Annotated in this window: 57 protein-coding genes (2 of these 57 only partly in view); 34 read left to right on the top strand and 23 right to left on the bottom strand. The window is 61.9% G+C overall.

Translation table 11 applies throughout. The features are described 5' to 3' along the window. From ACW4TB_RS14805 to ACW4TB_RS14785, 5 genes are all read right to left on the bottom strand, one after another. A protein-coding gene (locus ACW4TB_RS14805) for an FUSC family protein (RefSeq protein ID WP_279929717.1) crosses the window boundary here: on the bottom strand, nt 1-361 show its start. It extends 1,628 nt beyond the left edge of the window; 361 of the gene's 1,989 nt are visible here — the first part of the coding sequence; its start codon is at nt 359-361; the stop codon falls past the left edge of the window. A 179-nt stretch (nt 362-540) separates the two neighbouring features. Beyond that, nucleotides 541-657 (bottom strand): cytochrome c oxidase subunit CcoM, encoded by a 117-nt coding sequence (gene ccoM / locus ACW4TB_RS14800; RefSeq protein WP_008097462.1) that lies wholly within the window; start codon nt 655-657, stop codon nt 541-543. Between the two features lie 135 nt (nt 658-792). Further along, entirely contained in the window at nt 793-954 is a 162-nt protein-coding gene (locus ACW4TB_RS14795) for a hypothetical protein (RefSeq protein ID WP_012313081.1), read from the bottom strand. A gap of 78 nt (nt 955-1,032) precedes the next feature. Next, complete coding sequence (locus ACW4TB_RS14790) at nt 1,033-1,362, bottom strand: hypothetical protein (RefSeq protein WP_012313080.1); 330 nt, start codon at nt 1,360-1,362, stop codon at nt 1,033-1,035. A gap of 108 nt (nt 1,363-1,470) precedes the next feature. Next, entirely contained in the window at nt 1,471-2,184 is a 714-nt protein-coding gene (locus tag ACW4TB_RS14785; RefSeq protein ID WP_455843002.1) for a M949_RS01915 family surface polysaccharide biosynthesis protein, read from the bottom strand. A 112-nt stretch (nt 2,185-2,296) separates the two neighbouring features. Between ACW4TB_RS14785 and rapA the strand changes: the two genes are divergently transcribed. Further along, nucleotides 2,297-5,143: an RNA polymerase-associated protein RapA gene (rapA, locus tag ACW4TB_RS14780; RefSeq protein WP_455828357.1), complete on the top strand. Its 2,847-nt coding sequence runs from the start codon at nt 2,297-2,299 to the stop codon at nt 5,141-5,143. Nucleotides 5,144-5,344: 201 nt separating this feature from the next. After that, complete coding sequence (locus ACW4TB_RS14775; protein WP_455828359.1) at nt 5,345-7,609, top strand: putative bifunctional diguanylate cyclase/phosphodiesterase; 2,265 nt, start codon at nt 5,345-5,347, stop codon at nt 7,607-7,609. Here the strand turns inward: ACW4TB_RS14775 and ACW4TB_RS14770 are convergent. Both ACW4TB_RS14770 and ACW4TB_RS14765 read right to left on the bottom strand, forming a co-directional pair. Next, on the bottom strand, nt 7,509-8,396 hold the full coding sequence (locus tag ACW4TB_RS14770; protein WP_012313076.1) for an NAD(P)-dependent oxidoreductase: 888 nt from the start codon (nt 8,394-8,396) through the stop codon (nt 7,509-7,511). The two genes, ACW4TB_RS14775 and ACW4TB_RS14770, sit on opposite strands and share 101 nt — an antisense overlap. 160 nt (nt 8,397-8,556) lie before the next feature. After that, a complete protein-coding gene (locus ACW4TB_RS14765; RefSeq protein WP_012313075.1) occupies nt 8,557-8,871 on the bottom strand; it encodes a DUF2288 domain-containing protein in 315 nt (104 codons plus the stop codon). Between the two features lie 362 nt (nt 8,872-9,233). Between ACW4TB_RS14765 and ACW4TB_RS14760 the strand changes: the two genes are divergently transcribed. The 7 genes from ACW4TB_RS14760 to ACW4TB_RS14730 all read left to right on the top strand — a co-directional run bounded on the left by ACW4TB_RS14760 (nt 9,234) and on the right by ACW4TB_RS14730 (nt 16,786). After that, entirely contained in the window at nt 9,234-10,346 is a 1,113-nt protein-coding gene (locus ACW4TB_RS14760; protein WP_455843006.1) for a branched-chain amino acid ABC transporter substrate-binding protein, read from the top strand. 186 nt (nt 10,347-10,532) lie between these two features. Further along, complete coding sequence (gene livH, locus ACW4TB_RS14755) at nt 10,533-11,456, top strand: high-affinity branched-chain amino acid ABC transporter permease LivH (protein ID WP_008097482.1); 924 nt, start codon at nt 10,533-10,535, stop codon at nt 11,454-11,456. After that, complete coding sequence (locus ACW4TB_RS14750) at nt 11,453-12,709, top strand: high-affinity branched-chain amino acid ABC transporter permease LivM (RefSeq protein WP_012313073.1); 1,257 nt, start codon at nt 11,453-11,455, stop codon at nt 12,707-12,709. The genes livH and ACW4TB_RS14750 overlap by 4 nt, the downstream gene beginning before the upstream one ends. Continuing rightward, nucleotides 12,706-13,473, top strand: a complete 768-nt coding sequence (livG, locus tag ACW4TB_RS14745) for a high-affinity branched-chain amino acid ABC transporter ATP-binding protein LivG (RefSeq protein ID WP_012313072.1) — start codon at nt 12,706-12,708, stop codon at nt 13,471-13,473. Before ACW4TB_RS14750 ends, livG begins: the two co-directional genes overlap by 4 nt. Before the next feature lies 1 nt (nt 13,474). Further along, nucleotides 13,475-14,176 carry an ABC transporter ATP-binding protein gene (locus ACW4TB_RS14740; RefSeq protein WP_012313071.1) on the top strand — a complete coding sequence of 234 codons (702 nt, stop codon included), beginning with the start codon at nt 13,475-13,477 and terminating at the stop codon, nt 14,174-14,176. 224 nt (nt 14,177-14,400) lie between these two features. Further along, complete coding sequence (locus tag ACW4TB_RS14735; RefSeq protein ID WP_012313070.1) at nt 14,401-15,075, top strand: COG3650 family protein; 675 nt, start codon at nt 14,401-14,403, stop codon at nt 15,073-15,075. Nucleotides 15,076-15,178: 103 nt separating this feature from the next. After that, the gene (locus tag ACW4TB_RS14730) at nt 15,179-16,786 is read left to right on the top strand and encodes an NAD(P)/FAD-dependent oxidoreductase (RefSeq protein WP_254467243.1); all 1,608 of its coding nucleotides are present in this window, start codon (nt 15,179-15,181) and stop codon (nt 16,784-16,786) included. 138 nt (nt 16,787-16,924) lie between these two features. Here the strand turns inward: ACW4TB_RS14730 and ACW4TB_RS14725 are convergent, their stop codons facing one another. From ACW4TB_RS14725 to dinG, 6 genes are all read right to left on the bottom strand, one after another. Beyond that, entirely contained in the window at nt 16,925-17,389 is a 465-nt protein-coding gene (locus tag ACW4TB_RS14725; protein ID WP_012313068.1) for an outer membrane lipoprotein, read from the bottom strand. 200 nt (nt 17,390-17,589) lie between these two features. Then, complete coding sequence (pdxH, locus tag ACW4TB_RS14720) at nt 17,590-18,237, bottom strand: pyridoxamine 5'-phosphate oxidase (protein WP_012313067.1); 648 nt, start codon at nt 18,235-18,237, stop codon at nt 17,590-17,592. A 19-nt stretch (nt 18,238-18,256) separates the two neighbouring features. Further along, nucleotides 18,257-19,240: an OmpA family protein gene (locus ACW4TB_RS14715; protein WP_279929708.1), complete on the bottom strand. Its 984-nt coding sequence runs from the start codon at nt 19,238-19,240 to the stop codon at nt 18,257-18,259. Between the two features lie 99 nt (nt 19,241-19,339). Next, complete coding sequence (locus ACW4TB_RS14710; RefSeq protein ID WP_254467241.1) at nt 19,340-20,485, bottom strand: serine hydrolase domain-containing protein; 1,146 nt, start codon at nt 20,483-20,485, stop codon at nt 19,340-19,342. A gap of 107 nt (nt 20,486-20,592) precedes the next feature. Beyond that, a complete protein-coding gene (locus ACW4TB_RS14705; RefSeq protein WP_279929704.1) occupies nt 20,593-22,860 on the bottom strand; it encodes a beta-galactosidase in 2,268 nt (755 codons plus the stop codon). Between the two features lie 81 nt (nt 22,861-22,941). Continuing rightward, nucleotides 22,942-25,086: an ATP-dependent DNA helicase DinG gene (gene dinG, locus ACW4TB_RS14700; protein ID WP_012313063.1), complete on the bottom strand. Its 2,145-nt coding sequence runs from the start codon at nt 25,084-25,086 to the stop codon at nt 22,942-22,944. 98 nt (nt 25,087-25,184) lie between these two features. Here dinG and ACW4TB_RS14695 point away from each other — a divergent pair, with 98 nt between their 5' ends. Further along, nucleotides 25,185-25,649 carry a CopD family protein gene (locus ACW4TB_RS14695; protein WP_012313062.1) on the top strand — a complete coding sequence of 155 codons (465 nt, stop codon included), beginning with the start codon at nt 25,185-25,187 and terminating at the stop codon, nt 25,647-25,649. Between the two features lie 16 nt (nt 25,650-25,665). On the opposite strand, the gene ACW4TB_RS14690 is transcribed toward ACW4TB_RS14695, so the two are convergent. The 3 genes from ACW4TB_RS14690 to ACW4TB_RS14680 all read right to left on the bottom strand — a co-directional run bounded on the left by ACW4TB_RS14690 (nt 25,666) and on the right by ACW4TB_RS14680 (nt 27,454). Beyond that, nucleotides 25,666-25,941: a DUF1145 domain-containing protein gene (locus tag ACW4TB_RS14690; protein ID WP_012313061.1), complete on the bottom strand. Its 276-nt coding sequence runs from the start codon at nt 25,939-25,941 to the stop codon at nt 25,666-25,668. 19 nt (nt 25,942-25,960) lie between these two features. Next, nucleotides 25,961-26,674 carry an OmpA family protein gene (locus tag ACW4TB_RS14685; RefSeq protein ID WP_455828362.1) on the bottom strand — a complete coding sequence of 238 codons (714 nt, stop codon included), beginning with the start codon at nt 26,672-26,674 and terminating at the stop codon, nt 25,961-25,963. An 87-nt stretch (nt 26,675-26,761) separates the two neighbouring features. Further along, a complete protein-coding gene (locus ACW4TB_RS14680; protein ID WP_012313059.1) occupies nt 26,762-27,454 on the bottom strand; it encodes an OmpA family protein in 693 nt (230 codons plus the stop codon). 159 nt (nt 27,455-27,613) lie between these two features. Here ACW4TB_RS14680 and ACW4TB_RS14675 point away from each other — a divergent pair, with 159 nt between their 5' ends. The 11 genes from ACW4TB_RS14675 (at nt 27,614) to pdeM (ending at nt 39,511) form a co-directional block, all read left to right on the top strand. Then, nucleotides 27,614-28,108, top strand: a complete 495-nt coding sequence (locus ACW4TB_RS14675; protein WP_279929698.1) for a DUF6231 family protein — start codon at nt 27,614-27,616, stop codon at nt 28,106-28,108. A gap of 3 nt (nt 28,109-28,111) precedes the next feature. Then, nucleotides 28,112-28,594 carry a YchJ family protein gene (locus ACW4TB_RS14670; protein ID WP_012313057.1) on the top strand — a complete coding sequence of 161 codons (483 nt, stop codon included), beginning with the start codon at nt 28,112-28,114 and terminating at the stop codon, nt 28,592-28,594. Continuing rightward, nucleotides 28,561-29,067, top strand: coding sequence for an LEA type 2 family protein (locus tag ACW4TB_RS14665; protein WP_455843001.1), 507 nt, complete (start codon nt 28,561-28,563; stop codon nt 29,065-29,067). Before ACW4TB_RS14670 ends, ACW4TB_RS14665 begins: the two co-directional genes overlap by 34 nt. A 7-nt stretch (nt 29,068-29,074) precedes the next feature. Then, nucleotides 29,075-29,278, top strand: coding sequence for an SEC-C metal-binding domain-containing protein (locus tag ACW4TB_RS14660; RefSeq protein WP_012313055.1), 204 nt, complete (start codon nt 29,075-29,077; stop codon nt 29,276-29,278). A 172-nt stretch (nt 29,279-29,450) separates the two neighbouring features. Further along, nucleotides 29,451-31,892 carry a penicillin acylase family protein gene (locus tag ACW4TB_RS14655; RefSeq protein WP_254467237.1) on the top strand — a complete coding sequence of 814 codons (2,442 nt, stop codon included), beginning with the start codon at nt 29,451-29,453 and terminating at the stop codon, nt 31,890-31,892. A 108-nt stretch (nt 31,893-32,000) separates the two neighbouring features. Further along, nucleotides 32,001-32,339, top strand: coding sequence for a hypothetical protein (locus ACW4TB_RS14650; protein ID WP_012313053.1), 339 nt, complete (start codon nt 32,001-32,003; stop codon nt 32,337-32,339). 106 nt (nt 32,340-32,445) lie between these two features. Next, nucleotides 32,446-33,462: a ligase-associated DNA damage response exonuclease gene (locus ACW4TB_RS14645; RefSeq protein ID WP_279929692.1), complete on the top strand. Its 1,017-nt coding sequence runs from the start codon at nt 32,446-32,448 to the stop codon at nt 33,460-33,462. Then, entirely contained in the window at nt 33,459-35,120 is a 1,662-nt protein-coding gene (locus ACW4TB_RS14640; protein ID WP_279929690.1) for an ATP-dependent DNA ligase, read from the top strand. Before ACW4TB_RS14645 ends, ACW4TB_RS14640 begins: the two co-directional genes overlap by 4 nt. Nucleotides 35,121-35,217: 97 nt before the next feature. Next, a complete protein-coding gene (locus ACW4TB_RS14635) occupies nt 35,218-36,333 on the top strand; it encodes a succinylglutamate desuccinylase/aspartoacylase family protein (RefSeq protein WP_254467234.1) in 1,116 nt (371 codons plus the stop codon). Nucleotides 36,334-36,401: 68 nt separating this feature from the next. Continuing rightward, the gene (locus ACW4TB_RS14630) at nt 36,402-38,855 is read left to right on the top strand and encodes a ligase-associated DNA damage response DEXH box helicase (protein ID WP_279929688.1); all 2,454 of its coding nucleotides are present in this window, start codon (nt 36,402-36,404) and stop codon (nt 38,853-38,855) included. Continuing rightward, nucleotides 38,852-39,511 (top strand): ligase-associated DNA damage response endonuclease PdeM, encoded by a 660-nt coding sequence (gene pdeM, locus ACW4TB_RS14625; protein WP_254467232.1) that lies wholly within the window; start codon nt 38,852-38,854, stop codon nt 39,509-39,511. Before ACW4TB_RS14630 ends, pdeM begins: the two co-directional genes overlap by 4 nt. Before the next feature lie 13 nt (nt 39,512-39,524). Here pdeM and ACW4TB_RS14620 read toward each other — a convergent pair whose 3' ends face one another. Both ACW4TB_RS14620 and dcd read right to left on the bottom strand, forming a co-directional pair. Beyond that, nucleotides 39,525-39,752 carry a hypothetical protein gene (locus tag ACW4TB_RS14620; protein ID WP_012313047.1) on the bottom strand — a complete coding sequence of 76 codons (228 nt, stop codon included), beginning with the start codon at nt 39,750-39,752 and terminating at the stop codon, nt 39,525-39,527. Between the two features lie 98 nt (nt 39,753-39,850). Further along, the gene (gene dcd / locus ACW4TB_RS14615) at nt 39,851-40,417 is read right to left on the bottom strand and encodes a dCTP deaminase (protein ID WP_012313046.1); all 567 of its coding nucleotides are present in this window, start codon (nt 40,415-40,417) and stop codon (nt 39,851-39,853) included. Nucleotides 40,418-40,747: 330 nt separating this feature from the next. Here dcd and ACW4TB_RS14610 point away from each other — a divergent pair, with 330 nt between their 5' ends. After that, nucleotides 40,748-40,957, top strand: coding sequence for a cold-shock protein (locus ACW4TB_RS14610; RefSeq protein WP_012273869.1), 210 nt, complete (start codon nt 40,748-40,750; stop codon nt 40,955-40,957). A gap of 193 nt (nt 40,958-41,150) precedes the next feature. On the opposite strand, the gene apbC is transcribed toward ACW4TB_RS14610, so the two are convergent. Next, nucleotides 41,151-42,245 carry an iron-sulfur cluster carrier protein ApbC gene (apbC, locus tag ACW4TB_RS14605; protein WP_254467231.1) on the bottom strand — a complete coding sequence of 365 codons (1,095 nt, stop codon included), beginning with the start codon at nt 42,243-42,245 and terminating at the stop codon, nt 41,151-41,153. Nucleotides 42,246-42,401: 156 nt separating this feature from the next. Between apbC and metG the strand changes: the two genes are divergently transcribed. The 7 genes from metG (at nt 42,402) to ACW4TB_RS14570 (ending at nt 48,107) form a co-directional block, all read left to right on the top strand. Continuing rightward, entirely contained in the window at nt 42,402-44,447 is a 2,046-nt protein-coding gene (gene metG, locus ACW4TB_RS14600) for a methionine--tRNA ligase (protein ID WP_012313044.1), read from the top strand. 91 nt (nt 44,448-44,538) lie between these two features. Continuing rightward, nucleotides 44,539-45,087 (top strand): Rnf-Nqr domain containing protein, encoded by a 549-nt coding sequence (locus ACW4TB_RS14595; protein ID WP_012313043.1) that lies wholly within the window; start codon nt 44,539-44,541, stop codon nt 45,085-45,087. Further along, nucleotides 45,084-46,067 (top strand): RnfABCDGE type electron transport complex subunit D, encoded by a 984-nt coding sequence (locus ACW4TB_RS14590; RefSeq protein WP_279929682.1) that lies wholly within the window; start codon nt 45,084-45,086, stop codon nt 46,065-46,067. Before ACW4TB_RS14595 ends, ACW4TB_RS14590 begins: the two co-directional genes overlap by 4 nt. Further along, entirely contained in the window at nt 46,064-46,666 is a 603-nt protein-coding gene (locus tag ACW4TB_RS14585; protein WP_254467227.1) for an RnfABCDGE type electron transport complex subunit G, read from the top strand. The genes ACW4TB_RS14590 and ACW4TB_RS14585 overlap by 4 nt, the downstream gene beginning before the upstream one ends. Next, entirely contained in the window at nt 46,659-47,183 is a 525-nt protein-coding gene (locus ACW4TB_RS14580; protein WP_012313040.1) for an Rnf-Nqr domain containing protein, read from the top strand. The genes ACW4TB_RS14585 and ACW4TB_RS14580 overlap by 8 nt, the downstream gene beginning before the upstream one ends. A gap of 4 nt (nt 47,184-47,187) precedes the next feature. Next, nucleotides 47,188-47,826, top strand: coding sequence for an endonuclease III (nth, locus tag ACW4TB_RS14575; protein ID WP_012313039.1), 639 nt, complete (start codon nt 47,188-47,190; stop codon nt 47,824-47,826). Nucleotides 47,827-47,930: 104 nt separating this feature from the next. Beyond that, complete coding sequence (locus tag ACW4TB_RS14570) at nt 47,931-48,107, top strand: PA3496 family putative envelope integrity protein (RefSeq protein WP_012313038.1); 177 nt, start codon at nt 47,931-47,933, stop codon at nt 48,105-48,107. A gap of 44 nt (nt 48,108-48,151) precedes the next feature. Here ACW4TB_RS14570 and ACW4TB_RS14565 read toward each other — a convergent pair whose 3' ends face one another. Next, nucleotides 48,152-48,778: a response regulator transcription factor gene (locus ACW4TB_RS14565; RefSeq protein WP_012313037.1), complete on the bottom strand. Its 627-nt coding sequence runs from the start codon at nt 48,776-48,778 to the stop codon at nt 48,152-48,154. Nucleotides 48,779-49,135: 357 nt separating this feature from the next. Here ACW4TB_RS14565 and ACW4TB_RS14560 point away from each other — a divergent pair, with 357 nt between their 5' ends. Further along, on the top strand, nt 49,136-49,642 hold the full coding sequence (locus tag ACW4TB_RS14560; RefSeq protein WP_012313036.1) for a hypothetical protein: 507 nt from the start codon (nt 49,136-49,138) through the stop codon (nt 49,640-49,642). A gap of 120 nt (nt 49,643-49,762) precedes the next feature. Here ACW4TB_RS14560 and ACW4TB_RS14555 read toward each other — a convergent pair whose 3' ends face one another. Further along, nucleotides 49,763-50,980 (bottom strand): argininosuccinate synthase, encoded by a 1,218-nt coding sequence (locus tag ACW4TB_RS14555; RefSeq protein ID WP_012313035.1) that lies wholly within the window; start codon nt 50,978-50,980, stop codon nt 49,763-49,765. 127 nt (nt 50,981-51,107) lie between these two features. Continuing rightward, nucleotides 51,108-52,082: a flagellar protein MotY gene (locus tag ACW4TB_RS14550; protein WP_012313034.1), complete on the bottom strand. Its 975-nt coding sequence runs from the start codon at nt 52,080-52,082 to the stop codon at nt 51,108-51,110. A 130-nt stretch (nt 52,083-52,212) separates the two neighbouring features. On the opposite strand from ACW4TB_RS14550, the gene pyrC reads away from it, so the two are divergent. Together pyrC and rnt are read left to right on the top strand one after the other, a co-directional pair. Next, entirely contained in the window at nt 52,213-53,259 is a 1,047-nt protein-coding gene (pyrC, locus tag ACW4TB_RS14545) for a dihydroorotase (RefSeq protein WP_012313033.1), read from the top strand. Between the two features lie 59 nt (nt 53,260-53,318). Continuing rightward, nucleotides 53,319-53,930, top strand: coding sequence for a ribonuclease T (gene rnt / locus ACW4TB_RS14540; RefSeq protein WP_438826669.1), 612 nt, complete (start codon nt 53,319-53,321; stop codon nt 53,928-53,930). Nucleotides 53,931-54,001: 71 nt separating this feature from the next. On the opposite strand, the gene ACW4TB_RS14535 is transcribed toward rnt, so the two are convergent. Next, nucleotides 54,002-54,604 (bottom strand): peroxiredoxin, encoded by a 603-nt coding sequence (locus ACW4TB_RS14535; protein ID WP_012273884.1) that lies wholly within the window; start codon nt 54,602-54,604, stop codon nt 54,002-54,004. A 213-nt stretch (nt 54,605-54,817) separates the two neighbouring features. Between ACW4TB_RS14535 and ACW4TB_RS14530 the strand changes: the two genes are divergently transcribed. Then, nucleotides 54,818-55,039 (top strand): bacterioferritin-associated ferredoxin, encoded by a 222-nt coding sequence (locus tag ACW4TB_RS14530; RefSeq protein ID WP_279929673.1) that lies wholly within the window; start codon nt 54,818-54,820, stop codon nt 55,037-55,039. A gap of 199 nt (nt 55,040-55,238) precedes the next feature. Beyond that, nucleotides 55,239-55,418 carry the 5' portion of a bacterioferritin gene (gene bfr, locus ACW4TB_RS14525; RefSeq protein WP_046787762.1) on the top strand. The gene runs 294 nt beyond the window's last position, so the window shows 180 of its 474 coding nt (coding positions 1-180); the start codon lies at nt 55,239-55,241; the stop codon falls past the right edge of the window.

Here is a 55,418-nt window from a genome sequence, read left to right as displayed (position 1 = left end):
CGGCCAGCACGAAGGCATAGGCCCAGGCGCTGCGCAGTTGGGTCGAGGCCGCGGTGCACAGGGCCAGCCACAACGCCAGCGTGATGAGAAAAAGCCATGGTGTCTGCGCGAAAAGGCCGATGAACAGCACTGACATGACGGTGCCGACGAAGGTCCCGGCCAAGCGAGCAAGGCCCTTCTGTATCACCATGCCCGACAGGGGTTGGGCCACGATGAACGCGGTCATCAGCGCCCAGGAGGGCTGCTCCAGCCCCCAGCGCATGGCCAGCCACAGGGCAAGGCCGCCGCCAAGCAGGGTTTTGATGGCGAATTTGATGGCGAGGCTGCCGGGTGCGAACAGGGCCTGGAGGGTGATGGGCACGAAACGGACCTTGCGGGGGATGATCTGGTAAACGATAGACAATGAAGGGAAGGATAATGCTGAAACAAGTAATTAGCTAGCTAATCATCTTTAGGCGCTGTCATATCAACCAATCAAGGCAAAAAAAATGGGCGACCGAAGTCGCCCTAAATGCCTTGCGTGCCCGTGAACCTGGAAGGTCAGCGCGGCTTGCGCTTGTTCGAGTCCTTCCAGATGAAAATGCCCAGACCGGCAAAGAACGCGAACATCAACCCGACCGTTACCACACCAGCGATAACCACATTGTCGAAGAACATGTTGGCCTCCCGATTCGTTTGCCGTTGTCCGATGGATGCAAGGTAACGAATACGGGGGACGGGGAAATTGATCGAGGTCAATGGTGCCCGGAGCCGGGCACGCGAGGCGGGTGCAGGGTTGACCTGCGTCAAGTTTCAGCGCTTCTTGGGCTTGCTCTTGGGCTTCTTTTTCTTCGCCTTGCCCAGCGGCATGGCTTGCTCGAACGCCTGACGCACTTCGTTCAGGCGCTTCTCCTTGAGGTCGTGCACACGCTTGGCACGTTCGGCATCGAAGTCGATGAGGTTGTCTTGGCTCATGGGTGGGCTCGAGGATCAACAGAGAATTGCATGATGCAGCCAGGCGTTGGTGATGACCAGCCCTGCGGCACAGGGCACCTAGACTTCAATATCCACCAGCAGGCCCTGGCGCGGCTGCTCGCCCATGAGCGGGGCCACCGGTACGGTGTTGTCGCCGTTGACTTCTTCACCCGGCAAGGCACTGTAGCGCTCGTCGTCACCCTGTTTATTACGCCGCTGCTGCCGGCGCTGCTCCTCACGCAGCAGCAAGACCTGCTCCTGCGGATCGCGTTGCTGCTTGAGGTCAATGGCGCTCTCGCCTGAGGCAGGCTGCGTGGGGACTACGGGCTTGATGTCCGGGGTCGGTTTGACCGGATCCTGTTGCGAGGTCACCGGGGCAGCACTGAGCGGAATGATCGGTGGCAGCATGAGAATTCTCCTGTGCCCACTGTATCGGCCGGTTGTCAGCCGCCTTGAGCTCTGGCGAGCAAGGTAGTGCGGCCGGCATCGGCCACGTCATGCCAGTATAGACAGCGGCTATGGGACTTCGTCGTCAGGGTCGCCATCACTTGGCGGGCTGGCCTCGCTCCAAGGGCGCTTGAAGACCTGCTGCCAGACCGCATTCATATGCTCGCGCAGCACTGGTGCCGCGTTCTTCAGCGAGGCACTGTCCTCGCGCTCACCGCCGATCGGCTCTTCGCCAGCCGGGGTGATCAGCGACTGCCCGGTGATGGTGTAACTGGCCTGGGCCTCACGCATCTCGATGGCAATGTCATGCGGATCGATGCCACCGCCACAGAACGAATGGCTGGCCACCGTCACCTCGGCGATGCCGTCCTTGTTCAGGTCACCTACATCGCTGACATCGTTGTAGAAATCGACATCGAGGTCCAGGCCAGGGCAGGTGGTTTCCTGCTCGATCTGCCAGCGCGGCTTGAACCCGTCGCCCTCGGTGGCTCGCCCGTACAGCGTGGCCTTGAGCACTACCTTGTCCACTTCCTGCTCGGACTCGGCATCCACCGCCTGGCCATCGCTGCGGCTGAGCACCAGCAGGCCTTCGCCGTCCCGGTCACGGAAATGCACGCTCTTGATCGGCGTCTGCACACCCAGCACCTCGAGCTGCTCGACCGGGATCGCCGGCAGGCTTTCGAAGTTTTTCTGCTCGCAAGCGGCCAGCAGCACGAGGCTACCCGCGGCCAAAGAGACGTTCAACCAGCGGTGCTTGAGCGGCATGGCGTGCGTAGCCCTCATCGGCAAGACAGTGTTCTGCGACGAAACAGCTAGACTCTTGGACTTCAACTCTATGGTCCGCCGGGCCTATCCGTTAACATAGCCGGCTTTTCATCGCGGGAGTTCAGGCAGTATGGCGCAGCAGTATCAACCGGGGCAACGCTGGATCAGTGACAGCGAAGCGGAGCTCGGCCTGGGGACCATTCTGGCCCAGGATGGCCGCTTGCTGACCGTGCTCTACCCGGCCACTGGCGACACCCGCCAGTATTCCCTGCGCAACGCGCCGCTGACCCGCGTGCGCTTCTCGCCAGGTGACCAGATCACCCACTTCGAAGGCTGGAAGCTGACGGTACGCGAAGTCGAGGACATCGACGGGCTGATGGTCTACCACGGCCTCGACGGCCAGAACCAGCCACGCACCCTGCCGGAAACCCAGCTGTCGAACTTCATCCAGTTCCGCCTGGCCAGCGACCGCCTGTTCGCCGGTCAGATCGACCCGCTGTCCTGGTTCAGCCTGCGGTACAACACGCTGCAGCACACCAGCAAGCAGGTACAGTCGTCGCTGTGGGGCCTGGGTGGCTGCCGCGCGCAGCCGATCGCCCACCAGTTGCACATCGCCCGTGAAGTAGCGGACCGCAGCGCACCTCGTGTACTGCTGGCCGACGAAGTGGGCCTGGGCAAAACCATCGAGGCTGGCCTGGTGATCCATCGCCAGTTGCTGACCGGGCGTGCCAACCGCGTGCTGATCCTGGTACCGGAAAACCTCCAGCATCAATGGCTGGTGGAAATGCGTCGGCGCTTCAACCTGCAGGTGGCACTGTTCGACGCCGAACGTTTCATTGAAAGCGACGCCAGCAACCCGTTCGAGGACGCACAGTTGGCACTGGTCGCCCTGGAGTGGCTGGTCGAGGATGAAAAGGCCCAGGACGCGCTGTTCGCCGCAGGCTGGGACCTGATGGTAGTCGATGAAGCCCACCACCTGGTGTGGCATGAAGACAAGGCCAGCACCGAATACAGCCTGGTCGAGCAACTGGCCCAGGTCATCCCGGGCGTACTGTTGCTCACAGCCACCCCCGAGCAGCTTGGTCAGGACAGTCACTTCGCGCGCCTGCGCCTGCTCGACCCCAATCGCTTCCACGACCTGGCAGCCTTCCGCGCCGAAAGCGAGCACTATCGCCCGGTGGCTGAAGCCGTACAGGAACTGCTTGACGAAGGGCGCCTGTCACCCAAGGCCCACGCCACCATTCAAGGTTTCCTGGGTGCCGAGGGCGAAGCCCTGCTGGCTGCAGTCAGCGATGGCGACAGCCAGGCCAGCGCCCGCCTGATCCGCGAACTGCTCGACCGCCATGGCACTGGCCGCGTCCTGTTCCGCAACACCCGAGCGGCCATCCAGGGTTTCCCGGAGCGCGAACTGCACCCTTACCCGCTGCCAATGCCGGAACAGTACCGCGACCTGCCAGCCGGCGAGCACGCCGAGCTGTATCCGGAAGTCGCGTTCCAGGCACAAGGTGAAGTCAGCGACGACGAGCGCTGGTGGCGTTTCGACCCTCGCGTCGACTGGCTGATCGACACCCTGAAGATGCTCAAGCGCACCAAGGTCCTGGTGATCTGCGCCCACGCCGAAACCGCCATGGACCTGGAGGACGCCCTGCGCGTGCGCTCCGGCATTCCAGCCTCGGTGTTCCATGAAGGCATGAGCATCCTGGAGCGCGACCGCGCCGCAGCCTACTTCGCCGACGAAGAGTTCGGCGCCCAGGTGCTTATCTGCTCCGAGATCGGCAGCGAAGGGCGCAACTTCCAGTTCGCCCACCACCTGGTGATGTTCGACCTGCCGGCCCACCCCGACCTGCTTGAGCAGCGCATCGGCCGCCTCGACCGGATCGGTCAGAAACACGTCATCCAGTTGCACATCCCCTACCTGCAGGAAGGCCCGCAAGAGCGCCTTTTCCAGTGGTACCACGAAGCACTCAACGCCTTCCTCAACACCTGCCCGACCGGCAACGCCCTGCAGCACCAGTTTGGCCCACGCCTGCTGCCGATGCTCGAAGGCGGGGACAGCAAGGCCTGGGATGCCCTGGTAGCAGAAGCCAAAGGCGAGCGTGAACGCCTGGAAGCAGAACTGCACAGCGGTCGCGACCGCCTGCTGGAGCTCAACTCCGGCGGTGCTGGCGAAGGCCAGGCGCTGGTCGAGGACATTCTTGAGCAGGACGACCAGTTCGCTCTGCCGATCTACATGGAAACCCTGTTCGATGCCTTCGGCATCGACAGCGAAGACCACTCGGAAAACGCCCTCATCCTGAAACCGAGCGAGAAGATGCTCGATGCCAGCTTCCCGCTGGGCGATGACGAAGGCGTCACCATCACCTACGACCGCGGCCAGGCGCTGTCGCGCGAAGACATGCAGTTCCTCACCTGGGAACACCCGATGGTGCAGGGCGGCATGGACTTGGTACTGTCCGGCTCGATGGGCAATACCGCCGTCGCGCTGATCAAGAACAAGGCGCTCAAGCCTGGCACCGTACTGCTTGAACTGCTGTTCGTCAGCGAGGTGGTGGCGCCGCGCAGCCTGCAATTAGGCCGCTACCTGCCGCCTGCGGCGCTGCGCTGCCTGCTCGATGCCAACGGCAACGACCTGGCCTCGCGCGTGGCCTTCGAAACGCTCAACGAGCAGCTCGAAAGCGTGCCTCGGGCCAGTGCCAACAAGTTCGTGCAGGCCCAGCGTGACGTGCTGGCCAAGCGCATCAGTGGCGGTGAAGCCAAGATCATGCCGACCCACGTCGAGCGTGTGGCAGAGGCGCAACGCCGCTTGGCCGCCGAAGCCGACGAAGAACTGGCGCGTCTGACCGCTCTGAAAACCGTCAACCCGAGCGTACGCGACAGCGAAATCGACGCCCTGCGCAAGCAACGCGAAGATGGCCTGGCGATGCTCGAAAAGGCCGCCCTGCGCCTGGAGGCAATCCGCGTGCTGGTGGCTGGCTGAGACTCAATTGCAGCCATTGGGGAGGTGCTCAAGCACCTTCCCTCTCCTTTATGCTTCTGCGTTATCACCCCAATAACCAAATCGTTGCAATCAAAGAGCCATTACCCCGGAAGGTTTAAACACCCGTTCCTATACTCCTTTCTGGATAGTCTCCTTGGGGCTTGATTGGAGACCAGTGCGAACTCGACCATGGGGCAAGCAATGGAATGGCTGGGACTGCAACTGTTCTCCGATGTGCCGGCTAGCGGTAGCATCGTTATCGACTGCCGTCATGAACCACTACTGATACTGATCGCCTTCGCCGTGGCCAGCGCTGCCTGCTTTGCCACTCTGGACATGGCCGAGCGCCAATCCCATAGCGAACAACCGGCTGCACAGAGGCAATGGCGCATGCTGGGTGCCTGCTGTCTGGCCGGGGGGATCTGGGCGATGCATTTCATCAGCATGCTGGCGTTCAGGGCACCGCTGGAAATGCACTACGACGCCTCGCTGAGCGGCCTTTCGCTGCTGATTGCACTGGGTGTGGCCTGGATGGCGATGACCAGCCTCGATCGCGAGCGCATGGGGCCGCAACATTACCTGCAAAGCGCCATGCTGATCGGCCTGGGTATCATCCTCATGCATTTTGTCGGCATGGCGGCGCTGCAGACCGGGGCCAAGCAGTACTACCAAACCGAGCTGTTGCTGGCCAGCACGGCCATCGCCCTGCTGACCAGCCTGGCCGCACTGCTGATGGCCCGCTACTTCAGCAACGGAAGCGGCACTGTGCATCAAGCCCTGAAATATGGCGCGAGCCTGCTCATGGCAGGTGGCATCGTTGCCACCCATTTCACCGCAATGGCCGCGATGACGCTGGTCATTCCTGCCGACACCGCCCTGCGCTTGCCCTCAGCCGACAACAGCCTGCAACTGGGCCTGACCGTCGCCTTCATCACCCTACTGATCAGTGCAAGCAGCATCAGCGCTGCTTTGGCCGACAAAAAGCTGCAGAGCAAGGAACACGACCTGCGCAGGGTGAATATGCTGCTCAGCCAACTGGACCAGGCCCGCGCCTCTTTGCAGCAAGCCGCTCACTACGATGCGCTGACCAGCCTGGTCAACCGTCGAGGTTTCAACCAGGTGTTCGCCGAACGTCTGGCCGAACAGAACCCCGAAGTGCACCGCCTGGCGGTGATGTTCCTAGACATCGACCATTTCAAACGGATCAACGACAGTCTCGGCCATGACGCCGGTGACCAACTGCTCAAGGTGATCGCCAGCCATATCAAAGCGGCCACACGCAGCCACGACCTGGTGGCACGCTTCGGCGGGGACGAGTTCTGCGTGGTTACCAGCCTCAATGGGCCTGACGAAGCTCGCCATCTGGCACAGCGCATCATGCAGCGCATGAAGGACCCCATCGACCTGGGCGGGCGGCGCATGGTCATGACCACCAGCATCGGCGTCAGCATTTACCCCGACGACGGCCTCACCGCTGAAGAGCTGCTCAAGCACGCCGACCTTGCCCTCTATCAATCCAAGGGCAGCGGGCGCAACAGCCTGCACTTTTTCAACAGCGGCCTGAAAAATCGCGCCACCCTTGAACTGCAACTGGAAGAAGAACTGCGCATCGCCTTGCTTGAAGAGCGTGGGCTGCGCGTGCATTACCAGCCCATCTACGATCTGCGTACCGGACAGGTAGCCAAGCTTGAAGCGCTGGTACGCTGGCAGCACCCGCAGCATGGGCTGCTGAGCCCGGACCGGTTCATCGGCATTGCCGAAGCCAACGGCCTGATCGTCGACCTGGACCTGTGGGTGTTGCGCCACGCCTGTGATGACCTGGCGCAGTTGCATCGCCATGGCTTCGCCGACCTCAAGCTCACGGTCAACTGCTCAGCGGTGACACTGGGCCATGACGGGTTGCCCAAAGAAGTGGAAATGGCACTGTTCCAAGCGGGCCTGGCACCTAGACACCTGGAACTTGAGGTCACCGAGAATGCCCTGATGGGTGACATCCAGCGCACGCTCAGCCTGCTCAAGCGAATTCGTGGCCAAGGTGTCAGCCTTTCGATCGATGACTTCGGCACAGGGTACTCGTCACTGGCTTACCTCAAGCGCCTGCCTCTGGACGTCCTCAAGATCGACCGTAGCTTCCTTCAGGACGTACCTGCCAGCCTGAAGGACCGTGAGATCGTGCAGGTGATCATCGCAATGGCCCATACCCTGCATCTTCAGGTGGTCAGCGAGGGTGTAGAAACTGTCGAGCAACATGAGTTTCTGGCCGCCAACGGCTGCGACTACCTGCAGGGCTACCTGCTTAGCCGGCCGGTACCGCTGGCGGACCTGCGGCCGATCCTGGAGCGGCTCGACCGCCAGGAAGAAGCCTTCAGTGCTTGTTGCGATACAGCTCTACCAGGGTCGCCGGATCTTTTTGCAGATAACCCTGGCTACCGTGCAGGCGCATCAATTGCGCGGCGAGACCACTGAGAGGGGTCGCCGTGCCCTGTTCGCGGGAGAACTTGACCGCACCGTCGAGGTCCTTGAGCAGCGTGCGTACGTGCCATTTCACCGGTTCGAAACGGCTTTCGGCCATCTGCGGTGCCAGGATCTGCAGCGGCCTGGAGTCGGCAAAACCACCGGCCAGGGCTTCGGCGATGAGTGTTGCGTCCACACCTGACTGCTCGGCCAACGCCACGACTTCAGCAATCACCAAGGCATTGCAGGCCACGATCATCTGATTGCAGGCCTTGGTCACCTGCCCCGCCCCCACCCCGCCCATGTGCGTGACCCGCTGGCCAAGGGTAAGCAACACCGGGCGCGCTCGCTCCAGGTCGGCAGCCTCGCCGCCGACCATGATCGCCAGGGTGCCGGCCTCGGCGCCTGGCGTGCCACCGGAGACGGGTGCATCCAGCCAAGCCATGCCACACAGGGCGGCCAGTTCGGCAGCCATCTCGCGGGTGGCGGTCGGTTCAAGGCTGGACAAGTCGACAAGCAGTTGCCCGCTGCGCCCTCCCTGGGCGATACCTTGCTCGCCGAAAACCACCTCGCGTACCACCGCCGTATCGGCCAGGCACAGCAGCACCATGTCGCTGCCACGGCACAACTCGGCAGGATCGGCAGCCAGCCGCGCGCCAGCCGCCACCAGCTCGGCACACTTGTCCGGGCTTCGGTTCCAGACGGTCAGCGGGTAACCTGCGGCCAGCAGGCGCCGACACATCGGCAGCCCCATCAGGCCAATCCCGGCGAATCCAAGCGAAGGCAGTTCAGTGCTCATAACGACTCCTGGCAAATCCGATAGTTATCCGGGCCGTACTACGGCCCCATTACGCATCCCGTAAACTGTTACCGCCACGCCGAATTGTTACCTACCTCTACCCCAGCTGAACGCCAGCGAGCACCACAAGGGTGCAGCTGCGCATTTTCGCGCACCAAAATCAAGCGGCGGGTTTAGCGCTCTTCACCTGAATCACGATGAACGGTGATACCACCACTGCCCAGATCTCTGGATCGCGGGTTTGCAGGTCGAGCGCCTGCTCGGCAGAGACCGGGCCGACGATGCCATCATTACGCCACTTGGCGAAGATTTCGCCGCGATTCTCGGCCATTACCTCGGCAACCGCGATCAGGTCCAGGCTGGGGTCGACCCAAATCAGGTCACCCTTTGCCCAGAAACGCTCCAATGCCTTCCACTCGATAGTTGCCGTCTCGCCGAGCAATTTGGCATAGAGGGTGCTTGTTTGATCAGTCATGGGTTTTTACCGCAATTATCGGCCAATAAAAATGGCCGGCATTTTTGCAGAAAAACCCGGTTTCAAATATGTAATTTGGTCGATTGGCCCAGAACTTGTGGGGTGGAGCCGAAGATGCAGGCAATCTAATGGCGCCTTTCTGTATCTTTGTGTCGATCATGCGACAACCCTTGAAACAGGCGCTTTTCGCCCGCTTTTCAAGCGCTCGGGCAGCGCTCTACACTGTACCGGTACAGTTCCGGGACATGTTCCGGGGGAAGGTGGGCATGCAGTGTGGCGTGGCCATACCGCAAATCCCGCCCGGTCTGTAGCCCTGGCCGCCAGGACTATAAGAATTACAACAGAATGAGTGGAGCACTATGATCAAGATTTCCAAGCTGTTCGCCGCAATGGTACTGGCCGGGGTAGCCAGCCATTCGTTTGCCGCCGATACCATCAAGATCGGCATTGCCGGTCCGAAAACCGGTCCTGTGACCCAGTACGGCGACATGCAGTTCATCGGCGCAAAACAGGCCATCAAGGACATCAACGCCAAGGGCGGCGTCGATGGCAAAATGCTTGAAGCCAAGGAATACGACGACGCGTGCGACCCTAAACAGGCCGTGGCAGTCGCCAACAAAGTGGTCAACGACGGCGTCAAGTTCGTCATCGGCCACCTGTGCTCCAGCTCCACCCAGCCAGCGTCCGACATCTACGAAGACGAAGGCGTGATCATGATCACCCCGGCCGCCACCAGCCCGGAAATCACCGCCCGTGGCTACAAGCTGATCTTCCGCACCATCGGCCTGGACAGCGCCCAAGGCCCTGCGGCCGGCAACTACATCGCCGACCACGTCAAACCGAAGGTCGTTGCAGTGCTGCACGACAAGCAGCAGTACGGTGAAGGCATCGCCACCGCCGTCAAGCAGACCCTGGAAGGCAAAGGCACCAAGGTTGCCGTCTTCGAAGGCCTGAACGCCGGTGACAAGGACTTCTCCTCGATCATCCAGAAGCTCAAGCAAAACAACGTCGACTTCGTCTACTACGGCGGCTACCACCCAGAGCTGGGCCTGATCCTGCGCCAGGCTCAGGAAAAGGGCCTGAAAGCCAAGTTCATGGGGCCAGAAGGTGTAGGCAACGACTCGATCTCGCAGATCGCCCAGAACGCCTCCGAAGGCCTGCTGGTCACCCTGCCGAAGTCGTTCGACGCCGACCCTGAGAACAAGGCCATCGTCGATGCCATCAAGGCTGACGGCAAGGACCCGAGCGGTCCGTTCGTGTTCCCGGCCTACTCCGCCGTGGAGTTGATCGCCAAAGGCATCGAGGCCGCCAAGTCCGAAGACACCGACAAGGTGGCAGCCGCCATCCATGCCGGCTCCTTCAAGACCCCTACCGGCACGCTGTCGTACGACGAAAAAGGCGACCTCAAAGACTTCAAGTTCGTGGTCTACGAATGGCACTTCGGCAAGCCGAAGACCGAAGTCTCCCCTCAGTAACTGCGTGACTAAATAGCTGACCGTAAAAGCCCACTGTGCGAGCAGTGGGCTTTGTTTTACGAGGTTCATGGACCTGATTCCCGCGATCCGGGGGCCGGTCCACCTGAAAATCTTAAAACCGTCACCCGCGGTTTCCTGGCCTACCCCCGCCAGCGAAATGCAAATCAGGTTTTTAGGAGCGCTGTAATGCCTGAGATCTACCATTTCTTCCAACAACTGGTTAATGGATTGACCATCGGCAGCACCTATGCCTTGATCGCCATCGGTTACACGATGGTGTACGGCATTATTGGCATGATCAACTTCGCCCATGGCGAGGTGTACATGATCGGTTCCTACGTGGCCTTCATCGCCCTCGCGGGCCTGGCCATGATGGGTATCCATTCGCTGCCGATCCTGATGACCGTTGCCTTCGTCGCGACGATCTTCGTCACCAGCGCCTATGGCTACAGCATCGAACGGGTTGCCTACCGCCCCCTGCGCAACAGCAACCGTCTGATCCCGCTGATTTCCGCCATCGGCATGTCGATTTTCCTGCAGAACACCGTACTGCTGTCGCAGGATTCCAAGGACAAATCCATCCCCAACCTGATCCCCGGGAGCTTCTCCTTCGGGCCGGGCGGTGCTGAAGAAGTCCTGATCAGCTACATGCAGATCCTGGTGTTCGTGGTCACCCTGGTGGCCATGACCCTGCTGACCCTGTTCATCTCCCGCTCTCGCCTGGGGCGCGCCTGCCGCGCCTGCGCCGAGGACATCAAGATGGCCAACCTGCTGGGCATCAACACCAATAACATCATCGCCCTGACCTTCGTCATCGGTGCCGCGCTGGCGGCGGTGGCGGCTGTGCTGCTGAGCATGCAGTACGGCGTGATCAACCCCAACGCCGGTTTCCTGGTGGGCCTCAAGGCCTTCACGGCGGCGGTACTGGGCGGCATCGGCAGCATTCCGGGCGCGATGCTCGGTGGTCTGGTGCTGGGCGTGGCCGAAGCCTTTGGCGCCGACATCTTCGGCGACCAGTACAAGGACGTAGTGGCATTCGGCTTGTTGGTTCTTGTCCTGCTGTTCCGGCCGACCGGCATCCTCGGCCGCCCGGAGGTTGAAAAAGTATGAACAGAAATCTCAAACAGGCGTTTTTCAGCGCCTTGCTGGTGTGGGCCGTGGCCTTCCCGGTGCTGGGGCTGAAACTGAGCATCGATGGCATCAGCCTGGTGGTGCACAGCCAAGGCTCGTTCACCATCGGCATCATCGCCGCCTGCTCGGTGCTGATGTTCCTGCGCGTGCTGTTCGACAGGCAGTGGAGCTCGGTTATGGGCCGCCGCTCGGATCGCAAGCTGATCTCGCCTGCGGTAAGCAATTACCTGACCCTGCCCAAGACACAGCGCTGGATCATCATCGGGCTGATCGTGGTGGCGCTGGTGTGGCCGTTCTTCGGTTCACGCGGCGCGGTCGACATCGCCACGCTGATCCTGATCTACGTGTTGCTGGGCCTGGGCCTGAACATCGTGGTCGGCCTGGCTGGCCTGCTGGACCTGGGTTACGTCGGCTTCTACGCTGTCGGCGCTTACAGCTACGCGATGCTGTCGCACTACCTGGGCTGGAGCTTCTGGGTATGCCTGCCGATCGCCGGCCTGATGGCCGCCACCTTCGGCTTCCTGCTCGGCTTCCCGGTGCTGCGCCTGCGCGGTGACTACCTGGCGATCGTGACCCTGGGCTTCGGCGAGATCATCCGCCTGTTCCTGCGTAACCTGACCGACTGGACCGGCGGCCCCAACGGCATCAGCAACATCCCCAAACCGGAGCTCTTCGGCCTGACCTTCGAGCGTCGTGCTGCCGAGGGGATGCAAACCTTCCACGAGTACTTCGGGCTGCCGTACAACTCGATCAACAAGGTCATCTTCCTCTACCTGGTGGCCCTGCTGCTGGCACTGCTGGCGCTGTTCGTCATCAATCGCCTGCTGCGCATGCCGATCGGGCGAGCCTGGGAAGCGCTGCGTGAAGACGAGATCGCCTGCCGCGCGCTGGGTCTGAACCCGACCGTGATCAAGCTCTCGGCATTCACCCTGGGCGCCTGCTTCGCCGGTTTCGCCGGCAGCTTCTTCGCCGCCCGCCAAGGGTTGGTGACACCCGAGTCGTTCACTTTCATCGAGTCGGCGATCATCCTCGCCATCGTCGTGCTTGGCGGCATGGGCTCACAACTGGGCGTGATCCTCGCGGCCATCGTGATGATCCTGCTACCTGAGCTGATGCGTGAGTTCAGCGAATACCGGATGTTGATGTTCGGTGCGCTGATGGTGTTGATGATGATCTGGCGTCCGCAAGGCCTGCTGCCTATGCAACGACCACACATGGAGCTGCGTCGATGAGCCGCGAAATTCTGCAAGTCAGCGGCCTGAGCATGCGCTTCGGCGGCTTGTTGGCGGTCAACGGCGTGGCCCTGACCGTCAAGGAAAAACAGGTGGTGGCACTGATCGGCCCGAACGGCGCCGGCAAGACCACCGTGTTCAACTGCCTGACTGGTTTCTACAAACCCAGCGGCGGCACCATTCTGCTCGATGGCCAGCCTATCCAGGGCCTGGCTGGCCACCAGATCGCCCGCAAGGGCGTGGTGCGGACCTTCCAGAACGTGCGCCTGTTCAAAGAGATGACCGCGCTGGAAAACCTGCTGATCGCCCAGCACCGCCACCTCAACACCAACTTCTTCGCTGGCCTGTTCAAGACCCCAAGCTTCCGCCGCAGCGAGAAAGAGGCCTTGGAGCGTGCGCAGTACTGGCTGGATAAGGTCAACCTGACCGAGTTCGCCAACCGTACCGCCGGCACCCTCGCCTACGGCCAGCAACGCCGCCTGGAAATCGCCCGCTGCATGATGACCCAGCCGCGGATCATCATGCTGGACGAGCCGGCAGCGGGCCTGAACCCCAAAGAAACCGAGGACCTCAAGGCGTTGATCGCCTATCTGCGTGAGTCGCACAACGTCACCGTTCTGTTGATCGAACACGACATGAAGCTGGTGATGAGCATTTCCGACCATATCGTCGTCATCAACCAGGGCACGCCCCTGGCAAACGGCACACCGGAGGAAATTCGCGACAACCCTGACGTGATCAAAGCCTACCTGGGGGAAGCGTAAAATGCTGAAGTTCGAGAACGTCTCCACCTTCTACGGCAAGATCCAGGCGTTGCACAGCGTCAACGTCGAGATCAATCAGGGTGAAATCGTCACCCTGATCGGCGCCAACGGTGCGGGCAAGTCAACCTTGCTGATGACCCTGTGCGGCTCGCCGCAGGCGCACAGCGGCAGCATCAAGTACCTGGGTGAAGAGCTGGTCGGCCAGCCTTCTTCGCACATCATGCGCAAGAGCATCGCCGTGGTCCCCGAAGGCCGCCGAGTGTTCGCCCGCTTGACCGTCGAGGAAAACCTCGCCATGGGCGGCTTCTTCACCGACAAGGGCGACTATCAAGAGCAACTGGACAAGGTCCTGCAGCTGTTCCCGAGGCTGAAAGAGCGTTATGTCCAGCGCGGCGGCACCATGTCCGGCGGCGAGCAGCAGATGCTGGCGATCGGCCGGGCGCTGATGAGCAAGCCCAAGCTGCTGCTGCTCGACGAGCCCTCGCTTGGCCTGGCGCCGATCATCATCCAGCAGATCTTCGACATCATCGAACAGTTACGCCGCGATGGCGTGACAGTGTTCCTGGTGGAACAGAACGCCAACCAGGCGTTGAAAGTCGCTGATCGGGCCTATGTGCTGGAGAATGGCCGGGTTGTAATGCAGGGCACGGGGGAGGCACTGCTGACCGACCCGAAAGTGCGTGACGCCTACCTGGGCGGTTGACTGGCAAAGGGCCTCGGGCTCATGCCAGCCAGTTAGCTTTATCAGGGCTACTGCGCAGCCCATCGCCGGCAAGCCGGCTCCTGCAGGGTCTGCACTCTGACCTGTAGGAACCGGCTTGCCGGCGATGGGCCGCAAAGCGGCCCCAAATCGCTTTCTCTTGTGATCAGCGCCTGGCATGGGTACCGTGACCTGCACTTCAAGCAAGCATCCCGGAGCCCCGCCCCATGCGTCTCAGCCCTTCCCTGCTAATCACCGCCCTGCTGCCCCTGTTCGCCGGCTGCCAGATGCTGGCCGCCCCACCAAGCGATCCGAACATCGGCACTGTGCGCATGCAGGGCGAATTGAGCGCCGGCGGCGGCCAGTTGCTGTTCAAACCCTGCAACGAGTCCCGTCGCTTCGTGATCAAGGATGTGGCCGGCACCGGCATTTTGCAGGAAGCCGCGAACCTGGCCGACGACGCCGGTGACAAATTGTTCGCCGATGTGCGGGGGCGCCTGACCGGCAGCAAGCAGGCCGACAACGACGGCCAGCTCGAGGTACGCCGCCTGTACCGTCTGGAACCGTCCACCCGCGCCTGCGAAGACCCTAACTTCAAGCAACTGACCCTGCGCGCCAGCGGTCATGAGCCCGAGTGGGACGTCAAGGCCAGCGGCAAAGGCATGGTGCTCAACCGCATTGGCAAGGAACCATTGCCGCTGCCCTTTCTGGAAGAGGAAGTGCCCGGCGGCGGCCTGACCTTGACCAGCGAAGCCAACGGGCAGCATGTGGAACTGTGGGTTGCCCCGCAGCGTTGCGTCGATACTGCCACCGGTGCCGTGCGCCACCTGCGCGCCGAGCTGCGCATCGATGGCCAGACCCTGCAGGGCTGCGGCTACTACGGCGGTGCACGCGACAACTGATCGCCGGGCACTTTTATCCTGCCAGTCAGGGCGGCGAACAGCTTATACTTGGCGGTTTGTGTAAAGCCGCCGGCCGCCCATGGCCGGGATACTGGACCCTGCCATGCTACGAATCACCGAACTGAAGCTGCCCCTGGACCATCCCGACGAAGCGCTGCGCGAAGCCATTGTCCAGCGCCTGGGCATCCGCGATGAGCAACTGCTCAGCTTCAACCTGTTCAAGCGCAGCTACGATGCGCGCAAGAAGAACAGCGAACTGCTGTTCATCTACACCATCGACCTTGAAGCCAGCAACGAAGCAGAGCTACTAGGCAAGTTCGCTGACGATCGCAACATCAGCGTCGCGCCGGATGTCACCTACAAGTACGTTGGCCACGCCCCTGCCGACCTGCAAGAGCGCCCGATCGTGGTCGGTTTCGGCCCGTGTGGCATCTTCGCCGGCCTGCTGCTGGCTCAGATGGGCTTCAAGCCGATCATCCTCGAGCGTGGCAAGGAAGTGCGCCAGCGCACCAAGGACACCTGGGGCCTGTGGCGCAAGAGCGTGCTCAACCCCGAGTCCAACGTGCAGTTTGGCGAAGGCGGTGCCGGGACCTTCTCCGACGGCAAGCTGTACAGCCAGATCAAGGACCCGCTTCACCATGGCCGCAAAGTGCTCGAAGAGTTCGTCAAGGCCGGTGCACCGGACGAGATCCTCTACATCAACAAGCCGCACATCGGTACCTTCCGCCTGACCGGCATGGTCGAGCAGATGCGCCAGGACATCATCGCCATGGGCGGTGAAGTGCGCTTTCAGGAGAAGGTCACCGACCTGCTGATCGACGATGGCCAACTGAGCGGTGTGGTGTTGGAGAGCGGCGAGCAGCTGCAGTCGCGCCACGTGGTGCTTGCCCTGGGCCACAGCGCCCGTGACACCTTCCGCATGCTTCATGGTAAGGGCGTGTTCATGGAAGCCAAGCCGTTCTCGGTGGGCTTCCGTATCGAGCACCCACAAACGTTGATCGACAAGGCACGCCTTGGCAAGTATGCCGGCCACCCGAAACTGGGTGCCGCTGACTACAAGCTGGTGTACCACGCCAAGAATGGCCGCTCTGTGTACAGCTTCTGCATGTGCCCCGGCGGTACCGTGGTCGCTGCCACCAGCGAACCTGGCCGCGTCGTTACCAATGGCATGAGCCAGTATTCGCGTAACGAGCGCAACGCCAACTCCGGCATCGTGGTCGGTATCGACCCTGAGCGCGATTACCCGGGGGGCCCGCTGGCGGGTATCGAGCTGCAGGAGCGCCTGGAGGCGCACGCCTATGTGATGGGCGGCAGCAACTACCAGGCACCTGCGCAGCTGGTCGGTGATTTCGTGGCCGGCAAACCGTCCACAGCGCTAGGCACCGTCGAGCCGTCGTACAAGCCGGGCGTCACCCTGGGTGACCTGGCGCCGAGCTTGCCGGACTTCGCCATCGAGGCAATCCGCGAGGCGCTGCCAGCCTTCGATCGACAGATCAAAGGCTACAACCTGCATGATGCAGTGCTGACCGGCATCGAAACACGCACCTCCTCGCCGCTGCGCATCACCCGCGGCGAGGATTACCAGAGCCTGAACGTGAAGGGGCTGTTCCCTGCAGGTGAAGGTGCCGGGTACGCCGGGGGCATTCTCTCGGCCGGTGTTGATGGCATTCGCATTGCAGAGGCCGTGGCGCGGAATATGCTCGGGCTGTAAGCCGGTCCTCGCAGAGACAGCGCTGAACCTGTGAACAGCGCTGCCCCGGGAGCCGGATTGCCGGCGACAGGGCCAGGACAGGCAAATAAAAAACCCCGAACGGACCTGGCCAGTTCGGGGTTTTGTTTTTTCCCGCGCTCAGTGCGTAACGCGGCTGGTACCGTCGACAGTCATGATGCGCACACGCTCACCGACGCGGAAGATTTCGTTCTCCTGCACGGCCTGCACATAGGCGCGCATGCTGCCATCGTCCTCACGCACGGTGATTTCGACACCTTGGGTGCGGGTGATGCCTTCCTCGGCAGCTGAACCCGCCAGGCCACCGGCCACTGCACCGATTACCGCTGCAACGATACTGCCGCGGCCACCACCAATGGCGCTGCCGGCAACACCACCGACGATTGCGCCTGCACCGCCGCCGATAGGGGTTTTGGTGCCTTCGATCTTGACCGGACGCAGGGACTCGATAGTACCCATGCGCACGGTCTGCACGCGACGGGCTTCATCACGGGAGTAGCTGTCGCCGGTCAGGCTCGAAGCACAGCCGCCCAACAACAACGACATGGTGGTAAAGGTCGCCACCAGCAAAGCGGATTTACGCATGGGTAAAGTCTCCATAAGTCAGGTGTCCATTAGACGCTGCACCTCGACGGCTGTCACGGTAGCAAAGCCATAAAATTATTTCCGTTCAGCTACGGTACAGTCTCCGAGCCGGGCTTGGAAATCTAGACAGAGGATAGTCAGGGTTTACTGCATTGAAGTGGTGACAGCATGCATGGGGCTACCGAGCAGCCCCATGAACGTCACGGAGCCAGGCGCTCGCGTGCCCATTGGCCATCGACCCACCGATAGTTCAGCCGGTCATGCAACCGGCTCGCCCGCCCTTGCCAGAACTCGATGCGCTCCGGCAGCAGGCGGTAACCTCCCCAATGCTCGGGGCAGTGGGGCTGGGTATCGGAGAACCGGGCCTCAGTGGCCTTCACCAGCCCTTCGAGCGCCTCACGGCTGGCAATCACCCGGCTTTGCGGGGAAGCCCAGGCCCCAAGGCGGCTACCCAGCGGGCGGACCTGGTAATAGTCATCCGACTCTTGGGGCGTAACCTTTTCCACACGCCCCTCAATGCGCACCTGACGCTCCAGCGCCGGCCAAAAGAAGGTCATGGCAGCGTAGGGGTTGGCCTGGAGTTGCTGGCCCTTGGCGCTGTCGTAGTTGGTGAAGAAGGTGAAACCTCGGTCGTCGAGCCCTTTGAGCAACAAGACGCGGCAATGGGGACGGCCATCACCGTCGACCGTGGCGAGGGTCATGGCATTGGCCTCCACCGGTGGCTGCTCGGTCTTTACCGCATCGGCGAACCATTGATGGAACAGAGCGAACGGCTCGCCCGGCGCCTGGGCTTCAGCCAGGCCATCACGGGTGTAGTCGCGGCGCATATCGGCCAGGGATTGGGTCATGGCTGCGTTTCCTTGACGATCAGTTGGTCTTCGCAGGGCTATTGACGGCTACTTTTTTCTCGGCGGTAGCTTTCTTGGCTGCGGGCTTGGCCGGCGCAGCTTTCTTTTTGGCGGTGGTTTTAGCAGGTGCCTTGGCTTTGGCTACAGGCTTTTTGGCAGCAGGTTTGGCCGCAGCCTTGGCGGCTGGCTTGGTATCAGCTGCCTTGGTAGCGGGTGCCTTGGTGTCCTGGACAGCAACCATCGAGGCAGGTGCCGGCGCTGGCCGCTGATATTTAGCCATCAGGGCAAGCATGGTGTTCTGCGGTGTCAGCAGCATCTCCACGCGACGGTTCAGGGCACGGCCTTCAACGCTGTCGTTCGCTGCGCGTGGCATTTCCGAGCCCATGCCCTTGAGCGACAGGCGGTCACGCTTCAAGCCGCTCAAGCGGAAGATCGCCGACACGGAAGCGGCGCGCTCCAGGCTGAGCTTCTGGTTGGTAGCAGCAGCGCCGCTGGTGTCGGCGTGGCCCAGCACCAGCACGGCAGTCTTGGGGTCGCCTTCGACGGCTTTGGCCACTCGGGTAATCGGGCCCAGGCTCATAGGCAGCAGCATGTTAGGACGATCAGGGTTGTAGGAGCTGTCAGCCGGGATGGTCACAACCAACACATTCTCACGGCGCTCCAACTCCAGTTTGCTGTCCTTGATCGCTTCACGCAGTTTTGGCTCGTACTGGTCGAGCCAGGCCTGGGTGGCCTTTTCGTCGATTTTTGGTACAACCGGGCCCTTGACCTGCTTGTCGTCAGCGCCAAAGGGCCACCACCACCGGCTGGCGCTCTCGGACTTGGCATCGGCCTTGGCGACTTTTTCGGTGACGGCCTGCTTCACTTCCTGCTCGGCGACCTCGTCCGAACCGAATGGCCACCAGCTGCTGAGGCCGCCCTTCGAGGCATCTTGGGAATGGCTGGCGCAGCCGGTCATAGCGGTCAGGCACAGGGCGAGAGCTAAGGTTTTATGTGAAGACATCAGCGATACACCATGAAATAGAAAGAGATTTTGCCCACACACTTGAGGCGTTGGCATTGAGGATAGTCAAAGGGGTTGCGCAATACCCGCGTTACCCGATCAAAGGCAAGTACCAAGGACACGCACCAGTTGCTGGGCTCTTGGGTCCATGAGCACGTAAGGGCCGAGGGTATTGACCACGAAACCGAAAGCAACGTCGTGCTCGGGGTCGGCAAAACCGACCGAACCACCTGCGCCGGGATGCCCAAAGGCCCGCGCACCCAGGCCGAATGTGGCGTTGGCCACTGCGGGCTGGTCAAGCATGCAGCCAAGGCCGAAACGGGTCTTGGTCAGCAGGGTGCGATCCTCGCCGATGCTGTGTTCACGCGTCAGCTCATCGAGCAACTCAGACTCGAGCAGGCTGCCGTCGAGCAGGCCAGCATAGAAACCCGCCAGGCTACGGGCATTGCCATGACCGTTGGCCGCCGGTTGCTGCATGCGGCGCCACTCAGGCTTGTTGGTACTGGTGAGGATCGCTGGCGGGTTGGTGAACGCGCGGGTAGACAACGCCTCGGGCTCACGCATGGTCACCTGCAGCAGGCGCTGGGCGGCAGCATCGCCGGCGTTGCCCTTGCCGCGTGCGATATGGGCCACGCGATGGAATTCTTCGTCTGCCAGGCCTACATGGAAGTCCAGCCCCAGCGGCCGCGCGGTACGCGCCACAATCGACTCCCCAGGGCCACGGCCATCGGCGCGACGGATCAACTCGCCGATCAGCCAGCCGTAGGTGATGGCGGCATAGCCGTGCGCTGTACCAGGCGTCCACCAAGGTGTCTCGGCGGCCAGCGCATCGACCATGGCTTGCCAGTCATACAGGGCCTCTGCTGGCAGCAGTTCGCGGATGGCGGGCAAACCCGCTCTGTGGCTGAGCAGTTGGCGCAGGGTGACGCTCTCTTTGCCTGCCTGGGCAAACTCGGGCCAGTAGCGCGCCACCGGAGCATCCAGCGCCAGCTTGCCTTCACCGACCAGCTGCAGCGCCGTGACGGCAGTGAAGGTCTTTGTGCAGGAGAAGAGATTGGCGATGGTATCGCTGTGCCAGGCCTGCTGGCCGTCTTTGTCGGCGCTGCCCGCCCAAAGGTCGATTACAGTCTCGCCACCGACCTGGATGCACAGCGCCGCGCCGCGCTCCTGGGGATCATCGAACAATGCCGCAAACGCTTCACGCACTGCCTCGAACTTCAGCTCATAGTGACCCTGGATCTGCACCCGCCCGTTCTCCGTTCGACCTTGCTGAAAAAGGGGTGCATTGTTTCAGTAGTTGGCGGTTTTGCCTACTGGGCAAGGCTGGATGATCACGCAGAAAAGCGCCCTTTTCAGGGCGCCTCGTCGGTTGGCGCCCCCGTGGTAGAGCCCCCTTCGTGCAACAGGCTGCTCAACTGACCAACGGCCTGACGGTTACTCTTGCGCACCGCCTCGACAAAATCCGGATACGGCGTATCGGTGATCGCCACCAACCCAAGGTGCCCGTTTTCGCCATCGAGCAAACGCCCGCTGGCAGGCTGGTCGAGATATTGGAACCAGTGAGCGCCGACGATCATCGGCTGCGCCAGTGCCGCTTTGAGGAAGTTGCCGTAGGCCGGGCCACGATCCTCTTCACGCGCCACTTCCACCGGCCCCGGCCAGAAAGGCCCACGGTCACGAGAACCGAACTGGAATTCGGACACCAGCACCGGCTTGTCCAGCTCCGCCAGCTGGGCGAAGTCGTAGCCGTCATCGGGTTTGAGGGTATAGAAGTTGAAGCTCAGCACATCGCAGAACTCGGCGCAGGCCTTGACCGCTTCGGGTGTGCTGACGGCAAAGCGCCCGCCCAGCAGAAGGTGGTTGGGCGCATGCCAGTTCAGCGAATCGGCGATGGTCTTGAAATAGGTTTCGGCGAACACCTGCTGGAAGTGCTGGTAATCGCGTTCGATCTCAGGGTGCTCGGGGTTGGGCAGCGGCGCCTCGAAGCCTGGGTCTTCCATCAATTCCCAGGCTTGCAGGTCAATGCCCCAGGCCTTGGACAGCCCCTGCTGGTTACGGTACTTGTCGCGCAGTTGCTTGAGGAAGGCACGCTTGGCCGGCACATCGGTTGTCAGACGCAGGGTGCCATAGGCAAGGCCGTAACGGGCCTTGGGGTCATTACCAGGCGCAGCCCAGGCCAGCTCGTTATCGGCAAAGTAACCGATCAGCCAAGGATCATCCCGGTGGTCACGGGCGGCGATGGCCACAGCACGCTCGGTGGCCATGGCGAAACGCGGATCGAACGGGTCGGGCATGCGCCCCCACCAGTCCATGCCTGTGCTGATGCTGGCATAGTCACCGACGATCGACAGCGGCAGGGTATAGGGCATGCGTTTGGCCTGGCCGAGTTCAGGGTCGCTCCAGTTGCCCAGGGTATTGAAGCCCCAGGCCTGCAAACGATCGAGCGTATGTGCCTGCCAACGAGCGGTATCCAGGGAAGGCGGCGGACAGGGCGCGGCAGGTTGCACCTCCCCCCCTGCCGGGCAAGGCTTGCCATGGGCGCGGTGGATGTTGGCCGCATAGAAGTCGAACCAGCGCCCCTTCTTGAAGTTGCGCCCCTGCGACGATGCATTGCCATCATCGTTGTTGCCCTCGCCATAAAAGGCGCCAAGTGCGTCACCTTCGCCCGGTAGCACACCAAACATCCCTTCGCGGCCGGCGACATAGGTACGCCCGCCATCGGCAGCCACTGCATTGACGCCCAACGAGTAAAACGGATGGCCATCGGGGGTTACCAGGTGCCAGCGGCCGTCACGTTTTTCCGTACGGAAGAAACCCTTGGCCTCGAACGCCGGCCCGGCAAGCAGGCCGCCGTAGCTGTCCAGCTGTTGCTTGTGATGCTCGGCCAGCCAGGCCTTGAGCTGTTGCAGCTCACGGTTGTCAGCAGCCTTCAGTTGTTCATCGTTGACCACCTTCTCGGGCCAGCGGCCGCGAGTGGACTGGCCGTAAGCGTCGATCAGTGCGTGGTAGGCCGCCTGGTAGGCAAGGTCATCGTCCTGGATACCGACCTTTTCGATCAGCAGGTTCTGCGCAACCTTGGGGCCGGGAATGCTCAAGCTGACGGATACCACCTGCTTGAGATCGACCTCACCGGCGCTGCTGGTCAGCAGCAACCGTTGCCCTTCATGGTTCCAGGGCATCGGTGGGCCGGCGCGCATGCCCTGGCTCAGAGGGGAGCTGGCCTTGAGCGGCACCATGACCGTCTGCGCAGGCCCTGCAGGCAGGTCGATACGGCTGGTCAGAGTACGGCCATCGCTGCCCAGCACCGTGACATCGACGGTCAGCGCCCAGTCCATGGCACTTTGCAGGCGCAAGGTCAGAAACTGCCCGGCCGACCAATCCCATGCACCACTCTGTGGGCTCAGCCGCAGGGTCGGCCGTTCAACCGGGTTGAACACCACCCGCCGCAACACCTCGCCTTCTGCGGTCTGTTCGGCGTTGTACTGCGGCATGCCGGCCCCTTCGGTCGCCACGTTGACGACCGAAGCCGGGCGCACGAAGCTGAACAGCGTCTGCTGCCCGGCCATTGCAGGCGTGCTGAGCAACAGGGTGAGAACAGCAGGCAAGGTGCGGCGGATCATAGGGCTCAGGCTCTCCTTCCAGGCCCTCATGGGCCCGCGACAGAGTGGTGGACAACGGGCCGGCACATCATGCTCCGGCCTTCAGGAAATCTCCCGCCGGAAGGGCGGCAGCGCATTGAGAATAGCCTTGCCGTAGCGTTGAGTGACCAGACGCCGGTCAAGCAAGGTAATGACGCCCCGGTCCTGCTCGGTACGCAGCAGGCGACCGCAGGCCTGAATCAGCTTCAACGATGCATCGGGCACGGCAATTTCCATGAAGGGGTTGCCACCGCGGGCCTCGATCCACTCGGCCAGTGCCGCCTCGACCGGATCGTCAGGCACGGCAAAGGGGATTTTGGCGATCACCACATGCTCGCAATAGGCACCAGGCAGGTCGACGCCCTCGGCGAAGCTGGCCAGACCGAACAGCACACTGTGCTGGCCATCATCGACCCGCGCCTTGTGCTTGTTCAGGGTTTCCTGCTTGGACAGGTTGCCCTGAATCAGCACCAGCTTGCGCCAGTCGCGGTCCAGGCCGTCGAAGACTTCCTGCATCTGTTTGCGCGAGGAGAACAGCACCAGCGCACCGCGGGCGTCTTCGACGATGTTCGGCAGCTCGCGGATGATCGCAGCGGTATGCGCCGCAGCATCGCGCGGGTCAGCCTTGAGGTCGGGCACCCGCAGCAGGCCGGCATCGCCATGCACGAACGGGCTAGGCACCACGCAGGTCACCGCATCGCGCGGTAGCCCCGAGCGCATGCGGAAGCGGTCGAACTTACCCAGCGCAGTCAGCGTCGCCGAGGTTACCAGCGCGCCATGGGCAACGCTCCACAGGCTACGCCGCAGCATTTCGGCAGCCAGAATGGGGCTGGCGTTGACCTCGATGTCGAACAGCGCGCCGCTTTCGGCCAGGGTCAACCAGCGGGCCATGGGCGGGCTGTCTTGCGGGTCCTCGGCAGTGAAGGCGGTCCACAGCTCCCAGTTGCCTTGGGCGCGGGTGACCAGGCTGCCGAACAAGGGGTACCACTCTTCGGCCTGATGGCTGGCAATACCGATGTTGACCTCGCCGTCCATGCCTTCCTTGAGCAGGTCGGCCAGACGGGTGAACAGGTCGTTGAGGCGAGCGAAGCCCTTTTTCAGCTCGATGCCGACTTCGCGGATCTGCTCGGGTACCACGCCGCCTTCGAAGCGATAGCGCGGGCGCTCTCGCCCCTCCACGTCTTCGCTGGGGCGAAAGTCGGCGACTTGCTCGCACAAGGTGAACATGAACTGTTGCTGGGTGCGGATTTCCCGCGCCAGCTCCGGCACCTGCTCGATCAGCTTGCCCAGATCGCCCGGCAACGGGTGCTGGGCCAGCAGTTTGGTCAGGTTCTTGGCAGTCTGCTCCAGCCAGTCGGCAGTGGAGCGCAAGCGCGAAAAGTGGGCGAAGTGGCCGATGGCCTTGTCGGGCAGGTGGTGACCTTCGTCGAACACATACATCGTGTCACGCGGGTCAGGCAGCACCGCGCCGCCACCCAGGGCCAGGTCGGCCAGGACCATGTCGTGGTTGGTGACGATCACATCGACCTTGCCCATGCCTTCGCGGGCCTTGTAGAACACGCACTGCTGGAAGTTCGGACAGTGGCGGCCTGTACATTGGCTGTGGTCGGTGGTCAGCCGCGCCCAGTCCTGGTCTTCCAGGGCCTCGGGCCAGCTGTCACGGTCGCCGTCCCAGCGATTGCCGGCGAGCTTCTCGATCATGCTGTTGAACAGCTTCTGGCTGCGCTCGTCGACCTCGATGTGAAAGCCCTCTTCCTCGAACAGCTGCGCAGTGGCCGATTGCGCATGGCCCTCCTGCAGCAGGATGTCGAGCTTGGACAGGCACAGGTAGCGGCCGCGGCCCTTGGCCAGGGCGAAGCTGAAGTTCAGGCCGCTGCTGCGCATGAGGTCGGGCAGGTCCTTGAAGACGATCTGCTCCTGCAGGGCCACGGTCGCGGTGGCGATTACCAGGCGCTTGCCAGCAGCCTTGGCGGCGGGGATTGCGGCCAGGCTATAGGCGACCGTCTTGCCGGTACCGGTACCCGCCTCGACCGCGACCACGGCAGGCTCGCCCGCGCGGCGGCCTTCATCGTCGCAGGCAATGTCGCCCAGGACCTTGGCCACTTCGGCGATCATCAGGCGCTGGCCATAACGCGGCTTGAGGCTCTTGGCTTCGAGAAAACGCGAGTAGGCGCCCTGGATGGTGGCTTTGAGTTCGTTGCTGATCATGGTCTGCAGGCGCCCGAAGGGCTGGATATATTTTCAGTGTTTCGCATGGGGCGGCTATCATACCCCGCTATTGCCCATTGTGCCGCATGGAGATCCGGATGCTTGCCTTTGCCCTCCCCTACACACTGCATGTCCTGGCCGCCCTTGTGTGGGTCGGCGGCATGTTCTTCGCCTGGCTGGTGCTGCGCCCGGCAACGGTTGCAGCCCTTGAGGGGCCTGCCCGGCTTCGGCTCTGGGTGGAAGTTTTCCGACGCTTCTTCAGATGGGTCTGGCTGGCAGTAGCCATTCTGGCGATAAGTGGTATCGGCATGTTGCACATGCGCTTCAACGGTTTCGAGACAGCTCCCAGGTATGTACAGGTGATGATGGGGGGCGGGATCGCCATGTTCGCGCTGTTCATGCGTATCCAGGCGCTGTTGCTGCCTGAGCTGAAGGCTGCGGTGCAAGCCGAAGACTGGGCCGCAGGCGCCGCGGCGCTAGGCCGGATCCGGCGCATGGTGGGGGCCAACCTCCTGCTGGGGCTGGCGGTGGTGGCGGTAGCCAGTTCGCGGTTACCGGCATAGCAGCGCAGCGCCGTGGTCAGCCACGGCGCGTCAGCTCTGCCTGCCGCGGTATGGACATCACATGGAAAATACCCGTCAGCAGTATCTGCAAACGATCGAACCAGCGGTGGCTGCGCCCACGCAAGCTGCCGTTGAAAAACAGCACTTCCAGAACGTGCAGCCCCAGCAAGGCAATACCCGCAGCATTGATCAACAGATTGAACGGCAGGGGCTGTGGCAGCATCTGGTTGAACAGCACCACGCCCCAGAAAGCGATGGTCAGGGTTTTACCCACTCCCAAAATGAATTTCATCTGCCGCTCCCATCGCTGCTCAGTTAAGGTGCAGGTCCACCCGCCGGTTTTGCGCACGGCCTTGTTCGGTGTCGTTTTCTGCCACCGGCTCGCTAGCCCCGCGCCCCTCGCTCGTCACCTTCTGCGGTGCCAGGCCCTGGCTGATCAAATACTGTGCGACGCTGCCAGCGCGCCGCTCGGAGAGTGCCTGGTTGTAACTGTCGGACCCGACATTGTCGGTATGGCCGACTACCTTGATCCGCGATACACCCAGCTCGTTGAGCCTGGGCAACAGGCTTTGCAGCCGTTGCTGGCTACCCGCCGTCAAGTCGGCAGAGTCGAATGCGAACATCACCTGGCCCTGGTCGTCGAGGGAGATCACCTGGGGCTGGGGGTCGGGTGCAGGTTGGCTGGGCGGATACTGCGGCAGCGGGCAGCCCATGTGGTCGACCGCCGTGCCAGCAGGCGTGTCAGGGCAACGGTCACGGCGATCGAAGACACCATCCTCATCTTCATCCCCATCCTGGGCGTAACAGATCAGGCCGCCGGCGATCGCCCCCAGGGCGCCACCGCCTGCAGCCCAGCTCGAGCTTTCGATAGCGCCCAGGCCACCGCCGGCCAGCCCACCGAGCAGGCTGCAGATGGGCCAGGTCCGTTGATTGAGGGGCGCACTGCCGTCACTGTGGGTGGCGCAGCCTGCCAGCAGGCTGGAAACCACCAGCAACGGCAGCGCCGCCTTTGACATGACACTCATGATGAATGCTCCTGTGTCGTTGGCCGCAACCGGCCTACAGGAGTAAAGACGCGCCCGCGCCACTTCTCAAGGCGCGGGCGCACGCCGTCAGCGCTCGATCTTGATCTCGGTGCGACGGTTCATCGAACGCCCATCGGCTGTGGCGTTGTCCGCTACAGGCTGGGTTTCGCCGGCACCGACCACCGACACGAAGCTGGCGCGTGGTACACCGCTCTCGACCAGGTAATCGGTCACCGAGTGGGCACGGCGCTCGGACAGGTTCTGGTTGTAACTGTCGGAGCCAACGCTGTCGGTGTGGCCGGTGACGCTCAGACGAGCGCTCGGCGCTTCCTGCTTCAGGCGTGTGGAAATGGTGTTCAGGCGTTCCTTGTCGGCTGGGGTCAGGCGCGCAGAGTCGAACTCGAAGTGTACGTCACGGATGACGATGACTTCCTCCTTCTGTACCACGACTTCCTCGACCACAGGCGCCGGCTCGGGCGGACAGCCATTGGCATCGACCTGCACACCACGCGGAGTACCTGGGCACTTGTCACGGCTGTCCGGCACGCCATCACCATCCTCGTCACCATCGCCGTTGGCCCAGCAATAACCAGCTGCCAGGCCACCACCCAGCAACGCACCCCAGCCAGCCCAGCTGGAGCTTTCGATGGCGCCCAGGGCAGCGCCGCCCACGCCCCCGACGGCAGCACACTTCGGCCAGTCGGTTTTCTGCAAACCTGCACAACCAGTCAACACACTGGTGAGCAGTACCAGGGGTATCGCTGTGCGTACTATGCTCATTTCGTAGCTTCTCCTAGGGGGAATCGGCATAAGGCCGATCCATGGGAGTAAAGACCGCGCTTCTCATCCCTGCCAGCAATAAGCCACGACACGGTCATACGGCGCTTTGCCCACGGCCGACAGCCCGTTAGTCTTGGAAGACCTGAACGAGGATTGGCAATGACCGACGGTTTTTCCCAACGTACACCCCAGCAGGCCCTGGCGGCCCTGCTGGAGCGTTTCACCCCGCAACGTCTGCTGCTGGTAGGCACGCGCTTTCCTGCCTTGGATGCGTTTGCCCAAGCACACCCGCAGGTGACGATCGAGACCTGCCAGCCAGGCGCGCTTGCAGCGCATGTTGCCGCACAGCGCTTCGACCTGGCATTGCTGGTGGATTGCCTGGAGCACTTGCCCAAACGCGCTGGCCTGGAACTGCTTGGCGGCATCCGCAACCTCAACGCCAGCCGTGTCGCCGTGCTGGCCGACCTGCGCGCCTGTGGCTGGCAGGAGACCGATTTTTTTGCCCTGGCCCTGTCGGCCAGCGAGAAATTCCGCCGCGACGAGCAGGTCTTGAGCCTGTTCACCTATGATCTACATGACTACAAGCAGGTCCCCGACTGGCTCAACGCCAGGTTCTGGGCCAACCCTGAAAACTTCGGCAAGTACTGGTGGTGATGAATGAGTGTCTCGGTTTGCCCTTGTGGCAGCGGTAACCTGCTGGACGCCTGCTGCGGGCACTACCACGCCGGCACCCCGGCCCCGGATGCCCAGGCACTGATGCGCTCGCGCTACAGCGCCTACGTGCTCGGCCTGATCGATTACCTGGTAGCTACCACCTTGCCAGCCCAGCAGGCTGGCCTGGATCGTAACGCAATTGCGGCCTGGAGCGCCCAGAGCACCTGGCTTGGCCTGGAGGTGGAGAACGCCGAGGTGCTCGGTGGCCAGCCTGAACATGCCTTTGTCACGTTCACTGCGCGCTGGCACGATCTGGAGGGTGATCACCAGCACCGCGAGCGCTCCGCCTTCGTGCAGCATGACGGGCGCTGGTACTTCATCGACCCGACCGTCGAACTCAAGGCTGGCCGCAACGACCCCTGCCCCTGCAACAGCGGTCAGAAATTCAAGAAGTGCTGCGCCAGTTATTGGGGCAACCGAGCGTGATCGCCCTGGCCCGCCTGTTCCTGCTCAGCGCTCTGCTGACGTTGCTGGCGGGCTGCGCGATATGGGGTGACGATGACTGGCGCGCCCCGCAGGTGCACCTGGTCAAGGTCGAAACAGTCAAGGCACGCTTGCTGGAGCAGGAGTTCGTCTTGCACCTGCGTGTCGACAACCCCAATGACAGCCGCCTGTTCATTCGTAACCTGGCTTATTCGGTCTGGCTCAACGACCTGATGCTGGTGGAGGATCAGGCCAGTGTCTGGCGCAGCGTCGGCGGACATGCCCGGCGCACCTTCAAGATCACCGCGCGGACCAATCTTTGGCGCCAGCTCAAGCCGTTGGCCAAACTGCTCAAGAGCGAGCAGCCGCTGCACTACCGCCTGCAGGGCGAGCTCGAGACCGGGCTGCTTATCCACCGGGACCTGCACTTATCGCGCAGTGGTGAGATAATCCCCGGTGATTTCATACCGGAGTAACCCTGCAATGACTCAACAACCCCATGTTCATGGCCCCGACTGCAACCACGGACACGATCATCACCACGATCACGACCACGGCCATGTGCACGGCCCGCATTGCAATCACGGCCATCAGGAGCCGGTTCGCAATGCGTTGAAAGACGTCGGCCGCAACGACCCGTGCCCGTGTGGCAGCGAGAAGAAATTCAAGAAGTGCCACGGGGCCTGATCAAGCCGTAAACGGCAAGCTTCAAGCTGCAGGAAAAAGCAGGCCCGCACCTCATGCAGCTTGAAGCTACCGACCGCTGGTAAATAAAGCTTCACGGCACCTTGCACGGCGCCTGCGCGCTCACTACCTTAGCGCCATTCAAACCCCGCCACGCCTTGCAGGAGCCCTTGTCATGGCCGCCCCCGTCCTTCCTCCCTTCCGCCCGCGGTTCGCCACCGCTGCCACCCTGCTTGGCATGCTCGGGCTTGCCGGTTGCCAGATGGGCGGCTATCAGGACAGTGTGCCACCGACAACAGGCGTGCAGCCGCTCAAAGGCCTGGCGCAGAATGTTTCGGTACGCCGCAACGCCATGGGCGCACCGTTGATTGAAAGCAGTAGCTTCCATGATGCACTGTTCAGCCTCGGCTACGTCCACGCCGGCGACCGTATCGAGCAAATGCTCGCCATGCGCCTGCTGGCCCAGGGCCGCCTGGCGGAACTGGCTGGAAGCGAGGCGCTGGACATCGACCGCCTGATGCGCGCCGCCAACCTCAAGCACAGCGCCACCCAGCTGTACGCCGATGCTTCGCCCCGGCTCAAGCGCTTCTTCGAGGTCTACGCCCGCGGGGTCAACGCCTACCTGTTCCGCTACCGCGAAAAACTGCCGGGCAACCTCGCCAGCAGTGGCTACCGCCCGGAATACTGGAAGCCCGAAGATTCGGCGCTGATCTTCAGCCTGTATGCCTTCAGCCAGTCGGTGAACCTGCAGGAAGAACTCAGCGCCCTGACCCTGGCGCAAAAGGTCGGCAGCGATAAGCTGCCTTGGCTGCTGCCTGGCGCGCCAGACGAACCCCTTGCTGAAGCTGAGGCGGAAAAGCTGAAGGGTCTGAACCTGAGCAGCCAACTGCCGGGCCTGACTGCGCTGGCAGCCGCCAGCCAGAAACTCGCCGACCTCAACCTGCTCGGCAACCCCGGGTCGGCCAACCTGGCCCTGGGCCCGCAACGCAGCCGCAGCGGCAAAAGCCTGTTGGCCAGCGACAGCCGCGCAGCCTGGGCCCTGAGCCCGGTGCAGATCCACACCAGTAAGTACCAGGTTGCGGGCCTGTCGTTGCCAGGCCTTCCCATCGTCCTGGCCGGCTACAACGGCAAGCTGGCGTGGAGCAGCAGCGCGGTAATGGCCGACAACCAGGACCTGTTCCTTGAACGGCTGCGCCATCAGGGCAGCCAGGTCAGCTACCTGGCCGACGGCAAGTGGTTACCCGCTCGCGCACGCAGCGAAACCTTCTTCGTCCGTGGCCAACGCCCGCTGCGCGAAGTGATGTACGACACACGCCATGGCACCCTGCTCGCCCAGACCGGCAGCCCCAGCCTTGGTCTGGCCCTTAACTTACCGCAGCCCAAGGCTGATCGCAGCCTGGATGCGCTGTTCGACCTGACCCGAGCGCAAACTGTGGAACGCGCGTTTGACAGCACCCGCGAGGTCGCGGTTGCCGCACTCAACTTCGTGTTTGCCGAACCTGAGCATATTGGCTGGCAGGTCAGTGGCCGCTACCCGAACCGCCGTGAGGGCCAGGGCCTGCTGCCATCCCCGGGCTGGGAGGGTCGCTACGACTGGGACGGTTACGCCGACCCGATGCTGCACCCCTACGACCAGGACCCGCCGGCCGGCTGGATCGCCCATGCCAACCAGCGCAGCTTGCCACGCGGCTACGGCATGCAGCTGTCCAACACCTGGTATTACCCCGAACGCGCCGAACGCCTGGGCGAGCTGGCCGACAATGGCCGTCACGACAGCCGCAGCCTGATGGCCCTGCAGAACGACCAACAGACACCCATGGCCGACAAGCTCAAGCAGATGTTCGACGCCCCTGGCATGGCCCAACCGCTCAAGCAAGCGATCGACACCCTGCCAGCCGCCCAGCGCGACAAGGCCCGCGACGCGCTGGCCCGCCTCAAGGCGTTCGATGGCCGCCTGAGCCCGGTATCAGCGGATGCCGCGCTGTATGAACTGTTCCTCCAGGAAGTGGCGCGCCAGACCTTCCTCGACGACCTCGGCCCGCAATCCAGCACTGCCTGGCAGGCGTTCGTCAGCAATGCGCGCCTGTCTTACTCGGCCCAGGCCGACCATCTGCTTGGCCGCGAAGACAGCCCGTTCTGGGATGACCGCACCACCGCGCAGAAGGAAGACAAACCGGCCATCCTGGCCCGGAGTCTGGCCGCTGCCGTGGATGCTGGTACAACCCAGCTAGGTACCGACCGCCGCGCCTGGCAATGGGGCAAATTGCACCAATATCGTTGGCCTGCCCCTGCTTACCACGGCCTGGGCGATGTGCTCAGCAGATCGCCACAGGCGGCTGGCGGTGACTTCAGCACCCTTGCCCTGACGCCTTATGCGTGGGGCAGCGATTTCGACACCCGCCTGCCGGCCTCGGCACGCATGATCGTCGACTTTGGCCAGGCAGAACCACTACAGGTACTGACCAGTACTGGACAATCCGGTAACCCGGCCAGTGCCCATTACAGCGATGGGCTCGATGCCTGGTTCAAGGGTCGGTTCATGAGCCTGCCAATACAGCCGCAGCATTTTACCCGGGCCTATGGCAACCAGCGGCTGACCCTGGTACCAGGACGATAGGTCCAGGGTTTCCATCTGCATCCCTTCAGCCTCGGCGCTTAGCATCCTTTCTTGCCGCGCTCGCTCAGACAGCGAGTGCGGTCAACCCATCAAAAAAGGATGTTCAGCATGAGCAAAGAAACCCTCACGATCGAAGTATCCTGGCCTGCATCGCTGGCCGTGCCGGAGGGCAGCACCATTGATATTCAGCTGTGGGTCGGTAACGACAAGGCAGGCTACAGCATGATCGACGGCGATTTCTCGACGCCAGCAAACGCGTCGCCAGCCACCCTCGAAATCGCTTACGACAGTGAAGACCTGCAGAGCCACGACGGCACCACCACCTGGGACTACTTCCATACCTCCCCACGGCTGGTGCATGGCGGCTTCATCAAGAACATCGCCTACGCCGAAAAAATCAGCGTGGCGCAGACCAAAGGCGCGGCCTGGAAAATGGCCCTGCGCTGAATAGCCCGCAGCCAGCCCTGACGTGCAGGGCTGGCTGCCAACACCACGCGAACTTCCACACCCCGCTGATGCTCTGAGCCTGTAAGCCCTCTTGCCAGGCATCACCATGGATCTCGTCATCGCCCGCCCCGAAGGCCTGTACTGCCCGCCCGGTGATTTTTACATCGACCCTTGGCGGCCCGTTGAGCGCGCCATCATCACCCACGGCCATGGCGATCATGCCCGTCGTGGCAACACTCATTACCTGACCGCCGCCCCGGGGGCCGGCATCCTGCGCAGCCGCCTGGGCCAGGATATCGACCTACTGGCCCTGCCCTACGGCGAGCGTATCCGCCACCACGGCGTCACCCTGAGCCTGCACCCGGCCGGGCACGTACTGGGCTCGGCACAGGTGCGCCTGGAACATGAGGGCGAAGTCTGGGTTGCCTCCGGGGACTACAAAGTCGAGCCGGATGGCACCTGTGCTCCGTTCGAGCCGGTGCGCTGTCACACATTCATCACCGAGTCGACCTTCGGCCTGCCCATCTACCGCTGGCCCAGCCAGGCAGAGGTATTTGCGGGGGTGAATGAATGGTGGCGGGCCAATCGCGACCAAGGCAGGGCCAGCGTGCTGTTCTGCTATGCCTTCGGCAAGGCCCAACGAATACTTCATGGCCTGGATCCGAGCATCGGGCCGATCCTGGTACATGGCGCAGTAGAGCCGCTGAACCAGGTATACCGAGAGGGCGGAGTACACCTGCCACAAACCCTTTATGCCGGTGATATTCCCCGTAATGACCCGCTCATTCGCCAGGCCATCGTGTTGGCGCCCCCCTCTGCCGCCGGCAGCAGCTGGATGCGTCGCTTCGGCGATTACAGCGATGCCTTCGCCAGTGGCTGGATGCTGCTGCGCGGCACGCGACGCCGGCGCGGCGTAGACCGCGGCTTCGTCCTCTCCGACCATGCAGACTGGCCTGGGCTGCTATGGGCCATTGACCAGACCGGTGCCGAGCGGGTCATGGTCACCCACGGTTCGGTCAACGTGCTGGTACGCTACCTCAGCGAGCGTGGCCTCGATGCCCGTGCGTTCGTTACCGAGTACGGTGACGAAGACGACACACCAGCAACGGAGGCTGAGGCATGAAGGCCTTTGCCCAGCTCTACCTGCGCCTGGATGCCACCACCTCCAGCAATGCCAAACTGCAAGCATTGCGCGACTACTTTGCCGCAGCCCCCGCCGAGGATGCCGCCTGGGCTGTCTATTTCCTCTCCGGTGGCCGACCACGGCAGTTGGTGCCCACCCGGGTGCTACGCGAACTGGCAACGGCATTGGCCGGACTGCCGGGCTGGTTATTCGACGAAAGCTATCAGGCCGTGGGCGACCTGGCGGAGACCATCTCTCTGTTGCTGCCTGAAAACCAGCAAGGTAGCAAGAGCGGGCTGGCCCATTGGGTCGAAACCCATATGCTCCCACTGCGTGGGCTGCCCGCCGAAGAGGTCCAGCAGCGCCTGCCGCCACTGTGGGCAGAGTTGGATCGCCCCAGCCTGATGCTGTGCCTGAAGCTGATCACCGGCAGCTTTCGCGTGGGCGTGTCCAAGCTGCTGGTCACCCGGGCACTGGCGCAGCTGGCCGGGCTGGATGCCAAACGCATAGCTCAGCGCCTGGTCGGCTATACCGACATCAGCCATCGCCCGACAGCCAACAGTTACCACAAGCTGATCGCCGCTGAATCGGCCGATGAGCATAGCCAACGTGGTGGCCAACCTTACCCGTTCTTCCTGGCGCATGCCCTGCAGGCCCCCCTCGAACAGTTCGACGCCCTGCTCGGCCCGCCCAGCGCCTGGCAGATCGAATGGAAGTGGGATGGCATCCGCGCACAAGTGGTCAAGCGCGATGGCCAGGTGTGGGTGTGGTCACGCGGCGAAGAGCTGGTCACCGACCGCTTCCCGGAGCTGCACAGCCTGGCGCAGAACCTTCCCGACGGCGTCGTGCTCGACGGTGAGATCCTGGTCTGGAAGCCTGATTCGGGCAACGACCAGACACTGGCCGTACAACCTTTCGCGCTACTGCAGCAGCGCATTGGCCGCAAGACGCTGGGCAAGAAGCTGCTGGCCGATGCTCCGGTGGTACTACAGGCCTACGACTTGTTGGAGTGGCAAGGTGAGGACTGGCGTAATCACCCCCAACATGAGCGACGCCAGCAATTGCAGCGTCTCGTCGAAGACTACCCCTTAGCCCCAATACTGCTATCGCCTCTGCTCGAAGGGAAGGATTGGCACGCGCTTGCCATCCAGCGCGAACGATCACGCAGCCTGGGCGTCGAGGGCCTGATGCTCAAGCAGCGCGATGCGTTGTACGGGGTGGGCCGGACCAAGGACATGGGGGTGTGGTGGAAGTGGAAGATCGACCCATTCAGCGTGGATGCGGTGCTGATCTATGCCCAGCGCGGCCACGGCCGGCGTGCCAGTCTTTACAGTGACTACACCTTCGCGGTCTGGAACGCGCCACCAGGCGCCCCCGAGCGTGCCTTGGTACCTTTTGCCAAGGCCTACTCGGGCCTGAGCGATGAAGAAATGCGCAAGGTCGATGCAATCATTCGCAAGACCACGGTTGAGACCTTCGGACCGGTGCGCAGCGTCCAGCCAACGCTGGTGTTCGAACTGGGGTTCGAGGGCATCGCCCTGTCAAAACGGCACAAGAGCGGGATAGCCGTGCGCTTTCCGCGCATGCTGCGCTGGCGCCTGGATAAACCTGTGGAGGAGGCCGATGACCTGGCGACCTTGCAGGCGCTGCTCGCCTGAAGAAGTCAACACGGTGAAGCATACTGGCTAAAATTATGCTTCTATCTTTGTGCCGACCCGTGTCGCAGAACGTTTTCGCCACGCAGCCAGGACCACCATGCACCATTCGACACACGACCTGCTCTCGCCCGTACCAGGCATCATTCGCCAACTCCACAGCTTCCACTTCGGCCCGCGCGGTGGCGCCAAGGTGTACATACAGGCCTCGCTGCATGCCGATGAGTTGCCCGGCATGCTGGTCGCCTGGCACCTCAAGCGTCGCCTGGCCGAACTGGAGCAGCAAGGGCGCCTGCGCCGCGAAATCGTCCTGGTGCCGGTGGCCAACCCGGTAGGCCTGGAGCAAGTGATGCTGGACGCACCGCTGGGTCGTTTCGAATTACAGAGCGGCGAGAACTTCAACCGCAACTTCGTCGACCTTTCCGACACCATAGGCGATCAGGTAGAGGGCCATCTGACCCAGGACGCCGACCACAACCTTGAATTGATTCGCGAATACCTGCGCCGTGGCCTGGACGCACATCCGGCACACACCCCCCTGCAGTCCCAGCGCCTGACCCTGCAGCGGCTGGCCTGCGATGCCGACCTGATCCTGGACCTGCACTGCGACTTCGAGGCGGTAGAACACCTCTACACCACCCCGGAAGCCTGGCCTCAGGTCGAGCCGCTGGCTCGCTACCTGGGTGCGCAGGCCAGTTTGCTGGCCACCGACTCAGGCGGGCAGTCGTTCGACGAATGCTTCAGCCTGGTCTGGTGGCAGTTGCAGCAACGCTTCGGCAAGCGTTTCCCGATCCCTTTGGGTAGCGTGTCGGTAACTGTCGAGTTGCGCGGTCAGGCCGATGTCAGCCATGACCTGGCCAGCCATGACTGCCAGGCGATCCTCGATTACCTGATTCACGCCGGAGTAATCGAAGGCCCAGCAGTGCCCTTGCCACCCCTGCCCCGGGCTGCGACCCCGTTGGCCGCCGTTGAGCCGATATCGGCCCCGCTGGGCGGGCTGCTGGTGTATCACGCCCGCCCCGGTCAGTATCTGGAAGCCGGGCAACTGGTCGCTGAAGTCATCGACCCGCTCAGCGACCGGGTGACTGCCGTGCACAACCGTCAGCCTGGTCTGCTGTATGCCCGCAGCGTTCGGCGCATGGCCACGACGGGCATGGTCATCGCACATGTCGCCGGTGAACAGGTGTGTCGCAGCGGCTACCTGCTGGCCAACTGACCCAGTAAAACCAAACCACCGGGCCGGTGGTCAGTAGAAGCACAACCTTCGAAGGACCCGACGGCCCCATGCCAAGCCCTCCTGACATCGCCAATGCCTGGTTTCGCATGCGCGGCTGGAAGCCCTTCGCCTTCCAGCGCCAAGCCTGGGCAGCAGTCGGACGTGGCGAATCGGGGCTGCTACATGCCAGTACCGGCGCAGGCAAGACCTACGCACTCTGGCTGGCCGCACTGCGCACCTTCGCCAAGCCGGGCGCAGGGCGGCAGCCGGCGCCATTGCAGGTCTTGTGGATTACCCCCATGCGCGCGCTGGCGGCCGACACTGCACGTGCATTGCAAGCTCCGCTGGACGACCTTGGCCTGAACTGGAGTGTCGGCGTGCGCAGCGGCGACACTGGCAGCGCCGAGCGCGCCCGGCAGGCCCGGCGCCTGCCGAGTACATTGATCACCACACCCGAGAGCCTGACCCTGCTATTGACGCGGGCGAAAGCCTGCGATGATTTCGCCAGCCTGCGCATGGTCGTGGTGGATGAATGGCACGAACTGCTCGGCAACAAACGCGGCGTACAGCTGCAATTGGCCCTCGCACGCTTGCGTCGCTGGCATCCGCAGCTAGTGACCTGGGGGCTATCTGCCACCTTGGGCAACCTGCCGCATGCGCTCGAGGTACTGGTGCCCAAGGGCGGCCGACTGATAAAGGGCCGCCAGGACAAGCGTCTGGTCGTCGACACACTCCTGCCCGATGCCATCGAACGTTTTCCCTGGGCCGGGCACATGGGGCTGAAGATGCTCGCTCAGGTTGCCCGTGAGCTCGACACCAGCGCCAGCAGCCTGGTATTCACCAACACCCGTGCCCAAGCCGAACTGTGGTACCAGGCCCTGCTGGACGCCCGTCCCGACTGGGCTGGGCAGATTGCCCTGCACCACGCCTCGCTGGCCCGCGCAACCCGCGACTGGGTGGAACTGAGCCTCAAGCAGGGCACGCTCAAGGCAGTGATCTGTACCTCCAGCCTGGACCTGGGTGTGGACTTTTTGCCTGTGGAACGGGTGTTGCAAATTGGCTCGGCCAAGGGCGTCGCCCGCCTGATGCAACGGGCCGGGCGCTCCGGGCACGCCCCGGGGCGCCAGTCACGGGTCACCCTGGTGCCGACTCACAGCCTGGAGCTGGTCGAGGCAGCAGCCGCTCGCAGTGCACTTACGGCGGGCCATATCGAGGCCCGTCGCTCCCCGCGGCTGTGCATGGATGTGCTGGTCCAGCACCTGGTCAGCATGGCGTTGGGCTGCGGCTTTCGCCCCGCTGAGCTACTCACCGAGGTACGCAGCACATGGGCTTTCTGCGATTTGCGCGACAGCCAGTGGCAGTGGGCACTGGACTTTGTTTGCCACGGCGGCAGCTCGCTCAGTGCCTACCCCGATTACCAGCGCGTCGAGGCCCACAGCGATGGCGTATGGCGGGTCGTCAGCGAGCGCTTGGCGCGGCGCCACCGCATGGGCATCGGCACCATCGTCAGCGACGCCAGCCTGCAGCTCAAGTATTGGAGCAAAGGCGGCGGCGGCAAGCATCTGGGCAGTGTCGAGGAAGCGTTTATCGCCCGCCTGCGTCCAGGCGACACCCTGGTATTCGCGGGCCGGATACTGGAGCTTGTGAGGGTGGAAAACATGACCGCCTATGTACGCCGAAGCAACGCCCGCAAAGCCGCCGTAGCCCGCTGGAATGGCGGGCGCATGCCGCTATCCAGCGAACTGGCCGATGCCCTGGTGGAAAAACTCGACGCCGCAGCCCGCGGCCATTTCGACGATCCGGAAATGCGCACGGTGCGGCCCTTGCTCGCACTCCAAGGCCAGTGGTCGGCCTTGCCTACCACGCAGACGCTGCTGGCCGAAACCCTTGTCACACGCCAAGGTTCACACTTGTTTGTCTACCCGTTTGCCGGGCGCATGGCCAATCTTGGTCTGGCCAACCTGATTGCCTGGCGGGTCAGCCGCAACCAGCCGCTATCGGTATCCATTGCCGTCAGCGACTACGGCTTCGAACTGCTTAGTCCAACCCCTGTCGACTGGGCAAGGTACCTGCCCGCAGCGATGTCCACCGAGCACTTGCTGGAAGATGTACTGGCCAGCCTGAACGCTAGTGAGATGGCCTTGCGGCGCTTTCGCGAAATCGCGCAGATCTCGGGGCTGGTGTTCGGCGGATACCCGGGCGCGCAGAAAAGCACCCGGCAGATCCAGGCTTCCAGCGGGCTGTTCTACGAGGTGTTTCGCAAGCATGACGCCGATAACCTACTGCTTGGCCAGGCGCGGGATGAGGTGCTGCGTGAGGAACTGGAGATCGAACGCTTGCAAGATCAACTGGCCAAGATGAGCAGGCTGCGCCTGAATGTGCGTGAACTGCAACGGCCCGGGCCACTGGCTTTCACGCTACTGGTCGAGGGCATGCGTGAGACCCTGACCACAGAGAAACTGGCCGATCGCATTGCGCGCATGGTCGCGGACCTTGAAAAAGCAGCGAGCAGGAAGGCATGAGTACGCACATCGCCATCGAGCATTGCGGGCAAACACTGTGGTTGATGCCGGACCGCGCGCTGTATTGGCCTGCCCGCCGCGCATTGCTGATCGCTGACGTGCATATCGGCAAAGCCGCCAGTTACCGCGCGCTGCATCAACCCGTGCCGCACGGCACCACCGAAACCACGCTCAAGCGCCTGGACGCCCTGCTGGCAGCCTGTGAGTGCGAGCAATTGATCATTCTTGGCGACTTCCTGCACGCCCGAACAGCACACGCGCCTGCCACGATGGCTCAGTTACAGGCCTGGAGAGAACAGCACGGCAGTTTGCGCATCGTGCTGGTACGCGGCAACCATGACCGCCATGCCGGTGATCCACCAGCCCAACTGGATGTTGAGGTTGAGGAAGAACCTTGGCTGTTGGCACCGTTCGCGCTCCAGCACGAACCGGTCGCCCACCCAGATCACCCCGTGCTCTGCGGCCATGTGCACCCGGTATTCATCCTGCGCGGCCGCGCTCGCCAGCGGCTCAGGCTGCCCTGCTTCGTGATGGACCAGCAAGTCAGCCTGTTACCGGCGTTCGGTGAGTTCACCGGGGGATGGGATGTCGAACCCAGGCAAGAGAGTCGCATCTACCTTGCGGGCACAGATCAAGTCTGGGCCCTGCAAGTCTGATCTCATCAAGCGTTCATGCCACCGGCGCAGGCGGAGGCTCGTCGGGCAGGGTTGGCTCCCCCGGTTCCATGGGCGGCGTGTCGCCAGGTTGGGCCGGTTGTGGGGTGTCCGGGTCGGGCTGACCTGGTACGCCACCCAGATGCATCGGAGCAGGATGGGCCAGCAGGGACCACGCCAGCAAGCCGATCTGGTTGGGCTGCAGGACAGCCAGCTTGGCACTGATTGCGGGATCGAGTTTCATGGGCAACTCCTGCCGAGGGCCGTCACACTTCATGCATGGCGGCACTGTTCACTAGCTTGGAGTACCAGAGCGAAAACTAATTCCCCGCGCTCGTCGGCTCAGGTGCGTGGCAGGGTGACGCCGCGCTGCCCCTGATACTTGCCGCCACGGTCTTTGTAAGACACTTCGCATTCTTCATCGGATTCGAGGAAGAGCATCTGCGCCACGCCTTCGTTGGCGTAGATCTTGGCCGGCAAGGTGGTGGTGTTGGAGAACTCCAGTGTCACATGACCTTCCCACTCTGGCTCGAGCGGGGTGACGTTGACGATGATGCCGCAACGGGCATAGGTGCTCTTGCCCAGACAGATGGTCAGGACGTTGCGCGGAATGCGGAAGTATTCGACGGTGCGGGCCAGGGCAAAGGAGTTCGGCGGGATGATGCAGACATCGCTCTTGACGTCGACGAAGCTGCCGGCGTCAAAGTTCTTCGGGTCGACGGTGGCCGAATTGATGTTGGTGAACACCTTGAATTCGTCGGCGCAGCGCACGTCGTAACCGTAGCTGGAGACGCCGAACGAGATCACCCGGCTGTCGTGCTCGCCGCGCACCTGGCGCTCGACGAACGGTTCGATCATGCCGTGTTCCTGCGCCATGCGGCGAATCCACTTGTCCGATTTGATGCTCATGGCGGGGGTGTCCTGAGAGTTGCGAGGTGAAAAAACGAGAAGCGCATATTACCGGTCCCGGCGCTCAGGTTAAAGTTCCATGCCGCATCCCGCGTCAGATGGGGCTTGGCGTCCGCCGCCGATCTGAATTTCATCAAAGGCCATCTTGGTGATTGGCAGGTTGCGGAAAGTGGGTTAAGGTGACACCACTGTGCTGCACGTGACACCGAGAATCTCTAGTTTGATGCACGATCCTGATCGGCCCAACGCTGAATTTTCTGCTCTCTTTGCGCTCAGTCCCGGGCAGGGTTTTTCCTGACCGTTATCAACTTTGTCCAAGGAGACAGAAAAATGTCCAACCGTCAAAACGGTACTGTTAAGTGGTTCAACGACGAGAAAGGCTACGGCTTCATCACCCCTCAGTCGGGTGACGATCTGTTCGTACATTTCAAAGCCATCCAAGCTGACGGCTTCAAAACCCTGAAAGAAGGCCAGGCTGTTACTTTCGTCGCTACCCGCGGCCAGAAAGGCATGCAGGCTGAAGAAGTTCAAATCGCCTAAGTCGATTTAGCTTCCTCGCTTTCAAAAAAACCCGCCTTCCGGCGGGTTTTTTTATGGCCGCTTGCAGGAGCGGCCTTGCGGGACCGGTCGGAAAGGGCCGCAAAGCGGCCCCGGCATTTCATGCGGCGGGCCATGTCGCCCTTGGAGCTGCACCATCGCCAACATGCAGGCTGCGCAGGCTCCCACCACTTATTCAATCCTCGCTGATGGTAATGCTCGGCATTGCCGGTGCTGCCGCTTCCTGCAGCACGATCCGCGCGCCAACCTGACGGGCGAGCTCTTGGTAAACCATGGCGATCTGGCTTTCCGGCTCGGCAATCGCCGTCGGCTTGCCGCTGTCAGCCTGCTCACGGATCAACATCGACAATGGTAGCGAGGCCAGCAATTCAACGCCGTACTGCGCAGCCAGCTTTTCGCCACCGCCTTCACCGAACAAATGTTCGGCATGGCCGCAGTTCGAGCAGATGTGCACCGCCATGTTCTCCACCACGCCGAGCACCGGGATGTTGACCTTGCGGAACATCTCCACACCCTTTTTGGCATCCAGCAGCGCCAGGTCCTGCGGCGTGGTGACGATCACAGAACCTGCGACCGGCACCTTCTGCGCCAGGGTCAGCTGGATATCACCGGTTCCAGGCGGCATGTCGATCACCAGGTAATCGAGGTCATCCCAGGCCGTCTGGGTCACCAGTTGCAGCAGCGCGCCGGACACCATCGGGCCACGCCAGACCATCGGCGTGTTGTCGTCGGTGAGGAACGCCATCGACATGACCTCCACGCCGTGCGCCTTGATCGGTACAAACCATTTCTGCTCGCGGATCTGCGGGCGCGTTCCTTCAGCGATACCGAACATCACCCCTTGGCTTGGGCCGTAGATATCCGCATCGAGAATGCCCACCCTCGCACCTTCGCGAGCCAGGGCCAGCGCCAGGTTGGCGGCCGTGGTCGACTTACCGACGCCCCCCTTGCCTGAGGCCACCGCAATGACGTTCTTGACGTTGGCCATGGCCGGCACCTGGGCCTGCGCCTTGTGCGCGGCGACCATGCAGTCGATCGTTACCTGGGCCGAGCTGACACCGTCAAGGTTCTCGATCGCGGTCTGCAGGACCTGCGCCCAGCCATTTTTGAACAAGCCGGCGGCATACCCCAGTTGCAGCTGCACAGCGACCTGCCCACCCTTGATGTCGATGGCACGCACACAGCCGGCGCTGACCGGGTCCTGGTTCAGATAAGGGTCGGTGTACTGACGAAGCACGCCTTCGACGGCGGCACGGGTGACGGCACTCATGGAGGCTCCCATTGGCATACGATTAGTCGAACAGGCGCCTATCCTAACCCGTCAATCGTCAGCCGTTGCGTCCATGGGGTGAAATATATTCGCCAGCCCTTTATAGTGGCCGATCACCTTCAATTTACCCCGAGCCAGATAAGTAGCCGAGCCACCATGTCCGAGCCACGTCAGATTCTCGTCACCAGCGCCCTGCCCTATGCCAATGGGTCCATCCACCTTGGCCATATGCTCGAGTACATCCAGACGGATATGTGGGTACGTTTCCAGAAATTGCGCGGCAACCAGTGCATCTACGTCTGCGCCGATGACGCCCACGGTTCGGCCATCATGCTGCGCGCCGAAAAAGAAGGCATTACCCCCGAACAACTGATCGCCAACGTGCAGGCCGAGCACAGCAGCGACTTCGCCGATTTCCTGGTGGATTTCGACAATTTCCACTCCACCCACAGCGAAGAAAACCGCGAGCTCTCCAGCCTGATCTACTCGCGTTTGCGCGACGCCGGTCACATTGCCACACGCTCAGTCACCCAGTACTTCGACCCTGAAAAGGGCATGTTCCTGGCCGACCGCTTCATCAAGGGCACTTGCCCCAAGTGCGCGGCCGAAGACCAGTACGGCGACAACTGCGAGAAATGTGGCGCCACCTACGCCCCGACCGAACTGAAAAACCCGAAGTCGGCCATCTCCGGTGCCACCCCGGTGCTGCGCGACTCGCAGCATTTCTTCTTCAAGCTGCCGGACTTCCAGGCCATGCTGCAGCAGTGGACCCGCAGCGGCACCTTGCAGGATGCGGTGGCCAACAAGCTCGCCGAATGGCTGGACTCCGGGCTGCAGGAGTGGGACATCTCGCGTGATGCGCCGTACTTCGGTTTCGAGATCCCGGGCGAGCCTGGCAAGTACTTCTACGTCTGGCTGGATGCGCCGATCGGCTACATGGCCAGCTTCAAGAACCTGTGCGCGCGCCGCCCGGAGCTGGACTTCGATGCGTTCTGGAACAAAGACTCCAAGGCCGAGCTGTACCATTTCATCGGCAAGGACATCGTCAACTTCCATGCCCTGTTCTGGCCAGCCATGCTCGAAGGCGCGGGCCTGCGCAAGCCGACAGCGGTCAACGTGCACGGCTACCTGACCGTCAACGGCGCGAAGATGTCGAAATCGCGCGGCACCTTCATCAAGGCCCGCACCTACCTGGATCACCTGCAGCCTGAATACCTACGCTACTACTACGCCGCCAAGCTCGGGCGCGGCGTCGATGACCTCGACCTGAACCTTGAGGACTTCGTGCAAAAGGTCAACTCAGACCTGGTCGGCAAAGTGGTCAACATCGCCAGCCGCTGCGCAGGCTTCATCCACAAAGGTAATGATGGAGTGATGGTTGCCGGCGACGCAGCCCCGGAGCTGACCGAGGCATTTCTGGCTGCTGCCCCGGGCATCGCCGAAGCCTACGAGGCCCGCGACTTTGGCCGTGCCATGCGCGAGATCATGGCCCTGGCTGACCGTGCCAATGCCTGGATCGCCGACAAAGCCCCCTGGTCGCTGGCCAAGCAGGAAGGCAAGCAGGACGAAGTACAGGCGATCTGCGCCCAGGGCATCAACTTGTTCCGCCAACTGATGATCTTCCTCAAACCGGTACTGCCGGTACTGGCTGCAGACGCCGAAGCATTCCTGAATGTCGCGCCGCTGACCTGGAGCGACCACCTTTCGCGCCTGGAAAACCACAAGCTCAACCCGTTCAAGCCCCTGATGAGCCGTATCGAACCGGCCAGGGTCGAGGCCATGATTGCCGCCAGCAAGGAAGACCTGCTGGCAGCCGAAGGCCAGGCCCAGGCGCCGGTCGGCAATGGCGAGCTGGCCAAGGACCCGCTGTCAGCAGAGATCGAATTCGACACCTTCGCTGCCGTCGACCTGCGCGTGGCGCTGATCGTCAAGGCCGAAGCGGTGCCGGGTGCCGACAAGCTGCTGCAACTGACCCTGGATATCGGTGACGAACAGCGCAATGTGTTCTCGGGCATCAAGTCGGCCTACCCCGATCCATCCAGGCTCGAAGGCCGCCTGACCATGATGGTTGCCAACCTCAAGCCACGGAAGATGCGCTTTGGTGTTTCCGAAGGCATGGTCATGGCAGCAGGCCCTGGCGGTGAAGAAATCTACCTGCTCAGCCCTGACAGTGGCGCAAAGCCAGGCCAGCGTATCAAGTAACCTCCCTCAGCCCCGGCCTCACCGCCGGGGCTTTTTCATCCCCCTTGCGCATTGCCGACAGCGCAGGCGATTCACGGCTATCGTCATTTGCATGAACGACTATGTCCTGATTCTGATCAGCGCCGCACTGGTCAGCCACCTGCTTTTGCAAGAACAGGCTGCCTCCCGGCTGCGCGTACATGTGTGCGGCCTGGCCTGCGCGTTGTCGATAATGCTGGCAGTCACCGGCGGCCAACTGCTCGAACACCTGATCGTGGCACCTTGGCAACTGCAGGACCTGCGCATGTTCCTGCTGCTGCCCTGGCAGGGGCTACTCGCGTGGGGCATCCCTCAGACGCTTGCCAGGCTGCGGCCGGAGTGGCCCACGCAGAGCCTCACGTGGCCGATACTGGGGAATGCCATGGTACTGGGCCTGACACTTCAGGTAATAGGTGAACAGGGTAAATGGCTGGCCACGCTGAGCTGGGGTGTTCTGGCCGGGCTTGGCTTCTGGCTGGCCCTGGAGTTGTTTGACGACCTCAGTCAGCGCAGCGGACACGCACAGGTGCCAGAAGCACTGCGCGGCCTACCCATCGCGCTGCTTGGTGCCGGTGTGATGGTTATGGCGCTCTCTGGCCTCAACGGAATATTCACGCAATGAGCCGGAACACGGCATCACCTGACCCGCGCCTGCGCGATGCCATGGGCCTGGTCCTGTTGGCCTGCCTGCCTGGCCTGGCGACTTCGTTCTGGCTGCTGGGTTGGGGCCTGCTCTGGAGCTTGGGGCTATGCGCATTCACTGCTGCTTGCTGCGAGGCGGCGGCACTGGCATTGCGCAAACAACCGGTCACAGCAGCACTAAGCGATGGTAGCGCCTTGGTCACCGCAGTGCTCCTGGCCCTCGCCCTGCCCACTGGGGCGCCCTGGTGGTTGCCGATGATCGCAGCAGGGATTGCCATAGGCCTGGGCAAGCAAGCCTTCGGTGGGGCCGGCCGTAACGTGTTCAACCCGGCGATGGTTGGGTACGCCTTTGTGCTGCTGAGCTTCCCATTGCAGATGAACCACTGGCCGGCGCAAGCGCCAGGCTTCAGCGATAGCCTGCAGTTGGTCTTTGCCAATGGCGAGCAGATCGATGCGTGGGCTGGACCTACCGTACTCGACGGCCTCAGGCACAACCATAGCCTGACCATAGATGAGCTGTTCGCCAGCCACCCAGGCTTCGGCAACTTTGGCGGCCACGGCGTCGAATGGGTCAATCTGGCGTTCCTGTCGGGTGGGCTATTTCTGTTGCAGCGCAAGGTGTTCAGTTGGCACGCGCCTGCAGGTTTGCTGGCGGGATTGTTTCTGTTCAGCCTGCTGGCCTGGAATGGCTCCGGCTCGGATTCCAATGGCTCACCGCTGCTGCACCTGCTCAGCGGCTCGACCATGCTGGCGGCATTTTTCATCGCCACGGAACCTGTTTCCGGCCCAAAGACCGATGTAGCCAGACTGCTGTTCGGGCTGAGCGCAGGGGCCTTGATCTACCTGATCCGGACTTGGGGTAGTTACCCCGACGGTACCGCTTTCGCCATCCTGCTGATGAACCTTGCGGTACCCTTTCTGGACCGTCTAGCCTTGAGGTATCGGCAGGTGAGGCCATGAGGCGCTCTGTGCGCAGCGCATTGCTACTGCTGGTAGTGGGCAGCCTGGCACTGGCGAGCACGCTGGCCTGGCAACGCTGGACCCGCGCCCCTATCGCCGAGGCCGAGCAACAGTTTTACGCACGCCAGTTTCTCTCGGTGCTGGCACCCCAGAGCTATGACAATCAGCCACTGAGCACCCCTGTGTCACTCCCCGCAGAGCAGCCGCCGCATAGCCGCATCATGGCCGCCTACCGTGCCAACCGCGGCACGACCGCCGTAGCCATTGTCCTGGTTAGCCAGGTACAGGGGTACGCCGCACCAATCCGGTTGACCATTGCCATAAGTGCGCAAGGTCGACTGATCGGCACGCAAGTGATCGAACAACAGGAAAGCCCCGGGCTGGGAGGACGCATCAGCGACCCACAAGTTAACTGGCTCGCGCAATTCGCCAACCGTCGCCTGGAGGATCGCTGGGCAATCAAGCGCGACCAGGGTGATTTCGACCAACTGGCCGGCGCGACGGTCACTTCGCGTGCGGTGATCGAGGCACAACAGGATGCCCTGCGCTACTTCGACCAACATCGCGCACTTCTGCTCGGAACACTCACCCATGACTAGGTTCTGGCTGCTGGTGGCAGGCCTTGCGCCTGTCCTCGGCGCCACACGCACGCTCACACAAGCCGCCGCCATCGGCGCCAGCATGCTGGTGCTAACAGTGCTTCACCAAGCCTTGCTGTCTCTTGTGCGCCCAAGGCTTGGCGGCGCCCTGTACACGCTGGCAAGCCTGTTACTGCTAGCGGCCCTTGCCAGCTGCCTGCAGATGGCATTGCGGGCCTGGGCGTTGCCGCTTGCCCTGGCGCTGGGTTACTTCCCGGTGCTGATTTGCCTGCAGTGCCTGGTTACAGACCACCTGTTGGTAGACAAGGACCGCTGGCGTCAACTTTGCCTACAGATGACCGGCCTGCTGGGCCTGTGCCTGTTGCTCGGCGTTATTCGTCAGTGGCTGACCGAGGGGCTGGGCATACCGCTGGCCAGTCTTGCTCCCGGCGTATTGATACTGCTCGGCGTGCTGCTGGCCTTGTACAATCGTCTACGCCCGGGCCCCGCCCCCTCACGTCGTCAAGGAAAGCGTTGACCCCATGAATGCCGCAAAACGCCTGGAGATCTTTCGCAGGCTGCACGAAGACAATCCCGACCCCAAGACAGAGCTGGCTTACACCACCCCTTTCGAATTACTCGTGGCCGTGACACTGTCGGCACAGTCCACCGACGTCGGCGTCAACAAGGCCACTGCCCGCCTGTTCCCCGTCGCTAACACCCCACACGCCATCCACGCACTCGGGGTAGAAGGCCTGAGCGAGTACATCAAGACCATCGGGCTGTATAACAGCAAGGCCAGGAATGTGATCGAAGCCTGTCGCTTGCTGATCGAACGGCATGGAGGCGAAGTTCCGCAAAACCGTGAAGCGCTAGAGGCACTGCCCGGTGTTGGCCGCAAGACCGCCAACGTGGTGCTCAATACAGCCTTCCGCCAGCCCACCATGGCGGTCGACACGCATATTTTCAGGGTCAGCAATCGCACCGGTATCGCACCGGGCAAGACGGTACTGGAAGTCGAGAAAAAACTGCTCAAGTTCGTACCCAAGGATTATCTGCTCGATGCCCATCACTGGCTCATCCTGCATGGGCGTTACGTATGCCAGGCACGCAAGCCACGTTGCGGCAGTTGCCGGATCGAGGATCTGTGCGAGTTCAAGCAGAAGACCTCGGACGATTGATTCAATAGCGACTTAATGCACGTCCCGATTGAAAAAATCTTTTTTACCAAACTTCGCTTTCTCGCTATAAGGACGGCCAACGGCCCCTTGGCTTGGAGCGACTCATGAGTACCGATAAAGACGAACTGTCGATCGAAGAAGACTTTGCCACAGCTGAAGAAGACACCGAACCTCTGGTTGAAACCGCAAAGACCAACCTGAGCAAGCGTCGCACCATTGACAACCTCCTCGAAGAGCGGCGCCTCCAACGGCAACTCGCTGATTTCGACTACGACCTGTAACGACTGCCAGAAGCCTCCCGCAAGGAGGCTATCTGTATTGAGGGTCACGTAAGGCCATGCCGCCGGGCCAATTCGATCAAGTCCACCAACGAGTGGGCATTAAGCTTGAGCAGCAGGCGGGTCTTGTAGGTACTGACCGTCTTGTTGCTTAGGAACATGCTGTCCGCTATCTCCTTGTTGGACCTGCCCCGCGCCAGCTGCTGTAGCACCATCATTTCGCGTGCCGACAGGCGATCGACCATCTCCGTCTCGCTGGCTCCCCCAACCCGGCCGCGCGACTTGTGCAATGCCTGGTTGGGAAAATAACTGTAACCAGACAGCACAGCTTTGATCGCACTAAGCAGCTCGGTGAGCTCCTGTTGCTTGCACACGTACCCAGAAGCCCCTGCCTGCATGCAACGCATCGAGAAATGCCCCGGCGCCTGCGAGGTAAGCACCAGCACCCGACTGCCCGGGCTTGCCGAAGCCATACGGGCAATGACTTCCAACCCATCGAGCTTGGGAATGCCAATATCCAGCACCACGATATCGGGCAGGTACTCCCTGGTTAGCTGCAAAGCTGCCACGCCGTTGTCGGTTTCCGCGACCACATCGTATCCATGCCGCTCCATCAGCATGCGCACTGCCAAGCGTATGACAGGATGATCATCCACGATAAGGACTTTATTCATGCGATATCCATTCATTCATTATTTGCTTTGACGACGCGCCACAATAACCGAGCAGCAAGCATTGTGGCGCGCCCATTTCCCGCGCAAACACATGAATAGATGAACCTTACGTCGGTTTAGGAATTTTCCTACAACACGCAACTAATCATCCAATATGAATACCTGATTAGCCGCAGAAGCGCATTCCCACTTCCTCAAAACAGAGATAAAGATCTGCAGAAATCAAAAAATAATCCAATAGCCAAATAAAATCAGTTTCAGACATGCCGGGATCAATTTCACCCCCCGGAAACGGTGCATAATTTGGTTGAGCGGCTCGGTAGGGTATTGATTGGAAAAACGCAGGAGGCCAACATCATGGCTGCAAACCAACCCACCGCCCCAATGACGATCATCGCCATCTTTGCAGGCATCATCGAGGCCTCTGCACTGGCGACACTTCCGTTTCTCAGCGAAAAAAGCCAGAGCCTCTATACCTGGTTTTTAGTGGGCTTTCCGTTTTTTCTGACAGGCCTATTTTTCCTGACGCTCAACTTCAACTACAAATCACTTTACAAACCCGAAAGCACTTCCGGTGACGGTGCAACCAGTACGCCGCAGCCAACAACTACTGTTTTACCTGTTACCGTCCCGTCGGCCGGCCCCGTGCAAAACGCTCGACAACCATCATCCGAAGCAGAACCTGTAACTGTCATGCTCTCGGGCCCTGATGCGCAAAGAATGATCGAGCAACATGTAATGAGGACGCTTGCACAACCTCAAATTACAGGGGGCACCTGGATATACTGCAATCTGGACAAGCAGCAGTGTTTTCGCGTGTCGGTCTGTGAGTTACCGGAAAACGCGACACATCTGAGGAATTAACCGGCACACGATCTTGCAGACACCGGAAAACTTTTTCACGGATTTTCGGGCAGGTGGGTATTGGGAAGCGCATACAAAAACCCCGGCCAGAGCCGGGGTTCATGCAATACGCTTGAAGGCTTAGAGCAACGCGCGGCCTTTGTTGGCAGCGATACGCATGCGCAGTGCATTGAGCTTGATGAAGCCCGCAGCATCGGCCTGGTTGTAGGCGCCGCCATCTTCTTCAAAGGTCGCGATGTTGGCATCGAACAGCGAGTCGTCCGACTTGCGGCCGACTACGGTGACATTGCCCTTGTACAGTTTCAGGCGCACAACGCCGTTCACGTTGACCTGCGAAGCGTCGATCATCTGCTGAAGCATCAGGCGCTCCGGGCTCCACCAGTAGCCGGTGTAGATCAGGCTGGCGTACTTGGGCATCAGCTCGTCTTTCAGGTGAGCGACTTCGCGGTCCAGGGTGATCGACTCGATGGCACGGTGAGCCCTGAGCATGATGGTACCGCCGGGTGTCTCGTAGCAACCGCGCGACTTCATGCCCACATAACGGTTTTCGACGATGTCCAGACGGCCGATACCGTTCGCACCGCCAATGCGGTTCAGGTCTGCCAGGACAGTGGCCGGGCTCTTCTCCACGCCATCGATGGCGACGATGTCACCATTGCGGTAGGTCAGTTCGATGTAGGTCGCCTGGTCCGGAGCATTCTCCGGCGAGACGCTCCAGCGCCACATGTCTTCTTCGTGCTCGGTCCAGGTATCTTCCAGCACACCGCCTTCGTAGGAGATATGCAGCAGGTTGGCATCCATCGAGTACGGCGACTTCTTCTTGCCGTGACGCTCGATCGGGATACCGTGCTTCTCGGCGTAGTCCATCAGCTTCTCGCGGGACAGCAGGTCCCACTCACGCCATGGGGCGATGACCTTGACGCCCGGCTTCAGTGCATAGGCACCCAGCTCGAAACGAACCTGGTCGTTGCCTTTGCCGGTGGCGCCGTGAGAAATGGCGTCAGCGCCGGTTTCGTTGGCGATTTCGATCAGGCGCTTGGCGATCAGCGGACGGGCGATGGAAGTACCCAGCAGGTACTCGCCTTCGTAGACGGTGTTGGCGCGGAACATCGGGAAGACGAAGTCACGCACGAATTCTTCACGCAGGTCGTCGATGTAGATCTCTTTGACGCCCATTGCCTGGGCTTTGGCGCGAGCCGGCTCGACTTCTTCGCCCTGACCCAGGTCAGCGGTGAACGTTACCACTTCGCAGTCGTAGGTATCCTGCAGCCACTTGAGAATCACCGAAGTATCAAGGCCGCCGGAATACGCCAGTACGACCTTTTTTACGTCCGCCATGCCATTACTCCACGGGGTTGTACGGAAAGGGATCGATTCTACCGGCGTTGCGGATAAATTTACAGTGGGGCGACAGCTTCTGACGACAAAGCGACAGTAACTGTCAAAGGGGCGACGCTCTGCAGCTTCAGGAAGACTTAGCGGCAGACGGCACAGGAGCTGCGCTAGCGGGGCCTGGCGCCGGCACCGTAGCGGGTGCGGTTGTGGGGGCCGGGTGCTGGGCAGGTTGGGCCGCAGGCTTCTCGATCGGCGCGACACGATCCAGTTCGATATTGACGCGCCGGTTGCGTGCGCGGTTTGCGGCGCTGTTGTTCTTCGCCAGAGGATAACGTTCGCCATGGAAGCGCACGGTAATCTGCTCTTCCGGCACCCCATGGGCCTTGAGGTAATCAGCAACGGCCAACGCACGGCGCCGCGAAGTATCACGGTTGGTCAAACGATTGCCACTGTTGTCCGAGTGGCCATTGAGCTCGATATGGTTGACCGTCGGATCGGCCTGCAAGTAATCCAGGATCACATCCAGTCGCGCCCGCGCCGCGGCATCCAGGTCGATACCTCCCCCTGGGAACCCCACCTGCGTCTGACGCACCTGGTCGTAGTTCATCGCCAACATCTTGCCGGCACACGCCTGATAATCACTCCACGCCTTGGCAAAGCTCACCGGCAGCACACGTACTTCGATCGGTCGCCCCGCCTCCCCGGTGTAGCTTCGCACCACCGTACTGCGGCCATCGAGCAGCCCATTGATCAAGCGGCTGGCCTGGCTTTGGGATGAACTGAACAACACACCATTGCGCGCCAGCCGCACCGCCCCCAGGTTGATATCGCCACGCCCCGGCTGCCAAGGGGCCGCAGCCGCCAGCAGCGTGGCGGAACCTGCGCCCAGCACATTACTACCAGAACGCAGCTGGAACACTGGTTGTTCACCCGCCCGGCGCACGAACTCACCACTGCCGAAACCGTCGATCGGCTGAATCAGGCGGCATTCGAACTGATCACCCTCGACTTTCCAGGCGATGTTTTCCATGCGGGTCTGGAAGGTCAATGCACCGGCCGGCAGGCTGGCGAACAGGGTCAACAGGGCTAGGTAACGCTGGCGCACGGGAGGCTCCACTAATTCTGACGGCTTACAGGCAGGCTATCGGACGCTTGCCGGAAAACTTGATAGCCGTGCTCGGGCGAGGGTTTTCCGGTAGCATTGGGGCCTGAGTTCGACCCGCCTGGAATCCCCAATGTCCGATCGCCTGACCCTCCTGCGTCCCGACGACTGGCACATCCATCTGCGCGATGGTGCCGTCCTGCCCCATACCGTTGGCGATGTGGCGCGTACTTTCGCCCGTGCCATCATCATGCCCAACCTGGTTCCACCGGTACGCAATGCCGACGAAGCCGGGGCCTACCGTGAGCGCATCCTCAATGCCCGTCCGGCCGGTAGCCGCTTCGAGCCATTGATGGTGCTTTACCTCACCGACCGCACCAGCCCCGAGGACATCCGCGCGGCCAAGGCCAGCGGCATCGTGTACGCCGCCAAGCTGTATCCGGCCGGCGCCACCACCAACTCCGATTCCGGCGTGACCAGCATCGACAATATCTTCCCGGCTATCGAAGCGCTGGCTGAAGTCGGCATGCCGTTGCTGGTGCATGGTGAAGTGACCCGCAGCGAGATCGACGTGTTCGACCGCGAAAAGCGCTTCATCGACGAACACATGCGTCGCCTGGTAGAGCGCTTCCCAACGCTGAAAGTGGTGTTCGAGCACATCACCACCGCCGATGCAGCTCAATTCGTCACCGAGGCGCCTGCCAACGTCGGTGCGACCATCACCGCACAGCATCTTTTGTACAACCGTAACCACATGCTGGTCGGCGGCATTCGACCGCACTTTTACTGCCTGCCGATTCTCAAGCGCAACACCCACCAGGTGGCGCTGCTGGACGCGGCCACCAGTGGCAACCCGAAGTTCTTCCTCGGCACTGACTCGGCACCCCACGCCCGCCACGCCAAAGAAGCCGCCTGTGGTTGTGCCGGTTGCTACACCGCGTACGCGGCCATCGAGATGTACGCCGAAGCCTTCGAACAGCGCAATGCGCTGGACAAACTGGAAGGTTTCGCCAGCCTGCATGGTCCGGCCTTCTACGGCCTGCCGGCAAATACCGACACGATAACCCTTGTCCGTGAAGAATGGACGGCCCCGGACAGCCTGCCGTTTGGCGAGCAGACCGTGATCCCGCTGCGCGCCGGTGAAAAACTGCGTTGGCGCCTGCTGGAGGACAACGCGTGAGCGAAGACCTCTACGAAGACGATCAGGACGGTCAAGCCGGCAGCGGCTCGCGCCACCCGATGGCCGAGCGCTTCCGTGGCTACCTGCCGGTAGTGGTGGATGTCGAGACCGGCGGCTTCAACAGCGCCACCGATGCCCTGCTGGAAATCGCTGCGGTGACGATCGGTATGGACGAGAAGGGTTTCCTGTTCCCGGAGCACACCTACTTCTACCGTGTGGAGCCGTTCGAGGGCGCCAATATCGAGGCTGCCGCGCTGGAGTTCACTGGTATCAAGCTGGACCACCCGCTGCGTATGGCGGTAAGCGAAGAAAGCGCGCTGACCGACATCTTCCGCGGCGTGCGCAAGGCATTGAAAGCCAACGGCTGCAAGCGGGCGATCCTGGTCGGCCACAACAGCAGCTTCGACCTGGGCTTCCTGAATGCGGCGGTGACGCGCAACGATCTGAAGCGCAACCCGTTCCACCCGTTCTCCAGCTTCGACACCGCCACCCTGGCAGGCCTGGCGTATGGCCAGACCGTGCTCGCCAGGGCCTGCCAGAGCGCAGACATCGACTTCGACGGCCGTGAGGCGCACTCGGCACGTTACGACACCGAGAAGACAGCCGAACTCTTCTGCGGCATCGTCAACCGCTGGAAAGAGATGGGCGGCTGGCGCGATTTCAACGATTGAGGCGCCGCAGCTTCAAGCTTCAAGCTAAAAAAAACCGGCCACGAAGGCCGGTTTTTTTATGCGCTCGGCAATTACAGCTTGCCAGCGTTCTCGCTCAGGTAAGCAGCAACGCCTTCAGGCGAAGCGTTCATGCCCTTGTCGCCTTTCTTCCAGTTGGCCGGGCAGACTTCACCGTGCTCTTCGTGGAATTGCAGGGCATCGACCAGACGCAGAAGCTCGTCCATGTTACGGCCCAGCGGCAGGTCGTTGATGATCTGCGAACGGACAACGCCGTTGGTGTCGATCAGGAAGGCGCCACGGAAAGCCACGCCACCTTCGGACTCGACGTCGTAGGCCTTGCAGATTTCGTGGGTCATGTCGGCTGCCAGGGTGTATTTGACCTGGCCGATACCGCCATTGTTGACCGGGGTGTTACGCCAGGCGTTGTGGGTGAAGTGCGAGTCGATCGAAACGCCGATCACTTCAACATTGCGGGCCTGGAAATCCGGAATGCGGTTGTCCAGGGCGATCAGCTCGGACGGGCATACGAAGGTGAAGTCCAATGGGTAGAAGAACACCAGGCCGTACTTGCCCTTGATGGCCGAGGCCAGGTTGAAGCTGTCGACGATTTCGCCATTGCCCAGTACAGCCGGGACGGTGAAGTCGGGGGCTTTTTTGCCAACGAGTACGCTCATTGTAATCTCCTGATGAGGGTGAAGAACCGTTTGCCAGGCCAAGGCGGGCTTGCCCGACATCCAACAAAGGCCGACCATCATACACGGCTTCTGATGACAGGCCGAATCCAACCGCCGGTCGCTCAAGCACGGCACTTACAGAAAGTGTTTTGACAAGCATTCTCATTACCATTACTCTCCACCCATCGACTCAACCAGCGATGGTCCGACTTTATGTATGTGTGTCTTTGTGTCGGGGTGACCGACGGACAGATCCGCGATGCGATCTATGAAGGATGCTGCAGCTACAAGGACGTCAGAGCTGCGACCAATGTCGCCAGCCAATGTGGCAAATGCGCCTGTCTGGCCAAGCAGGTAGTCCGGGAGACCCTGACCGAGCTTCAGGTGAGCCAGCAAGCCACCCTGCCCTATCCGGTGGAATTTACTGCCCCCTGATATCGCCCTATTCGAAGAACCGGACCTCGTGTCCGGTTTTTTTATGCCTACAATTCAATAAGTTAGCGCCCCAACGCGGTTCACAAACATTCTTATTCCTATTAATTTTCACTTATTATTCAAGAACTTAGGTTTGACAGCCCTACTTATCAGGCTCAAACTTCCTTGTATTGGCACACTTCTCAGGGCAGGAACCCGCATGAAAGGCGACGTAAGCGTCATCCAGCATCTCAACAAGATCCTCGGAAACGAGCTGGTCGCGATCAACCAGTACTTCCTGCACGCGCGCATGTACGAAGATTGGGGCCTGAACAAACTCGGCAAGCACGAGTACAAGGAATCCATCGATGAGATGAAACACGCTGACAAGTTGATCAAG

The sequence above is a fragment of the Lelliottia jeotgali genome, assembly GCF_977070485.1.
The sequence above is the reverse complement of the archived record's forward strand: the minus strand, read 5'-3'. Positions and strand labels throughout refer to the sequence as shown.

What these genes read in the sequence shown, in the direction of transcription:
- ccoM (WP_008097462.1), bottom strand. Translation starts at nt 657, where the DNA reads ATGTTCTTCGACAATGTGGTTATCGCTGGTGTGGTAACGGTCGGGTTG.
- ACW4TB_RS14795 (WP_012313081.1), bottom strand. Translation starts at nt 954, where the DNA reads ATGAGCCAAGACAACCTCATCGACTTCGATGCCGAACGTGCCAAGCGT.
- ACW4TB_RS14790 (WP_012313080.1), bottom strand. Translation starts at nt 1,362, where the DNA reads ATGCTGCCACCGATCATTCCGCTCAGTGCTGCCCCGGTGACCTCGCAA.
- ACW4TB_RS14785 (WP_455843002.1), bottom strand. Translation starts at nt 2,184, where the DNA reads ATGAGGGCTACGCACGCCATGCCGCTCAAGCACCGCTGGTTGAACGTC.
- rapA (WP_455828357.1), top strand. Translation starts at nt 2,297, where the DNA reads ATGGCGCAGCAGTATCAACCGGGGCAACGCTGGATCAGTGACAGCGAA.
- ACW4TB_RS14775 (WP_455828359.1), top strand. Translation starts at nt 5,345, where the DNA reads ATGGAATGGCTGGGACTGCAACTGTTCTCCGATGTGCCGGCTAGCGGT.
- ACW4TB_RS14770 (WP_012313076.1), bottom strand. Translation starts at nt 8,396, where the DNA reads ATGAGCACTGAACTGCCTTCGCTTGGATTCGCCGGGATTGGCCTGATG.
- ACW4TB_RS14765 (WP_012313075.1), bottom strand. Translation starts at nt 8,871, where the DNA reads ATGACTGATCAAACAAGCACCCTCTATGCCAAATTGCTCGGCGAGACG.
- livH (WP_008097482.1), top strand. Translation starts at nt 10,533, where the DNA reads ATGCCTGAGATCTACCATTTCTTCCAACAACTGGTTAATGGATTGACC.
- ACW4TB_RS14750 (WP_012313073.1), top strand. Translation starts at nt 11,453, where the DNA reads ATGAACAGAAATCTCAAACAGGCGTTTTTCAGCGCCTTGCTGGTGTGG.
- livG (WP_012313072.1), top strand. Translation starts at nt 12,706, where the DNA reads ATGAGCCGCGAAATTCTGCAAGTCAGCGGCCTGAGCATGCGCTTCGGC.
- ACW4TB_RS14740 (WP_012313071.1), top strand. Translation starts at nt 13,475, where the DNA reads ATGCTGAAGTTCGAGAACGTCTCCACCTTCTACGGCAAGATCCAGGCG.
- ACW4TB_RS14735 (WP_012313070.1), top strand. Translation starts at nt 14,401, where the DNA reads ATGCGTCTCAGCCCTTCCCTGCTAATCACCGCCCTGCTGCCCCTGTTC.
- ACW4TB_RS14730 (WP_254467243.1), top strand. Translation starts at nt 15,179, where the DNA reads ATGCTACGAATCACCGAACTGAAGCTGCCCCTGGACCATCCCGACGAA.
- ACW4TB_RS14725 (WP_012313068.1), bottom strand. Translation starts at nt 17,389, where the DNA reads ATGCGTAAATCCGCTTTGCTGGTGGCGACCTTTACCACCATGTCGTTG.
- pdxH (WP_012313067.1), bottom strand. Translation starts at nt 18,237, where the DNA reads ATGACCCAATCCCTGGCCGATATGCGCCGCGACTACACCCGTGATGGC.
- ACW4TB_RS14715 (WP_279929708.1), bottom strand. Translation starts at nt 19,240, where the DNA reads ATGTCTTCACATAAAACCTTAGCTCTCGCCCTGTGCCTGACCGCTATG.
- ACW4TB_RS14705 (WP_279929704.1), bottom strand. Translation starts at nt 22,860, where the DNA reads ATGATCCGCCGCACCTTGCCTGCTGTTCTCACCCTGTTGCTCAGCACG.
- dinG (WP_012313063.1), bottom strand. Translation starts at nt 25,086, where the DNA reads ATGATCAGCAACGAACTCAAAGCCACCATCCAGGGCGCCTACTCGCGT.
- ACW4TB_RS14695 (WP_012313062.1), top strand. Translation starts at nt 25,185, where the DNA reads ATGCTTGCCTTTGCCCTCCCCTACACACTGCATGTCCTGGCCGCCCTT.
- ACW4TB_RS14690 (WP_012313061.1), bottom strand. Translation starts at nt 25,941, where the DNA reads ATGAAATTCATTTTGGGAGTGGGTAAAACCCTGACCATCGCTTTCTGG.
- ACW4TB_RS14685 (WP_455828362.1), bottom strand. Translation starts at nt 26,674, where the DNA reads ATGAGTGTCATGTCAAAGGCGGCGCTGCCGTTGCTGGTGGTTTCCAGC.
- ACW4TB_RS14680 (WP_012313059.1), bottom strand. Translation starts at nt 27,454, where the DNA reads ATGAGCATAGTACGCACAGCGATACCCCTGGTACTGCTCACCAGTGTG.
- ACW4TB_RS14675 (WP_279929698.1), top strand. Translation starts at nt 27,614, where the DNA reads ATGACCGACGGTTTTTCCCAACGTACACCCCAGCAGGCCCTGGCGGCC.
- ACW4TB_RS14670 (WP_012313057.1), top strand. Translation starts at nt 28,112, where the DNA reads ATGAGTGTCTCGGTTTGCCCTTGTGGCAGCGGTAACCTGCTGGACGCC.
- ACW4TB_RS14660 (WP_012313055.1), top strand. Translation starts at nt 29,075, where the DNA reads ATGACTCAACAACCCCATGTTCATGGCCCCGACTGCAACCACGGACAC.
- ACW4TB_RS14655 (WP_254467237.1), top strand. Translation starts at nt 29,451, where the DNA reads ATGGCCGCCCCCGTCCTTCCTCCCTTCCGCCCGCGGTTCGCCACCGCT.
- ACW4TB_RS14650 (WP_012313053.1), top strand. Translation starts at nt 32,001, where the DNA reads ATGAGCAAAGAAACCCTCACGATCGAAGTATCCTGGCCTGCATCGCTG.
- ACW4TB_RS14645 (WP_279929692.1), top strand. Translation starts at nt 32,446, where the DNA reads ATGGATCTCGTCATCGCCCGCCCCGAAGGCCTGTACTGCCCGCCCGGT.
- ACW4TB_RS14640 (WP_279929690.1), top strand. Translation starts at nt 33,459, where the DNA reads ATGAAGGCCTTTGCCCAGCTCTACCTGCGCCTGGATGCCACCACCTCC.
- ACW4TB_RS14635 (WP_254467234.1), top strand. Translation starts at nt 35,218, where the DNA reads ATGCACCATTCGACACACGACCTGCTCTCGCCCGTACCAGGCATCATT.
- ACW4TB_RS14630 (WP_279929688.1), top strand. Translation starts at nt 36,402, where the DNA reads ATGCCAAGCCCTCCTGACATCGCCAATGCCTGGTTTCGCATGCGCGGC.
- pdeM (WP_254467232.1), top strand. Translation starts at nt 38,852, where the DNA reads ATGAGTACGCACATCGCCATCGAGCATTGCGGGCAAACACTGTGGTTG.
- ACW4TB_RS14620 (WP_012313047.1), bottom strand. Translation starts at nt 39,752, where the DNA reads ATGAAACTCGATCCCGCAATCAGTGCCAAGCTGGCTGTCCTGCAGCCC.
- dcd (WP_012313046.1), bottom strand. Translation starts at nt 40,417, where the DNA reads ATGAGCATCAAATCGGACAAGTGGATTCGCCGCATGGCGCAGGAACAC.
- ACW4TB_RS14610 (WP_012273869.1), top strand. Translation starts at nt 40,748, where the DNA reads ATGTCCAACCGTCAAAACGGTACTGTTAAGTGGTTCAACGACGAGAAA.
- apbC (WP_254467231.1), bottom strand. Translation starts at nt 42,245, where the DNA reads ATGAGTGCCGTCACCCGTGCCGCCGTCGAAGGCGTGCTTCGTCAGTAC.
- metG (WP_012313044.1), top strand. Translation starts at nt 42,402, where the DNA reads ATGTCCGAGCCACGTCAGATTCTCGTCACCAGCGCCCTGCCCTATGCC.
- ACW4TB_RS14595 (WP_012313043.1), top strand. Translation starts at nt 44,539, where the DNA reads ATGAACGACTATGTCCTGATTCTGATCAGCGCCGCACTGGTCAGCCAC.
- ACW4TB_RS14590 (WP_279929682.1), top strand. Translation starts at nt 45,084, where the DNA reads ATGAGCCGGAACACGGCATCACCTGACCCGCGCCTGCGCGATGCCATG.
- ACW4TB_RS14585 (WP_254467227.1), top strand. Translation starts at nt 46,064, where the DNA reads ATGAGGCGCTCTGTGCGCAGCGCATTGCTACTGCTGGTAGTGGGCAGC.
- ACW4TB_RS14580 (WP_012313040.1), top strand. Translation starts at nt 46,659, where the DNA reads ATGACTAGGTTCTGGCTGCTGGTGGCAGGCCTTGCGCCTGTCCTCGGC.
- nth (WP_012313039.1), top strand. Translation starts at nt 47,188, where the DNA reads ATGAATGCCGCAAAACGCCTGGAGATCTTTCGCAGGCTGCACGAAGAC.
- ACW4TB_RS14570 (WP_012313038.1), top strand. Translation starts at nt 47,931, where the DNA reads ATGAGTACCGATAAAGACGAACTGTCGATCGAAGAAGACTTTGCCACA.
- ACW4TB_RS14565 (WP_012313037.1), bottom strand. Translation starts at nt 48,778, where the DNA reads ATGAATAAAGTCCTTATCGTGGATGATCATCCTGTCATACGCTTGGCA.
- ACW4TB_RS14560 (WP_012313036.1), top strand. Translation starts at nt 49,136, where the DNA reads ATGGCTGCAAACCAACCCACCGCCCCAATGACGATCATCGCCATCTTT.
- ACW4TB_RS14555 (WP_012313035.1), bottom strand. Translation starts at nt 50,980, where the DNA reads ATGGCGGACGTAAAAAAGGTCGTACTGGCGTATTCCGGCGGCCTTGAT.
- pyrC (WP_012313033.1), top strand. Translation starts at nt 52,213, where the DNA reads ATGTCCGATCGCCTGACCCTCCTGCGTCCCGACGACTGGCACATCCAT.
- rnt (WP_438826669.1), top strand. Translation starts at nt 53,319, where the DNA reads ATGGCCGAGCGCTTCCGTGGCTACCTGCCGGTAGTGGTGGATGTCGAG.
- ACW4TB_RS14535 (WP_012273884.1), bottom strand. Translation starts at nt 54,604, where the DNA reads ATGAGCGTACTCGTTGGCAAAAAAGCCCCCGACTTCACCGTCCCGGCT.
- ACW4TB_RS14530 (WP_279929673.1), top strand. Translation starts at nt 54,818, where the DNA reads ATGTATGTGTGTCTTTGTGTCGGGGTGACCGACGGACAGATCCGCGAT.